Below are 47,105 nucleotides of genomic sequence, written 5' to 3'. Positions count from 1 at the left end.
TTGGACGTCAACCCCAACGGATCCACCCACCCCGTCGGATTCGGCACATACCGGTACTGATTCAACCCACCCGCCAACTTCACCGGATCCGGCGTCAGGTACCGCCCCACCTCCGGGTCGTAGTACCGGTGTCGGTTGTAATGCAGCCCGCTTTCTTCATCGAAATACTGCCCCTGAAACCGTAGTGGCTGGTTCAGGTAGTCCTCGGTCGCGAGCTCCAGCGAGGTGACCTTGCCGTAGGCGCTGTATTTGGCCGACCAGACGATCTCGCCGCTGTAGTCGGTCAGTTCCTGCGGGGTGCCGAGGTGGTCGAGCTGGTAGTAGAACGGGCAGGCGCGTTTCGGGCCTTTGCCGTCGAGCATGGCCAGTGGGCGGAAGGTGCCGGGTTCGTAGATGAAGCTGCGGTGTTGGGTCGGGCTGCTTTCGGCGATCAGGTGGTCGCCTTGCCAGAAGAACTCGGTGGTCTGGCCGTCGACGGTTTTGCGGATGCGCCGGCCGAAGGCGTCGTACTGATAGGTGGCGCTGGTGCCGTCGGGACGGGTGAGGCCGATCAGGCGGTGCTGGCTGTCGTAGCGGTATTCGGTGACAAGGGTTTGCGCGCGGCCGCGGCGTTCGCGGATCAGGTTGCCGAAGGCGTCGTAGTCGTAATGACGATCGCCCTGCATCAGCAGGCGATTGCCTTTGATCTGTGTCGGACCGGGGCGATCCTGCATCAGCAGGTTGCCGGCCGGGTCGTGGGCGAAGTTTTCCGGCACATCGTCGCGGGTGTGGCGTACGCGAATCAGCCGGTCGAGGGCGTCGTACGTGTAGCTGCGCTGGCCGTGGCGGGTGTCGGCGATGTGTTCGAGGTTGCCGTTGGCGCTGTAGGCAAAGTCGCGGCGGTACAGCGCACTGCGTTGATGGCCTACGGCGTGGGCGCGCAAGCGGCCCTGTTCGTCGTAGGTGTATTCGCTGAGCAGCAGGCCTTGCTGGCGCTGCTGTTCGCGGCCGTGCTGGTAGACGTGGCGGGTCAGCAAGGCACCGTTGAGGTCGATCGCCGTCAGCGCCCCGCCCTTGGCGTAGTGGTAATCGAGTTTGCTGTTGTCCGGCAGACGCAGGCGGGTGAGCTGGCCGCAGGCGTCGTAGGCGTAACGCAGGGTGCCCCAGCCCTGATGCTCGCGCACCAGCCGGTCCTGCAGGTCGTATTCGAAGGCCAGCGGGTGATCCTGGCCGTCATCCACGCCGACCAGCCGGCCGAGACGGTCATAGCGGTAGCTGACCTCGACCCCGTCCGGCAGGGTCTTGAGCAGCAATCGCCCGGCGCTGTCGCGCTGGTAAGTGGTGACCAGCGTGGTGCCGTCGTCGCCGAACTCGGTCTTCTCCAGCAGGTGGCCGTTGCGGTCGTAGGCATACGCCGTGCGCCGACCATCGAAGCCGGTTTCCTGTCGGATCAGTCCGGTGGGCGTGTAGTCCAGCCGATACTTTTCGCCGGACTCGTTCTCGATTTCCGTCAGCAGCAGCTGCGCATGGTCGTAGCGGTACTGGACTCGTGTGCCGTCGGGGTTGATCCGCCGGCTGACCAAATGCAGGTCGTCGTCATACTCGTAACGGGTGATCCGCCCCAGTTCATCGCGTTCGACCGTGATCTGGCCGTAGGCGCTATAACTGAAGGCTCGAGTGGCGCCATTCGGCGAGGTGGTCTGGATCAGCCGGCCAACGGCATCCCATGCATGACGGGTGACCGCGCCATGCTCGTCCTGCGCCGTAATCCGCCGCCCTAGCGCATCGTAGGAAAACTTGCGAACCCCACCGTCCGGCAGACTTTCTTCGACCAGTTGGCCCAGGTCGTTCCACACGAACACATGCCGACCCGAATCCGGATAACGGATCGACAGCAACCGCCCCTGTGCATCGCGGTGGTAGTGGGTGACATGGCCATCCGGATCGACCGCCTCGGTGATGTCACCCTGGGCATTACGCCGGTACGTCCACACCGCATCGCCACGTGAGCGGCTGTGCAGGAAACCGTTGCGGTACTCGTAGGACCTCGGCGCATCGTCCGGCGGAATCAGCGCGATCAGCCGTCCGGCGTCGTCATAGCGGTATTCGGTAACCGCGCCCAGCGCATCCTGCTCGGCGACCAATCGGCCCTGCGTGTCGTAGGCCTTGAGCTGTTCGCCCCCGTCCGCCGACACCTGACGCACCAGCCGCGCGGTGTCATCGTGGACGTAAGTCTCTTCAGTCCCATCGACGTAATGCACCGTGACACGGCCGGCGCCATCCCAGACGTAACGCGTGTCCATCTGCGAAAACGACGCCCAGTGCCGCACACAGCGCGCCGCCTTGCCGGCACGTTCCCATTCCCAGAAGAAGCTCGCACCGCCGGCCAGTTGCCGTTGCAGGATGACGTGCTGGTCGTCGTAGTCGTAACGCTCGGTCTCGCCGACGGCGTTCGACGCCTCGATCAACCGATGGCGGGCATCAAAGCGGTAGCTGGCCAGCGTCTGCTCGGTGCGCCAGGTCGAATCCCGAAAAACCTGATAATCGACCGCGACCAGATGCGCCCGCTCATAGCGCAGCAACAAGGAGCGACCAGCGCCGTTGTCGAGGCGCTCAACGCGATCCAGACGGTCCCGCGTAATACGCAAGCGGTTGCCGTACGCATCGCTGACCGCCGTCAGACCCCCAGCCCGAAAGTGATAAAACCGCGCCGCGTCCCCCGCCAGCGCAACAATCAACTCCTCCGGCTCATCCCCGAGAAAGATCGCCGCCCGCGACAGGCTGTTGTGTATCGCCGGCCGCTCGACACTCGGCAACGGAAACCGCGTGCGCCGGTTCTCGTGGTCCACCCAGAACACCGAAGCGCCCTCGACCTCCAGCCGATGCGCCAGCGAGTGACTCCAGCCAAACCCTAGCCCGACATCAATCTCGGCCGCGCTGCTGCGGTACAAGCGGCTGAACTCGAACGGCAACAGCCCATCGAGCACACCATCGGTGAGGGTCAACAACTCTTCGCCGGTGACCATCGACACCGGACAGCCATTGGTGCAGGTCCGCGGCGCACAATCGGCACTGTCACCGTTGGGATTTTTCGCCTGATCCGAAGCATCATCGCGAGGCTCATGCCGCTCCATTCGCGTCATGCCATGGGACTTGTCGCGGGCAATGGCCGCCGGATTGGGCACCTTCAGCACCAGCGCATCCGCCGTGCGAACCTCCAGCGGAATAGCCGGTGTCGGCCGCAACGGTGCCGGACCCGCATTGACCATCAGCGGTTTCAACGCGCTCGCATGCCGGGTCAGATCAGGCGCGGAGGTCAGCTCCGCCAGCCGCAACGCCGAAGCCGCCAGCCATTCCCGCGCACGCGGTGACTTGATCTTGCCCAGTACTTTGGTGCTCAACCGCAGCGGCACACCCATGCCACCCGACACACACATCAGAAGAAAACTGACCAGCAGCTCAGCGCGAACTTCGGCCACCACCTCGGCCAGATACTGCGGCGGCAGCATCTTCAGCCAACTGGTAAAGGCCGCCAGATAAATGAACAGCAACGGCTCATCGCCGAGCATCAGCAGGCCATTGGCGATGGCCTCGGAGGACGCCGCAAGCAAGGCATCCAGTTCAGCGCTGGACAGGTACTGCAGAAGCTTTTCGCTGTTGGCCTGCAAGTCTGCAAGCAGGGCAAACAGCTGCTTCACGTCGTCCCAGACGCCATTCAGGGCGGATTCAAAACCGTGCCAGTCAGCCTGTTGCAACTGCCCGTAACGCTCGGTGAAACCGGCGCTGGAAAACGCCGTCCACTGCGGTTGAAACCCTTTCCATTCCTCACGTAACCAGCCTTCCAGACCATCGATGAGGCCTTGATACGAGGCGTATAACGTCCGGATATGCGCAGTGGAAACATCGGGAAAGAAGGTGATGCGATAACGCTGGCCCCGGTCGCAGTCGTCGACCTTGAGAATGCCACTGGGGCCGATGGTGTAATGCAGTGGATCGCCGAAACCCAGAACACCGTCGACATCGGAAATGACCGGTTCAAGGGTCACCGGCGTATCGCCGATCGGCACAAACCGCGCGGCTTCGAACATGTGCACCAGCGTCAGGGAGCCGCTGGCGGAACACATGGCCACGGAGGAACTGATGGGTTTGCGGCTGGCAACCGGTGCACTGAGCCGGACATCGTTGCCGACCTGGAACACTTGCTCGACACCCAGCGCGGTGCCCGTCCAGAACTGCTCGGCCCAGGCGTCATAGTTGTTGAGGCAAAGGCGAAACTCCTGAAACAGCTTTTCGACGTCGGGCTGATCAGGGTTCAGCGCAGCGACCACCAGCAAACCAATGCTGTTGTTCAGTTTCAGGAGTTGGTCAGATGGAAGCATTCGCAGTCACTCGCGCGCATCAGGGGAATGGCGCGAAACTTTGCGGGGGATCAAACAGGAAAGAAGTCAGCCGAGTAGGCGATGTCTGTAGGGCGATTCTCTAAATGTGCGAGAGGGCGTTCGGCGGACAACCGACATTGCCCGTTGCTCAACCTTGGCCGGGCTCGTTATGCTGCTGAACCCTTTAATCAGATCCGAGCAGCGGCGCTATCCACGCCGCCCGGGATGTCTTTGATAACGGATCCGATGATGAATGCACCGCTGAAGGCGTTCGGCCCGATCAAGGCCGTGATTTTCGATATGGACGGTTTGCTGCTGGACACCGAGGGCATCTACACCGAGGTTACCTCGCTGATTGCCGAGCGGTACGGGCGCACTTTCGACTGGAGCATCAAGCAGAACATCATCGGGCGTGGCGCCGGCGATCTGGCCCGTTATGTGGTCGAGGCGCTGGACCTGCCGATCACCGCCGAAGAGTTTCTGGTGATCCGCGAGCCGCTGATGCGCGAGCGTTTTCCCACCGCGCAAGCGATGCCGGGCGCCGAGGAACTGATCCGCCACCTCAAGGCGCACAACATTCCGATTGCCGTCGGCACCAGTTCGTCGCGCCAGTCTTTCGGTCAGAAAACCACCTTGCACCGCGACTGGTTCGCGTTGTTCGACTTCATCGTCACCGCTGACGACCCGGAAGTCGGCGCGGCCAAACCGGCGCCGGACATCTTCCTCACCGCCGCGCGCCGCCTGGGTGTAGCGCCGGAAGATTGCCTGGTGTTCGAAGATTCGCCATTCGGCGTGACGGCAGCGAAAGCAGCCGGCATGACCGCCATCGCCATTCCCGATGCCGCCATGGCCGATGAAAAATACGCACACGCCGACGGAATTCTTCGTACGTTGAAGGCGTTCACGCCGAGTGCGTGCGGATTGCCAGCGCTCAACTGGGCCTGATCAAACCGCAGACAAAAAACGCCGCCCCTCTGTCAAAGGAGGGGCGGCGTTTTTCGTTATCGACTATCTGATCAATCAGGCGCCGAAACCACCGTCGATGGTCAGGCTGGCACCGGTGATATAGCCGGCCTCCGGGCCTGCGAGATAGGCGACGAAGCTGGCGATTTCCTCTGCCTTACCGTAGCGACCCACCGCCATCAGCGGGATCAGGCTGTCGGCGAACTCGCCGTGGGCCGGGTTCATGTCGGTGTCGACCGGGCCAGGCTGCACGTTGTTGATGGTGATGCCGCGTGGGCCGAGGTCGCGGGCCAGGCCTTTGGTCAGGCCCACCAGTGCGGATTTACTCATCGCATACACGCCGCCACCGGCGAAGGGCATGCGGTCGGCGTTGGTGCTGCCGATGTTGATGATGCGCGAGCCTTCGCCCATGTGTTTGGCGGCTTCCTGGCTGGCGATGAACACGCTGCGCACGTTGATTGCCAGGGTCTGGTCGAAGTCTTCCAGTTTGAAGTCTTCCAGCGGGGCGACGGCCAGTACACCGGCGTTGTTGACCAGGATGTCGAGGCGGCCAAAGGTTTCGACAGTGGCGCTTACCGCGTGGCGAATGGCACCGGCGTCGGCGCTGTCGGCCTTGATCGCCAGGGCTTTGCCGCCGGTAGCGGTGATGCTGTTTTGCAGTTCTTCAGCCTTGGCGGCGGAGCTGACGTAGGTAAAGGCAACCGCGGCGCCTTCAGCGGCCAGGCGTTTGACGATGGCGGCACCGATGCCGCGAGAGCCGCCTTGAATCAGAGCGACTTTACCGCTGAGGTTTTGAGTGGTCATGTTCGATCTCCAGAAGTTTCAAGGCAGGCTGCCTTGGTGTGGTGTCGAGTATCTGCCCCTCGCCAATAGGCGGGTAGACCGTGGTTGCTATAGTCTGTGTAAACCAAAAGGTTATAGTGGCGGTCATGGAAACCTTCAGCAGTATCGAATGCTTCGTGCGCAGCGCCGAAGTCGGCAGCTTTGCCGAGGCCGCGCGACGCCTTAGCCTGACACCGGCCGCCGTGGGTAAGAGTGTGGCGAAACTGGAAGCGCGCCTCGGCGTGAGGCTGTTCCAGCGTAGCACCCGAAGATTGACCCTGACGGAAGCGGGGCAACTGTTTCTGAGTGAGGTCAGCGGCAGTCTCACCACCATCCAGAATGCAGTGAACAATCTGGCCAGCGCTGGTGGTCAACCGGCCGGTACGCTGAAAGTCAGCATGGGCACGGTGTTCGGCCGCTTGTACATCGTGCCGTTGCTGGGGGAGTTTCTGAAAAGATTTCCGGCGATCAACCCGGACTGGCATTTCGATAACCGCCAGGTCGATCTGATCGGCCAGCGTTTCGATGCGGCGATTGGCGGTGGCTTCGAACTGCCCCAAGGCGTGGTGGCGCGCAGGCTCACACCGGCGCATCGGGTGTTGGTGGCTTCCAAGGATTATCTGGATCGATACGCGCCGATCAGCGAGCCGGACGACCTCAAGCTGCACGACGGCATCCTGATCCGCTCACCGCAGACCGGTCGCGTGCGCTCGTGGCAGTTGACGCATCGCACCCGGCAACACAGCCCGCTAACCCTCAAGGCACGAATGACCATGAGCGATTCAGAAGCCGCCTGCGCCACGGCGGCGCAGGGGTTGGGGATTGCGTTGGTGAGCATGCCGTTTGCGGTCGGCTACCTAGAGGCAAGGACTTTGCAGCGAGTCTTGCCCGACTGGTACGTCGACGACGGCAACATCTCCATCTATTACGCCGAACACAAATTGCTGCCGGGCAAGACCCGGGCGTTCGTCGATTTTGTCATCGAGCAGTTTTCTACCTTGGGCCTCGCCGAACGTTTCAACGCGCAAAACGTGCTGGCCAGCCGATGATGGTTTTCGGCCGTGGCGTTGCGTAAGTCCGCACCTTGGAGGTCGACAGGCCCAGTCGCACCAGCGATTCGGCGATGGTCACGGCCGCTGTGACGCCATCGATCACCGGCACCCCGGTGCGCTGACGGATCTTCTCGTCGAGCCCGGCCATGCCGCCGCAACCGAGGCAGATCACTTCGGCTTTATCCTGAGTCACCGCCAGTTCCGCCTGATGCACGATGGCTTCCAGCGCCCGCTGCGGTTCGTGCTCCAGCTCCAGAACCGCCAGACCACTGGCGCGCACCGAGGCGCAGCGATCCCACAAACCGGACAGTTTCAGCCGATCCTCGATCAACGGCACGGTGCGATCCAGCGTGGTGACCACCGAATAGGCGTGGCCGAGAAACATCGCGGTGCTGGCCGCCGCATCGGTGATGTCCACAACCGGCACGTTGAGTAATTCCTGCAAGCCTTCGCGACCGTGTTCGCCGTAGCCGGCCTGGATCACCGCGTCGAACGGCTGGTCGTAGGACATCACCCGGTCCATCACGGCGATGGCGGCCAGGTAACTTTCGAAATTGCCTTCGACTGAATCGGCGCCGAAGTACGGCGTCAGGCCGACAATCTCGGTGCCGGGGGAAGCGACAGCCTGCGCCGAACGGGCGATGGCCTGGGTGATGGATTCGGTGGTGTTGACGTTGACCACGAGAATTCGCATGGGAAGTCCTTATTACGGTTGGTTCTGCGGCCCCGCGAAGGGCCGCCAAAAGATTCAGTGGCTGACGTTGTCGACGGCGATGGCTTCACCGTCGACGTCGGCGTAGTGCGGCTGGCGTTTGGCGATGATCAGGTAAAGCATCCCGGCAATGCCGGCGCCGATTAGCCAGGAGAAGGGCGAAACGAGGTGGAAGCCCGGCACCAGAGCCAGGACGATGGCGATCAGCGCGGCTGGAATGAACGCCGCCACAGCCCGCAGGTTGATCCCGCGGCTGTAGTAATACGCGCCGTTCGGGTTTTCGCTGTACAGCTGCGGTACGTGGATCCGGCCTTTGCGGATCAGCCAGTAGTCGACCATGATCACGCCGTACAACGGGCCGAGCAGGGCGCCGAGGCCGGACAGGAAATACACGATCACCAGCGGGCTGTTGTAGAGATTCCACGGCAGGATCAGCACCGCAATCGTCGCGCTGATCAGCCCGGCGCGGCGGAAGGTCAGGTATTTCGGCGCCAGATTGCTGAGCACGAAGGCCGGGGCGACGAAGTTGGCCATGATGTTCACCGCCACGGTGACGATCAGGAACGCCAGGCATCCGAGTACCAGAAAGAACGTGTTGGGAATCGACGCAATGATCTCGGTCGGGCTTTCGATGATCCGGCCGTTGATCTGAAATTGCGCGCCGCACAGCAGGACGGTGATCCCGGCGAACACCAGAATATTGACCGGCAGGCCCCAGAAATTTCCGATCTTGATCGTCTTGCGGCACGGCGAAGAGCGGGCGAAGTCGCAGAAGTTGAGGATCAGCGTCCCGTAGATCGCCAGCCACAAAGCGCCGCCGGCAAAGATGTTGCGCCACATCTCGCCGCCGGTCAGTGGTTCGCGGATCGACCAGGCGATGGTCGCGTTGGCCTGGGTGTACATCCACGCGGCGAGGCAGGCGACGGTCAGCAGAATCACCGGCCCGGCAAAGGCTTCGTAGCGGCGGACCATTTCCATGCCATACGCCAGAATCCCCAACTGCACAAACCAGATCGCCACGAAACACACCCAGCCCAGGCTCGACAGGCCGAGGATCGAGTTGTGGTCGTAGTCGGCGAAACCGGGATGGATCGCCGTGAGCAACACGCGAAACACCACCGACGCCAGATACGTCTGAATCCCGAACCAGGCGATGGCGATCACCGCCCGGATCAATGCAGGAATCTGTGCCCCGTGAATGCCGAAACTGATCCGGCTGATCACCGGAAACGGCACCCCGGTTTTCTGCCCCATGTAGCCGGACAGGTTCATGAAGAAGTACACCAGCGCCGCGCCGATCCCCAGCGACAGCAGAATCTGCCAGCCACCCAGGCCCAGGGCGTACAGACCGATGGCAAACGAGTAGTTGGCGATGTTGTGCACATCGTTGGTCCACAGGGCAAAGATGCTGTATTTGCCCCAACGCCGTCCTTCGACCTTGGTCGGCGCGAGGTCACTGTTGTGCAGACGCGGGCTCAGTTGCAGCGGTTCGGCGATGCCGTCACCGGCCACGCTGTGGTCGAGGGGTGAAGAGGCGGGCAGATTCAGCGCGATGTTGTTATTGGAGAGACTCGTACGCATTCCGGCAGGCTCCTGATGTTCGGGCCACGATGACTGTGCATGAGCACTCGGGCTCGGCAGATCTTCGTCGCGGCGGTGAAAACATCACTGGTTACGGGGCATCTGCAGCCTGTACGGGATAGGGCGCTTCAGGCTTGCGGATCGAAAGTGTGGGTTCATGTTTTGCGGTTTTGTATACAAAACATGTATGCACTAAAGCCAGATCTGTGCCAGCCGGCGATCTATGAAAATCATCGCAGATTGCGAAAAGTTATTGAGGAGCGCCAAGTCGTTGAAATACGGGCGATATAATTTGACCGTTCGAACAGGTATTTATTTTTCGGGATGGATTTCGGCGGGCGGCGGGAGGGAGTGTTTTTGGAGCTTGATGTAACTTTTCAGGGCGCAGAAACGAAAAGTGCACACATAAATGGCACCGATGGTGACATTCGTGTGTACACATTTTTCAAGGCGGGTAGAGAATACTGTGGGAGCTGATTTGCTCCCACGGGGCATCAGGGGTTATGCCTTGCTGATGATATTCCCGGCATGCAACCCGCATTCTTTCTGGGTCGCTTCTTCCCACCACCAGCGGCCTTCGCGTTCGTGCTGGTTCGGCAGGACAGGGCGGGTGCAGGGTTCGCAGCCGATGCTGATGAAACCGCGCTCATGCAGGCTGTTGTACGGCAGCTCCAGCATGCGGATGTAGCCCCAGATTTCCTCGCTGGTCATCTGCGCCAGCGGGTTGAACTTGTACAGGGTGCGCTCCGGGGTGGAGAACGCTGTATCGATTTCCATCACCGCCACGGCGCTGCGGGTGCCGGGGCTCTGGTCGCGGCGCTGGCCGGTGGCCCAGGCTGTGACGCCGGACAGTTTACGGCGCAACGGCTCGATCTTGCGGATGCCGCAGCATTCGCCATGGCCGTCCTTGTAGAAGCTGAACAGGCCTTTTTCCTTCACGAACGGTTCAAGTTTCGTGTAGTCCGGCGAGACCAGTTCGATGTCGATCTTGTAGTGCTCGCGCACCTGATCGATGAAGCGGTAGGTTTCCGGATGCAGGCGGCCGGTGTCGAGACTGAACACCTTGACGTTCTTGTTCAGCTTCCAGGCCATGTCCACCAGCACCACATCCTCGGCGCCGCTGAAAGATATCCACAGGTCATCGCCGAACTCGGCGAACGCGAGTTTGAGGATGTCCTGGGCGGATTTGTTGGCATAGGTCGTGGCGAGTTCCACGACGTCGAACGTTGGGCTCATCAGGGCGGCTTCCTACAGGTCGGTGGCGCTGGGCGCTCTATATGGCGGCGATGGTAACAAAAAGCAACGCGCGCCGGGGCAGCCTCTGCGTTGCGCGGTGCAGGTCGAGCCGCTAGAGTTCGGGCTCGCTCGACTCAATAAACATTACAAACGGGAGTGTCTTGTGGAAATCGCCTGTCTTGATCTTGAAGGGGTGCTGGTGCCGGAAATCTGGATCGCCTTCGCCGAAAAAACCGGAATCGAATCGCTCAAGGCCACCACCCGGGACATTCCCGACTACGACGTGCTGATGAAGCAGCGCCTGCGCATCCTCGACGAGCATGGCCTGAAGCTTTCGGACATCCAGGAAGTGATCGCCACCCTCAAGCCGCTGGACGGCGCGGTGGAGTTCGTCAACTGGCTGCGCGAGCGGTTTCAGGTGGTGATTCTGTCGGACACGTTCTACGAGTTTTCCCAGCCGCTGATGCGTCAGTTGGGCTTTCCGACCTTGCTCTGCCACCGACTGATTACGGATGACACCGGGCGGGTGACCAGTTACCAGTTGCGTCAGAAAGATCCGAAACGTCAGTCGGTTCTGGCTTTCAAGGGCTTGTATTACCGGGTGATTGCGGCGGGGGATTCCTACAACGACACCAGCATGCTGGGCGAAGCGGATGCGGGGATTCTGTTCCATGCGCCGGATAACGTGATTCGCGAGTTTCCGCAGTTTCCGGCGGTGCATACGTTCGAAGAGTTGAAGCAGGAGTTCCTCAAAGCCTCGAACCGCGACCTGTCCCTGTAATCACATTCCTTGATCGTTCCCATGCTCCGCGTGGGAATGCCGCTATGGAAGCTCCGCGTCCACTGGGACGCGGAGCGTCACGGGATGCATTCCCACGCGGACGGTTCGACGCCTCGACGTGGGAACGATCAACGTGGGGCGCTTCTAGTTAAAGGGTTTGCAGGGTTTCGAGCAAAACTCTGACCTTGGTAATCGATTCCTGATACTCCGCCTGCCAGTCCGAATCGGCGACGATCCCGCCACCGCCCCAGCAGCACACCTGTCCATCCTTCACCAGCAGACTGCGAATGGCGATGGAGCTGTCCATCTCGCCACGCACGTCCAGATACAGCAAAGAACCGCAATACAACCCACGTCGGGTCGGTTCCAGTTCGTCGATGATCTGCATCGCACGAATCTTCGGCGCGCCGGTGATCGAACCGCCAGGGAAGCTGCCAGCGATCAGGTCCAGAGCATCGCGATCTTCCGCCAGCTCACCGGTCACGCTGCTGACCAGGTGATGCACGTTCGGATAACTTTCCAGACTGAACAACTCCGGCACCCGCACCGAGCCGATGCGGCAGGTGCGGCCCAGGTCGTTGCGCAGCAGGTCGACGATCATCAGGTTTTCCGCGCGATCCTTGGGGCTGGCCAGCAATTCGGCGGCGTTCGCCGCGTCTTCGGCCGGGGTCGCGCCACGGGGGCGGGTGCCCTTGATCGGGCGGGTTTCCACCTGACGCTGGCTGACTTTGACGAAACGCTCGGGCGACAGGCTCAACACTGCGTTGCCGTCGGGCAGGCTCTGGAAACCGGAAAACGGCGTCGGGCAGGCCTCACGCAGTTTGCAGTAGGCCAGCCATGGATCGCCCTGGCACGGCGCGCGGAAGCGCTGGGCGAAGTTGACCTGATAGCAGTCGCCGGCCTGGATGTAATGCTGGATACGCTCGAACGCCTGACGGTACTCGTCGGCTGAGAGATCTGCCGCCATCGGTCTGCTCAGCTTGAACGGAGTCAGTTCGGCGCCCACCGGTTGGCTGAATACATCGATCAGCCGTTGTTTCTCGCTGGCGCTGACCGAAGGGTGAAATACCAACTGGCTGGTTGCCGATTGGTGATCACTGATCAAGGCCCAGTCGTACAGCCCAAAACGCGCATCGGGCAATTGCAGGTCATCCCGGGCCTGGCTCGGCAGGTTTTCCAGATGCCGGCCGAAGTCGTAGCTCAGGTAACCGATCAGGCCGCCGGCGAAGGGCAATTCGTACCCATCGGGCAATTGCGCGTCGCCCAAGCGGGTCAGATTGTCCCGCAGACGTTGCAGGAAATCGTCGCCGCGCTCGTCCGGCAACACCGCCAGTTGTTCCAGCGGCCAGGCGCTGAGCAGGTCATAACGGCCACGGTCGGCACTCGGCCGGCCACTGTCGAGCAGCACGGCGCCGGGCGCATGGCGGACGGCCGCGAAATAGTCGGCAGGGTTGGCGCGGTAGGGCAGCGGGTGTACGGAACAGGTCAACATGGGCGGGGCAGATCGGCCATCGAGGCGGGGTGGGGATTGTAGTCCTCTCCGATGCCAGATCAAAGTCAAAAGCCTACCCCCTCACCCCAGCCCTCTCCCCCAAAGGGGGAGAGGGGGAAGGGAGCAGATCTTCATGCTTTTCAAAGCCTGAGTTCGACTCGGTCATTCAGGTCGATGTAACTCGAATGTTCAACACCGTCGGCTCCCTCTCCCTCCGGGAGAGGGCTGGGGTGAGGGTGCTTTTGCTTCTGAGCTTCAGCCCTCGACCGCCGGAATATGCCCAAACAATTCCTGAGCAAACGCCACCCGCTCTTCAACCGACTCCGTCACGCCGCGCGCCTTGAGCTCTTCCAGATGCGCTTCCACCGCATGGGTACGCAACGTCAGTCCGCAATCGTTGGCAATCTGGATATTCAGCCCCGGCCGCGCATTCAGCTCCAGAATCAGCGGGCCTTTCTCCTGGTCCAGCACCATGTCCACGCCTATGTACCCCAGGCCACACAGCTCATAGCAACCGGCGGCGAGCTTCATGAATCCGTCCCAGTAGGGCAATTGCACACCGTCCACCGCGTTGGTGGTGTCCGGGTGTTTGGTGATGATGTTGTTCAGCCAGGTGCCGCGCAGGGTCAGGCCGGTGGCCAGGTCGACACCGACGCCGATGGCGCCCTGGTGCAGGTTGGCCTTGCCCCCGGACTGACGGGTCGGCAGACGCAACATCGCCATCACCGGGTAACCCATCAGCACTATGATGCGGATGTCCGGCACGCCTTCGTAGCTGATGCTCTTGAAGATCTGGTCCGGGGTCACCCGGTATTCGATCAGCGCCCGATCACGGTGGCCGCCCAGCGAATACAGACCGGTGAGGATGCTGGAGATGTGATGCTCCAGCTCTTCGTGGGCAATGATCTTGCCCGACACCGTACGATAGCGGCCCTCGAAACGGTCGGCGATGACGATGATGCCGTCACCGCCGGCGCCCTGGGCCGGCTTGATCACGAAGTCGTTGCGCCCGCCGATGATCTCGCCGAGCTTGTCGATTTCCTTCTCCGTGGAAATCACGCCATACAGTTCCGGCACGTGAATGCCGGCCTTGATCGCGCGTTCCTTGGTGATGATCTTGTCATCGACGATCGGGTACAGGCTGCGCTTGTTGTACTTGAGCACGTAGTCGGCGTTACGCCGATTGATGCCCATGATGCCCCGGGCTTCCAGGGCCTTCCAGGTCTTCCAGAAACCGAACATCAGGCGTCAGCCTTCTTCAGGAAAGCCTTGAAACGTACGAGTTCAGTCAGGCGATAACCGCGATAACGACCCATGGCCAGCATGAAGCCCACCAGGATCAGCAGGATCGCCGGGAAGGTGAACACGAAGTACACCAGCTCAGGAACGGTCATGATCAAGTGCGCCAGGGACGCTGCGAACAGCGTGCCGATCGCCACTTTCATGGCATGGCTGGCGCCGCGTTCTTCCCAGGTGATCGACAGACGTTCGATGGTCATGGTCAGAATCACCATCGGGAACAGCGCCACCGACAGCCCGCGCTCCAGACCGAGTTTGTGACTGAACAGGCTGATCGCCGCGATCAGCACCACCACGAACGTCAGCACCACCGACAGGCGCGGCAGCATTTGCAGCTTCAGGTGTTCCAGATACGAGCGCAGCGATAACCCGAGCGCGGTGATCACGGTAAACAGCAGGATGCCGAAGCCCAGTTGCGTCTCGCGGAAGGCCAAGGCGATCAGCACCGGTGTGAACGTGCCGAGGGTCTGCAGGCCGATCAGGTTGCGCAGGATCAGGATCACCAGCACGCCGATCGGGATCATCACCATGATCATGAACGTCTGCTGGGTTTGCAGCGGCAGGCCGTACAGCGAGTATTCGAGGAAGTTGGCGTCGGTGTTTTCGTCGGTCAGCTTGGCCAGACGAATCGCGTTCATCTCGCTGTTGTTCAGGCTGAAGGTCACGTTGGCCTTCTTGCCGCCGTCGACAGTGATCAGGTTTTCATCACCGCTCCACCACAGCAGGCGGTCGGTCGGCAGGCCTTGTTCGCCGGTTTCCGGGTTGAAGTACAGCCAGTCGGTGCCGTTGAAGCTGCGCAGCCACAGTTCCGGAGTTTGCGGCTGATCGGCGACGAGGCGGATGGTGTGGACTTTCTCCACCGGCACGTGGGCGATGGACAGCAGCAGTTCGACAATCTTGGCTTTGTGCGGCGTCGACGGATCGCCGGCCAGCAGCAGTTTCACGTTGTCGTCGTTGACGTTGTTGACGCGTTTGATCGCTTCGCCAATGAAGGTCTCGACGTCGGCCGAGTGCTGGCGGATCGGGGCGAGCAGGGCTTCGGCGGCAATCTTTTCCGGGCCTTCGATGGCCATGCTGTCGCGGAAGGTCGGGCCTTTGATCTTGGTTTTCTCGGCGGTGTAACGCTTGGTCAGCACCAGGCGGTAATAAAGGGTCTGGTTGCCCTTGGCCCGGCGTGCCGACCAGGTGACCTTGCGGTTGCCGTCGACACGGTTGACCGCCACACCGTAATTGTTGGAGATGAAGCTTTCATTGAGGCTGACGTAATCGCGGCTCAGGGGCGGCACGAACATCTGGATCTTGACCGGATCCTTGGTGCTGGCAACGAACTCGACCTTGGCGTCGATGTTCCACAAGTCGTCGGTGGCGTCTTCGGTCACTGGAATGCCGAGCACGAAAATCTGATAGGCCGTAACCGAAACGCCCAGCAACACCAGGATGGTGATCAGGACTTTCAGGTGGAAGGTTAGAGAACGCATGGAAATTACTCGGCGGTATGAGCGGCGATGGCGCAGGCGGGTTTGCCGGCAGCGTATTTAAGACTGGGATCGACCAGCGCATCGAAGCGTTTCAGCGCCTCGGAGCCGATCAAAAGCGGGTATTGGAACGCACTACGGTCGGTCAGGTTCACTTCGATGCTGCGCATTGCCGAACCCATGCAGATGTCCAGCTCGATCACCGGGCGCGCGGTGTACTTCTTGCCTTCTTCAGGGTCGTAGTCGCCGGCGCGGCGCTTGATCTTGCTGACCCGGGCCAGCGGCCGTTCGATCGGGTGCGAATGCGCGGCGTCGATGGCCAGGTAGAAACGTACCCAGGACTCGCCGTTGCGTTTGAAACGTTTGATGTCGCGGGCGCTCAGGGAGGCGGTTTTCGCCCCGGTGTCGAGTTTCGCCGCCACTTCCAGGTTGATCCCGTCGAGGGCAGCGTATTCGTTGAGGCCGTACACGGTCTTTTCCCCCGCCGCGGCGAGGCCGGGCAGGCAAAACAGTGCAAAGAATGTGGGGAAGGGCTTGAGTCTCATAAATCCTGGCGAGCAGCGTTCCGTTCTCGGTTCAGGGCCATGGCATCAGGAAATCCTGTCTGCCCATGCGCCTTCGTGTGCCTATCAGCTTTTTATGACAAGCCGTGCAAATGACTCGCAAATGCGGGCGGCATTCTAGCACGGTGGTTTTATGGCGCCAGCGGCGGGACCGGTCTATAACCCTTGGGGCTGATATGAAGGCTTATTAGACGATTGTCGACAATCTGTATTTATCCTTTGACTGATGCGGGCTGGTTCGCTAGTTTTTGCCGCATTGGATTTGAAGGTGTCGACAATATGCTGGATCAACTCGATCCCCCGGTGATCAACGGCGACGATTCCGAGACGCTCTCGGAAAACGTCTTCCGACGCATCCAGGCGGCCATCGTCAAAGGCGAGATCGCCCCGGGCAGCAAGATCTCCGAGCCGGAACTGGCGCGCACCTACGGCATCAGCCGCGGGCCGCTGCGCGAGGCGATCCACCGGCTGGAAGGCCAGCGCCTGCTGGTGCGCGTACCGCACGTCGGTGCGCGGGTGGTGTCGCTGAGCCACGCCGAATTGCTCGAACTCTACGAAATCCGTGAATCCCTCGAAGGCATGGCCTGCCGTCTGGCGGCCGAACGCATGAGCGTCGAAGAAATCGACGAACTGCGCCGGGTGCTGGAAACCCATGAACGCGATGCAGCCTTCCAGGCCGGTGTCGGCTACTACCAGCAGGAAGGCGATTTCGACTTTCACTACCGGATCATCCAGGGCAGCGGCAACCGCACCCTCACGCAAATGCTCTGCGGCGAGCTCTATCAACTGGTGCGCATGTACCGCATCCAGTTTTCCACCACGCCCAACCGCCCGCGCCAGGCCTTTGCCGAACACCACCGGATTCTCGATGCCATCGCCGACCGTGACGGCGAGCTCGCGGAATTGTTGATGCGCCGTCACATCGGCGCCTCGAAACGCAACATCGCCCGTCACTACCAGGACGGCGCCGACAATAAGACAGCCACTGAACGAGGTGAGTCATGAGTTCCAACAAGAGCACTCCAGGCCAGCGTTTCCGCGATGCGGTCGCCAGCGAACATCCGCTGCAAGTGGTCGGGGCGATCAACGCCAACCACGCGCTGCTGGCCAAGCGCGCCGGTTTCAAGGCGATCTACCTGTCGGGTGGCGGGGTGGCTGCCGGCTCCCTCGGCGTGCCGGACCTGGGCATCACCGGCCTGGATGACGTGCTGACCGACGTGCGCCGCATCACCGACGTCTGCGACCTGCCGCTGCTGGTGGACGTCGACACCGGTTTCGGCGCCTCGGCGTTCAACGTGGCCCGCACCGTCAAGTCGATGATCAAGTTCGGCGCAGCAGCGATTCACATCGAAGACCAGGTCGGCGCCAAACGCTGCGGTCACCGCCCTAATAAAGAAATCGTGACCCAGCAGGAAATGGTCGATCGCATCAAGGCTGCCGTCGATGCCCGCACCGACGACAGTTTTGTGATCATGGCCCGCACCGACGCCCTGGCCGTTGAAGGTCTGGAATCGGCACTGGATCGCGCCGCTGCGTGCATCGAGGCCGGCGCCGACATGATCTTTCCGGAAGCCATCACTGAACTCGAGATGTACAAGTTGTTCGCCAGCCGTGTGAAAGCGCCGATCCTGGCCAACATCACCGAATTCGGCTCGACGCCGCTGTACACCACCGAGCAACTGGCCGGCGCCGATGTGTCGCTGGTGCTGTACCCGCTGTCGGCGTTCCGCGCGATGAACAAGGCTGCGGAAAACGTCTACACCGCGATCCGCCGCGACGGCACTCAGCAGAATGTCATCGACACCATGCAGACTCGCATGGAGCTCTACGATCGCATCGATTACCACACCTTCGAGCAGAAGCTCGACGCGTTGTTTGCGGCGAAGAAGTAAGCCGCAACCGTACTCCCTAATAAATTCAAGATTGGAGACAACAATGGCCGAAGCAAAAGTACTCAGTGGCGCCGGGCTCCGGGGCCAGGTTGCCGGGCAAACCGCACTGTCCACCGTGGGCCAGGCCGGTGCCGGGTTGACCTATCGCGGCTACGACGTGCGCGAACTGGCAGCAGATGCAAAATTTGAAGAAGTGGCGTACTTGCTGCTCTACGGAGAACTGCCGACCAAGGCACAGCTCGCCGACTACCAGAGCAAACTCAGCAAGCTGCGCGACCTGCCACAAGCGCTGAAAGAAGTGCTGGAACGCATCCCCGCCGACGCCCACCCGATGGACGTGATGCGCACCGGTTGCTCGTTCCTGGGCAACATCGAGCCGGAGAAAGACTTCTCCGAGCAACGCGACAAGACCGACCGCCTGCTGGCCGCTTTCCCGGCGATCATGTGCTACTGGTATCGCTTCAGCCACGACGGCAAACGCATCAACTGCGTGACTGACGAGCAGTCCATCGGCGGCCACTTCCTGCACCTGCTGCATGACAAGAAGCCGAGCGAACTGCACGTCAAAGTGATGAACGTGTCGCTGATCCTCTACGCCGAGCACGAATTCAACGCCTCGACCTTCACCGCTCGCGTGTGTGCTTCGACCCTGTCCGATCTGTATTCCTGCGTCACGGCGGCCATCGGCTCGCTGCGTGGCCCGCTGCACGGTGGCGCCAACGAAGCGGCGATGGAAATGATCGAGCGCTTCTCGTCGCCGGAAGAGGCGATCAAAGGCACCCTCGGCATGCTCGAACGCAAGGACAAGATCATGGGCTTCGGCCACGCGATCTATAAGGACAGCGATCCGCGCAACGAGGTGATCAAGGGCTGGTCGAAAAAACTCGCCGACGAAGTGGGCGACAAGGTGTTGTTCGCGGTTTCGGAAGCCATCGACAAGACCATGTGGGAGCAGAAGAAACTGTTCCCCAACGCCGACTTCTACCATGCCTCGGCGTACCACTTCATGGGCATCCCGACCAAGCTGTTCACCCCGATCTTCGTCTGCTCGCGCCTGACCGGCTGGGCAGCGCACGTGTTCGAACAGCGCGCCAACAACCGCATCATCCGTCCAAGCGCCGAGTACACCGGCGTCGAACAGCGCAAGTTCGTGCCAATCGACCAGCGCTGACCGGGGAGGGCGCCGGCACAGGCGCCCCCTCTTTGAAACTACCGTGACCGAGTCCTGACCGATGAACACAGAATTTCGCAAGAACCTGCCCGGCACGCCGCTGGACTTTTTCGACGTCCGCGCGGCTGTCGATGCGATCCAGCCCGGCAGCTACGACACCCTGCCGTACACCTCTCGCGTGCTGGCGGAAAACCTCGTGCGTCGCTGCGACCCGGCCACGCTCACCGATTCCCTGAAACAACTGATCGAGCGCAAACGCGACCTCGACTTCCCGTGGTTCCCGGCTCGCGTGGTGTGCCACGACATTCTCGGCCAGACCGCGCTGGTGGATCTGGCCGGCCTGCGCGACGCGATTGCCCAGCAGGGCGGCGATCCGGCGCAGGTCAACCCGGTGGTGCCGACCCAACTGATCGTCGACCACTCGCTGGCGGTTGAAGCGGGCGGTTTTGACGCCCAGGCGTTCGAGAAGAACCGCGCCATCGAAGACCGGCGCAACGAAGACCGCTTCCACTTCATCAACTGGACCAAAAAGGCGTTCAAGAACGTCGACGTGATCCCGCCGGGCAACGGCATCATGCACCAGATCAACCTGGAGAAAATGTCGCCGGTGATCCAGGTGCGCGACGGCGTGGCGTTCCCGGATACCTGCGTCGGCACCGACAGCCACACCCCGCACGTCGATGCGCTGGGCGTGATCGCCATCGGCGTCGGTGGGCTTGAAGCCGAGAGCGTGATGCTCGGCCGCGCGTCGTGGATGCGCCTGCCGGAAAGCGTCGGCGTCGAACTGACCGGCAAGCTGCAACCGGGCATTACCGCCACCGACATGGTGCTGGCGCTGACCGAATACCTGCGCAAACAGAAAGTGGTCGGCGCGTGGCTGGAGTTCTTCGGTGAAGGTGCTTCCGCGCTGACCCTCGGCGACCGCGCGACCATCTCCAACATGGCCCCGGAATACGGCGCCACGGCGGCGATGTTCTACATCGACCAGCAGACTATCGATTATCTGAAACTCACCGGTCGCGAAGACCAGCAAGTTCAGCTGGTCGAGCAATACGCCAAGCAGATCGGTCTCTGGGCCGACAGCCTGAAAGGCGCGCAATACGAGCGTGGCCTGACCTTCGATCTGTCTTCGGTGGTGCGCAACATGGCCGGCCCGAGCAACCCGCACGCCCGTGTGGCGGTGGCGGATCTGGCGGCCAAAGGCATCGCCGGCCAGTGGGAAGACGTGCCGGGGCAAATGCCTGACGGCGCGGTGATCATCGCGGCCATCACCAGCTGCACAAACACCAGCAACCCGCGCAACGTGATCGCCGCCGGCCTGCTGGCGCGCAACGCCAACAAGCTCGGGCTGACCCGCAAACCGTGGGTCAAGTCGTCGCTGGCGCCGGGTTCGAAAACCGTGGCGCTGTACCTCGATGAAGCGGGGCTGACCACGGAGCTGGAGCAACTCGGTTTCGGCGTCGTCGCGTTTGCCTGCACCACCTGCAACGGCATGTCCGGCGCGCTGGATCCGGTGATCCAGCAAGAGATCATCGACCGCGATCTGTATGCGACCGCTGTGCTGTCTGGCAACCGCAACTTCGACGGGCGGATTCACCCGTACGCCAAGCAGGCGTTCCTCGCTTCGCCGCCGCTGGTGGTGGCCTACGCGATTGCTGGCACCATCCGTTTCGACATCGAAAAAGATGTGCTGGGCGTGGTCGACGGCAAGGAAATCCGCCTGAAAGACATCTGGCCGAGCGACGAAGAAATCGACGCGGTGGTGAAATCTTCGGTCAAGCCTGAGCAGTTCCGTCAGGTCTACATTCCGATGTTCGCCATCCATGAGGACACCGGCCCGAAAGTCACGCCGCTGTACGACTGGCGCGAAATGAGCACCTACATCCGCCGTCCGCCGTACTGGGAAGGCGCGCTGGCCGGGGCGCGACCGCTCAAGGGCATGCGCCCGCTGGCGGTGCTGCCGGACAACATCACCACCGATCACCTGTCGCCGTCGAACGCGATCATGCTCGACAGCGCCGCCGGCGAATACCTGGCGAAAATGGGCCTGCCGGAAGAGGACTTCAACTCTTACGCGACTCACCGGGGCGACCACTTGACCGCGCAGCGCGCAACGTTTGCCAACCCGAAACTGTTCAACGAAATGGTCGTGGAAAACGGCAAGGTCAAGCAGGGCTCCCTGGCCCGTGTCGAGCCGGAAGGCCAAGTGATGCGCATGTGGGAAGCCATCGAAACCTACATGGAGCGCAAGCAGCCGCTGATCATCATCGCCGGCGCCGACTACGGTCAGGGATCGTCCCGGGACTGGGCGGCCAAAGGCGTGCGTCTGGCGGGTGTGGAAGCGATCGCCGCCGAAGGTTTCGAGCGCATTCACCGCACCAACCTGGTGGGCATGGGCGTGTTGCCGCTGGAGTTCAAACCGGGCACTGACCGCAAGACTCTGGGCATCGACGGCAGCGAAACCTACGACGTGATCGGTGAGCGCACGCCGCGCGCCGACCTGACGCTGGTGATCCATCGCAAGAACGGCGAACGCGTCGACGTGCCGGTGACCTGCCGCCTCGACACCGCCGAAGAAGTGTCGATCTACGAGGCTGGCGGCGTGTTGCAGCGCTTCGCTCAGGACTTCCTCGAAGAGTCGGCGGTTGCCGTTTAAATCAACTGATGTGGGCATGGGACTTCAAGTCCCATGTCTTCGTTAAGGAGCACCATGGCTCACGCAGCTAATTTCGCACCGCAGATCAAAATCCCCGCTACCTACATGCGTGGCGGCACCAGCAAAGGCGTGTTTTTCAGCCTCGAGGATCTGCCCGAAGCGGCGCAGATTCCCGGCCCGGCCCGTGATGCGCTGTTGCTGCGGGTCATCGGCAGCCCCGATCCGTACGACAAGCAGATCGACGGCATGGGCGGCGCCACCTCGAGCACCAGCAAAACCGTGATCCTGTCGAAAAGCATCAAGGCCGATCACGACGTCGATTACCTGTTCGGTCAGGTGTCGATCGACAAGCCGTTCGTGGACTGGAGCGGCAACTGCGGCAACCTGTCGGCGGCAGTCGGTTCGTTCGCCATCAGCAACGGTCTGGTGGACGCCAGCCGCATTCCGCACAACGGTGTGGCGGTGGTTCGCGTGTGGCAGGCCAACATCGGTAAAACGATCATTGCCCACGTGCCGATCACCAATGGCGAAGTCCAGGAAACCGGCGATTTCGAACTCGACGGCGTGACCTTTCCGGCCGCCGAAGTTCAGGTCGAATTCATGGACCCGGCGGCGGAAGAAGAGGGGGGCGGTGGCTCGATGTTCCCTACCGGCAACCTGATCGATGAGCTGGAGGTGCCGGGCATCGGCACGTTCAAGGCGACCATGATCAACGCGGGTATCCCGACGATCTTCGTCAACGCCGAAGACATCGGTTACACCGGTACTGAATTGCAAAGCGCGATCAACAGCGATCCGAAAGCGTTACAGATGTTTGAGACCATTCGTGCCTACGGTGCTTTGCGCATGGGGCTGATTTCCAGTCTGGATGAAGCGGCCAAGCGTCAGCACACGCCGAAAGTGGCGTTCGTTGCCAAACCTGCGGATTACGTGGCATCCAGTGGCAAAGCCATTGGCGCTGGGGATGTGGATTTGCTGGTGCGGGCGTTGTCGATGGGCAAGCTGCACCACGCGATGATGGGGACGGCGGCGGTGGCGATCGGCACCGCCGCAGCGATCTCCGGCACCTTGGTAAACCTGGCGGCCGGCGGCGTTGAACGCAATGCCGTGCGGTTCGGGCATCCGTCCGGGACGTTGCGTGTGGGGGCTGAGGCCAGCCTTGAAAATGGCGAATGGGTTGTGAAGAAAGCGATCATGAGCCGCAGTGCGCGCGTCCTGATGGAAGGTTACGTGCGCGTTCCTGGCGACTCTTTTTAAGATCAAGAGCTCCCTCACCCCAGCCCTCTCCCGGAGGGAGAGGGAGCTGACCTAGGTGTCTTGCGGGATACATCGACCTGAAAAATCGTGGCGATTATGGATTCGGCAAAGCACTTTCAGGTCGGCGTAACGCTTGAATATCCCCCGATCGGTTCCCTCTCCCTGCGGGAGAGGGCTAGGGTGAGGGGCTTTACTAACTGAAGAAACACACAACGAGCAGGCACCCCAGACCTGCAATCAACAAACCAGCCAGGCCCCTGAGGAAGACCCCACCACTCATCATTCCCCACCCAGGAGAACCGCAATGAGCGCCAACGTCGACCTGAACAACCGCCCCGACTACGACCGTGTCCTGCAGGACATCGCCGATTACGTCCTCACCTGCAAGATCGAATCTGCCGAAGCCCTCGACACCGCCCGCAACTGCCTGATGGACACGCTGGGCTGCGGCCTGCTGGCTCTGCGTTTCCCCGAGTGCACCAAACACCTTGGCCCCATCGTCGAAGGCACCGTCGTCCCATTCGGCGCCCGAGTTCCAGGCACGTCCTATCGCCTCGACCCAATCAAAGCCGCGTGGGACATCGGCTGCATCGTGCGCTGGCTCGATTACAACGACACCTGGCTCGCCGCCGAATGGGGGCATCCGTCGGACAACCTCGGCGGGATTCTCGCGGTGGCCGATCACCTGTCGCAAAAGCGTCTGGCAAATGGTGAAACGCCGCTGACGGTGCGCGATGTACTCGAAGCGATGATCATGGCCCACGAAATCCAGGGCGTGATCGCGCTGGAAAACTCGTTCAATCGCGTAGGCCTCGACCACGTCATTCTGGTGAAGGTGGCCTCGACTGCCGTGACCGCCAAACTGATGGGCGCCAACCGTGAGCAGCTGTTATCAGCGTTGTCCCACGCGTTCGCCGACGGCCAGGCATTGCGCACGTACCGCCATGCGCCGAACGCCGGTTCACGCAAATCCTGGGCGGCGGGGGATGCATCGAGCCGGGGCGTGCGGCTTGCGGATATCGCGATGCGCGGCGAAATGGGAATACCCGGCGTCTTGAGTGCCAAACAATGGGGCTTTTACGACGTTTTGTTCAGCCACACCAACAACGATCTGGCGCTCAAGCCCGAAGACAAGCGCGCCTTCAGTTTTTCCCGACCGTTCGGCAGTTACGTGATGGAAAACGTGCTGTTCAAAATCAGCTTCCCCGCCGAATTCCACGCGCAAACCGCCTGCGAAGCCGCCGTGACCTTGCACCCGCAGGTGCGTAATCGTCTGCATGAGATCGACCGGATCGTCATCACCACCCACGAATCGGCGATTCGCATCATTTCCAAGGTCGGGCCGCTGGCCAATGCCGCCGACCGCGATCACTGCCTCCAGTACATGACCGCCGTGCCGCTGGCGTTCGGCAATCTGGTGGCCGAGCAGTACGAAGACGATTTCCACAAGGCCCATCCGGTCATCGATGTGCTGCGCGAGAAAATGGTCATCGTCGAGGACCCGCGCTTCACCCGTGAATACCTAGAGGCCGACAAACGCTCGATTGCCAACGCGGTGCAGGTGTTTTTCAAGGACGGTTCGAGCACGGAGAACGTGGTGGTGGAATACCCGATTGGCCATCGCCGGCGTCGCGCCGAGGGCATTCCATTGCTGGAGGACAAGTTCAGGGCAAATCTGGCCACCCGTTTCACCGGGCAGCGCAGCGGGGAGATTCTTGTGCTGTGCAAGGATCAGGCGCGGCTTGAAACCACGCCGGTGAACCGGTTTGTCGATTTGTTTGTTATTTGAAGCGCCGCTCCACGCCTTTTTCCACGAGGATCTTCGCGGAAATTTCTTCTACCGAGAAATGCGTGGAGTTGATGTTCGGGATGTTCTCGCGGCGGAACAGGTTTTCCACCTCGCGCACTTCGAACTCGCACTGGGCGTAGCTCGAATAGCGGCTGTTGGGCTTGCGTTCGTTGCGGATCGCGGTGAGGCGGTCCGGGTCGATGGTCAGGCCGAACAGCTTGTGCTGGTGGGCGCGCAGGGCGGCCGGCAGTTGCAGGCGTTCCATGTCGTCTTCGGTCAGCGGGTAGTTGGCCGCGCGGATGCCGAACTGCATCGCCATGTACAGGCACGTCGGCGTCTTACCACAACGCGACACGCCCACTAGTATCAGGTCGGCCTTGTCGTAATAGTGGGTGCGGGCGCCATCGTCGTTGTCGAGGGCGAAGTTCACCGCCTCGATCCGCTCCATGTAATTGGAGTTGTGACCGATGGAGTGGGACTTGCCGACGGTGTAGGAGGAATGCTCGGTCAGTTCCTGCTCGAGCGGGGCGAGGAACGTCGAGAAGATGTCGATCATGAAACCATTGGAGGTTGCGAGAATCTCACGAATGTCCTGATTGACGATGGTGTCGAAGATGATCGGCCGGAAACCGTCGGTTTCAGCGGCTTTGTTGATTTGTTGTACCATGGCCCGCGCTTTTTCAACGCTGTCGATGTACGGCCGCGTGAATTTGCTGAAGGTAATGTTTTCGAACTGCGCCAGAAGGCTTTGACCCAGGGTTTCGGCGGTGATGCCGGTGCCATCGGAGATAAAGAAAGCAGATCGTTTCATTTGCACCTTGGGCCTTAAGCTAATGAGTATTTCTGGATATGATAGGCGCGATTTGCCGGCCGCCATTGGCCCGCATTCTCACTTATTTTCCAGGTCCAGGCCATACAGCCGGCCAACGCTCCCCCGAGCCGCCGGTTTCTGAGCTTTTCCAACACAGTTAGTGGAGAGATCACCTTGGTAGAGTACGTAGTTTCCCTCGATAAGCTCGGCAAACACGATGTTGAGCATGTGGGGGGCAAGAACGCATCCCTGGGCGAGATGATCAGTAACCTGGCCGGTGCCGGTGTTTCGGTCCCCGGCGGCTTCGCCACCACGGCGCAAGCCTATCGCGACTTCTTGGAACTGAGCGGTCTGAACGATCAGATCCACAAGGCCCTCGATGCGCTGGACGTCGATGACGTCAATGCCCTGGCCAAGACCGGCGCTCAGATCCGCCAATGGATCATGGAAGCCGAATTCCCTGAAAAACTGAACACCGAGATCCGCACCGCGTTCGCCGCGCTGTCGGCCGGCAATCCTGACGTGGCCGTGGCCGTGCGTTCCTCCGCCACCGCCGAAGACTTGCCGGACGCTTCGTTCGCCGGTCAGCAGGAAACCTTCCTGAACATCCGTGGCGTGGAAAACGTCATCCGCGCGGCCAAGGAAGTGTTCGCTTCCCTGTTCAACGATCGTGCCATTTCCTACCGCGTGCACCAGGGCTTCGACCACAAGCTGGTCGCCCTGTCGGCCGGCGTGCAGCGCATGGTGCGTTCGGAAACCGGCACCGCCGGTGTGATGTTCACCCTCGATACCGAATCCGGCTTCCGTGACGTGGTGTTCATCACCGGCGCCTACGGCCTGGGCGAAACCGTTGTACAAGGCGCGGTGAACCCGGACGAATTCTACGTCCACAAGGGCACGCTGGCAGCCGGTCGCCCGGCGATCCTGCGTCGCAACCTGGGCAGCAAGGCCATCAAGATGATCTACGGCGACGAGGCCAAGGCCGGTCGTTCCGTGAAAACCGTTGATGTCGACAAGGCCGAACGCGCGCGTTTCTGCCTGACCGACGCTGAAGTCAGCGAGCTGGCCAAGCAGGCGATGATCATCGAGAAGCACTATGGCTGCCCGATGGACATCGAGTGGGCCAAAGACGGTGACGACGGCAAGCTGTACATCGTGCAGGCCCGTCCGGAAACCGTGAAGAGCCGCACCCAGGCCAACGTCATGGAACGTTACCTGTTGAAAGAAACCGGCACCGTGCTGGTGGAAGGCCGTGCCATTGGCCAGCGCATCGGCGCCGGCAAGGTGCGGATCATCAAGGACGTCTCCGAGATGGACAAGGTTCAGCCGGGCGACGTACTGGTCTCCGACATGACCGACCCGGACTGGGAACCGGTCATGAAGCGCGCCAGCGCCATCGTCACCAACCGTGGCGGCCGTACCTGCCACGCGGCGATCATTGCTCGTGAGCTGGGTATTCCTGCTGTTGTCGGTTGCGGCAACGCCACCCAACTGCTGAAGGATGGCCAGGGCGTGACCGTGTCCTGTGCCGAAGGCGACACCGGTTACATCTTCGAAGGCGAACTGGGTTTCGACATCAAGAAGAACTCCGTCGACGCCATGCCGGAGCTGCCGTTCAAGATCATGATGAACGTCGGCAACCCGGACCGCGCCTTCGACTTCGCGCAACTGCCGAACGCCGGTGTGGGCCTGGCCCGTCTGGAATTCATCATTAACCGCATGATCGGCGTGCACCCGAAAGCGCTGTTGAACTACGACGGCCTGCCACAGGACATCAAGGAAAGCGTCGACAAGCGCATCGCCGGTTACGACGATCCGGTCGGCTTCTATGTCGAGAAGCTGGTTGAAGGCATCAGCACCCTGGCCGCTGCGTTCGCACCGAAGAAGGTCATCGTGCGTCTGTCGGACTTCAAGTCCAACGAATACGCCAACCTGATCGGCGGCAAACTCTACGAGCCGGAAGAAGAAAACCCGATGCTGGGCTTCCGTGGCGCGTCGCGTTACATCAGCGAATCGTTCCGCGACTGCTTCGAACTCGAGTGCCGTGCGCTGAAACGCGTGCGCAACGAGATGGGCCTGACCAACGTCGAAATCATGGTGCCGTTCGTCCGTACCCTTGGCGAAGCCAGCCAGGTGGTGGATCTGCTGGCCGAGAATGGCCTCAAGCGTGGCGACAACGGTCTGCGCGTGATCATGATGTGCGAACTGCCATCCAACGCGATCCTGGCTGAAGAGTTCCTCGAATTCTTCGACGGTTTCTCGATCGGCTCCAACGACCTGACTCAGCTGACACTGGGTCTGGACCGTGACTCCGGGATCATTGCGCACCTGTTCGACGAGCGTAATCCGGCGGTTAAGAAGCTGTTGGCCAACGCGATTGCTGCGTGCAACAAGGCCGGCAAGTACATCGGCATCTGCGGTCAGGGTCCTTCGGACCACCCTGACCTGGCCAAGTGGCTGATGGAGCAGGGCATCGAAAGCGTGTCGCTGAACCCGGACACCGTGCTGGAAACCTGGTTCTTCCTTGCCGAAGGCCAGGCGGCGGAATAAGCCGTGAATGAAGCTCCGACCCGTTGAACCGGGTCGGGGCTTTAAGATTGAAGTAGGGCGAGCTCTCCGGATGCCGCCCTTTTTTGTGCAAGAGCATTATGCAAAGCAGCAGCAACCTATTTCCTGTCGCCCTGATCAGCGCCGAACGACGCGGTGATCTGAGCGAAGACGTTTACCGTTTGAAACCGGGCAACAGCCCTGACTGGTCCGTGGAAATCGCGGTGACCCGTCTCGGCATGGCGGATGAGCCGGCGTCGCGCGGCGTGCCGGTGATCTTGCTGCACGGCAGTTTCTCCAACCGGCGCTTCTGGTTTTCGCCGAAGGGCCTGGGCCTGGGCGCGTATCTGACGCGGCTGGGCTTCGATGTGTGGATCCCGGAAATGCGCGGTCACGGTCTGTCCCAGCGCAACGAGGACTACCGCCGCAACCGCGTCGCCGACTATGCCCGTTACGATCTGCCGGCCATCGCCGCGTTCGTCCGGGAGCAGAGCGGGCAGATTCCGCACTGGATCGGCCACTCGCTGGGTGGCATCACGTTGGCGGCCGCGCTGGGCGGCGAATACCTCGGTGAGCCGGCGGTGGCGTCGGCGGCGTTTTTCGGCACCCAGGTCAGCCGCACGTACTGGCCGCTGAAAATTCCGCCGGTGGAGTGGAGCGGGCGCTTCATTCTCAAGCGTTTTGCCCAGTTGTCTGGCTCGCGGCTCAAGCGCGGCCCCGAGGACGAGCCGATCGGCCTGGCGCTGGAAAGCATGCGCTGGTATGGACTGTTCGGCCGTTTCGGCGACAAGGACAAGGATTGGTGGGCAGGCCTTGCCGATGTGCAGGTGCCGGTGCTGGCAGTGAGCGCGGCGGGCGATCATCAGGATCCGGCCTGGGCGTGCCAGAAACTGTTCGAACAGATCGGCTCCGAGCACAAGCAGTTCATCAACCTGGGCCGTGAACAGGGTTTCAACGATCAGTTCGGGCATGTCGAGATGCTGGTCAGCAAGGCAGCGCAGGCTGAGGTCTGGCCGCTGGTGGCGCGTTGGCTGGCGGATCAGCACACGCCATTGCTTGGCGAGAAGCCGGATCTGGCGGCAGCGGTCTGAACGCGGCGCCCTGAAAAGGGCATTTCGTTCGAGTCGGCTTGCGGCTAAGATATGACGCATTGGACGGTTCTGGTCATATTTAGTGACTGTTTCGCTATTACGTTTCAGCTTGTGTTCAGGTTCGTTCAGCGACCATGACATGGGCTAAGGTAAACAACGACCGCCGGGACTCGTTTCAAAAGAGTGCGACATCCTTGATCGTCTTCCTTGTTACAGGAGTTATTCGATGAACCATTACCTTACGCCTGACCTGTGCGACGCCTATCCGGAGCTGGTTCAGGTGCTGGACCCGATGTTCAGCAATTTCGGCGGCCGTGATTCGTTCGGCGGCGAGATCGTGACCATCAAGTGCTTCGAAGACAACTCGCTGGTCAAGGAACAGGTCGAGCTCAAGGGTAATGGCAAGGTGCTGGTGGTGGACGGTGGCGGTTCCCTGCGCCGTGCGCTGCTGGGCGACATGCTCGCCGAGAAAGCCTCGAAAAACGGTTGGGAAGGGCTGGTCATCTACGGCTGCATTCGTGATGTGGACGTCATCGCCCAGACCGATCTTGGCGTGCAGGCCCTGGCCAGCCACCCGATGAAAACCGACAAGCGCGGTATCGGCGACCTCAACGTGCCGGTGACGTTTGCGGGTGTCACTTTCCATCCCGGCCAGTACATCTATGCGGACAACAATGGCGTGATCATCTCGCCAAGTCCGCTGAAAATGCCTGAATAAATCGCGGTAACCACAGGGGTGAGGATGTTCGAGGAAGAAAACGCGCAATGGGGGCTGGTGCATGCCCTGGTGCTGGACGGTAAAGGCGGTGCGCGTTCGATAGCCCGAACTGATCTCGACGATCTGCAGCTGCAGGCTCATGAAAGCTTGTGGCTGCATTGGGATCGCAGTCACCCGCAGACCCAGACCTGGCTGCGCAAATCCAGTGGGCTCAACGAGTTCACCTGCGATCTGCTGCTGGAAGAAAACACCCGACCACGCCTGTTGCCGCTGCCGGATTCCGAGCTGCTGTTGTTTTTGCGCGGGGTCAACCTCAACCCGGGTGCCGAGCCGGAAGACATGGTGTCGGTGCGGATTTTCGCTTCGGCCCAGCGGGTGATTTCCCTGCGTTTGCGTCCATTGCGCGCCACCGATGAGTTGCTGGTGATGCTGGGCGAGGGCAAGGGGCCGAAAACCTCGTCCGAACTGATGCTCTATCTGGCGCAATTCCTCACCAACAAGGTGCAGGATCTGGTGACTTGCCTCTCCGAAGTGGTCGATGAAGAGGAAGAAAAACTGGATGCCGACGAACGGTATACCCCCGAGCATGGTGCCATTTTGCACATCCGTCGCCGGGCTGCCGGGCTGAAGCGTTTTCTGGCACCGCAGCGGGATATTTTCGGACAGCTGACGCGGATAAAACTGCCGTGGTTCGTCGATGACGATGCCGACTACTGGAACGAATTGAACAACAGCCTGACCCGTTATCTCGAAGAGCTCGAATTGACCCGAGAGCGCGTGGGGCTTGTGCTGGAGGCTGAAGACCGGCGCTTGAGCGTGCACATGAATCGCACGATGTACCGCTTCGGGATCATCACCTGCATCTTTTTGCCGATGAGTTTTATTACCGGTCTGCTGGGCATCAATGTCGGCGGCATTCCGTTCTCGAGCAGCCCTTATGGTTTCCTGATCGCCTGTCTGACGGTGCTCGCCCTGGCGTTCGGACAATGGTGGTTGTTTCGCCGTTTGCGCTGGGTATGAAGATGCGCCATGTGACCCGACCAAATTTGCCCGCGTCTTTCACAGACATCACGAGAGGTGCGTATGCACGATCCGTTTGAACAGTCTTTGCGCGACATGCTCAACGCCTCGCCGTCCGGTCGCGACGACGATGCCTGCCTGGGCCGCGTACTCAAAACCGCCAACCGCCAGGTTGGCGCCGGCGATCTGTTCAGCCTGCTGGGCCGCTGGCTGCCCGCGCTGATGATCGCCCTGAATAACGGCTCGGCCCATGTCGCGCCGGTCTCCCGTCTCCGTAAACCTACCGCTCGCACTGCTGATAAGGCTGATTGAATATGGAACTTGATCTCTGGACTCAGAGCCTCGTCACTGCAATGACTGCGTTGTGGACCAAAGTCGCTAACTTCATTCCGAACCTGTTCGGCGCACTGGTTGTGCTGCTGTTGGGTTTTGTCGTGGCCAAGCTGCTGGACACCTTGCTGTCCAAATTGCTGGCCAAACTGGGGCTCGATCGGCTGATGGGTGGCACCGGCCTGACAAAGCTGATGTCCCGCGCGGGGCTGCAAGTGCCGATCTCGACGTTGATCGGCAAAATCGTCTATTGGTTCGTTCTGCTGATTTTTCTTGTTTCGGCAGCAGAATCCCTTGGACTTGAGCGAGTTTCAGCTACGCTTGACATGCTCGCGCTGTATTTGCCAAAAGTGTTCGGCGCGGCGCTGGTGTTGCTGGTGGGTGTCCTTCTTGCGCAACTGGCCAATGGCCTGGTTCGCGGGGCGGCAGAAGGCGTAGGCCTGGACTACGCTTCAGGACTTGGGCGAATTGCCCAGGGCCTGGTGATCATCATCAGCATTTCGGTCGCGATCAGTCAGCTGGAGGTCAAGACCGACCTGCTGAACCATGTGATCGTTATCGTATTGATTACCGTTGGTCTGGCGGTTGCGCTGGCCATGGGTTTGGGAAGCCGGGAAATTGCCGGTCAGATTCTTGCGGGAATCTATGTGCGTGAGTTGTATCAGGTTGGGCAACAAGTGCGTATTGGCGAGGTCGAAGGCCAGATCGAAGAGATCGGCACGGTTAAGACCACATTGCTGACCGATGAGGGTGAGCTAGTCTCTCTCTCCAATCGGATCCTGCTGGAGCAGCATGTGAGTAGCCGCTAACCCGGCAAACCCTGCTAATGTATGCCGCCGCAAAATGCCAGCTGTCGCTGGCTGCGGTGGACATTGACCTGACTGTCGGCACGACTTGTTTTGAATAAAGCCCAAACGCTATCCACGCGCTACGACCCCCGCGAGCTCTCTGATGAGGAGTTGGTCGCGCGCTCGCATACCGAGCTTTTTCACGTGACGCGCGCGTATGAAGAATTGATGCGGCGTTACCAGCGGACATTATTTAACGTTTGTGCGCGATATCTCGGGAACGATCGCGACGCGGACGATGTCTGTCAGGAGGTGATGTTGAAGGTGCTGTACGGCCTGAAGAACTTCGAGGGGAAATCGAAGTTCAAGACATGGCTATATAGCATCACGTACAACGAATGCATCACACAGTATCGGAAGGAACGGCGAAAGCGTCGCTTGATGGACGCACTGAGTCTTGACCCCCTCGAGGAAGCGTCCGAAGAAAAGGCGCCGAAACCCGAGGAGAAGGGCGGACTGGATCGCTGGCTGGTGTATGTGAACCCGATTGACCGGGAAATTCTGGTGCTACGATTTGTCGCAGAGCTGGAGTTCCAGGAGATCGCAGACATCATGCACATGGGTTTGAGTGCGACAAAAATGCGTTACAAACGCGCTCTTGATAAATTGCGTGAGAAATTTGCAGGCATTGCTGAAACTTAGTTCGGCGCAAATATCTCTTACGTGTAGGCAAGTTCTGATAGACTTGCCGCCGAGTTGTCCCCCGGTTTGCGGGACTGCTTCACAATCACCAGATGGGGATTTAACGGATGAAACTGAAAAACACCTTGGGCTTGGCCATTGGTTCTTTGATTGCCGCCACTTCTTTCGGCGCTCTGGCACAAGGCCAAGGCGCAGTTGAAATCGAAGGCTTCGCAAAGAAAGAACAATTCGACAGCGCTCGTAACTTCAAGAACAACGGCAACCTGTTCGGCGGCTCGGTCGGTTACTTCCTGACCGACGACGTTGAACTGCGTCTGGGCTACGACGAAGTGCACAACGTGCGTTCCGACGACGGTCGTAACATCAAGGGCGCCAACACCGCTCTGGATGCTCTGTACCACTTCAACAACCCAGGCGACATGCTGCGTCCATACGTCTCGGCTGGTTTCTCCGATCAGAGCATCGGTCAGAACGGCACTGGCGGTCGTAACCGCTCTACCTTCGCCAACGTTGGCGGCGGTGCCAAGCTGTACTTCACCGAGAACTTCTACGCCCGTGCTGGCGTTGAAGCTCAATACAACATCGACCAGGGCGACACCGAGTGGGCTCCTAGCGTCGGTATCGGTGTGAACTTCGGTGGCGGCTCCAAGCCAGCTGCTGCTCCAGTTCCAGCTCCGGCTGAAGTCTGCTCCGACAGCGACAACGACGGCGTTTGCGACAACGTTGACAAGTGCCCGGACACCCCAGCCAACGTAACTGTTGACGCTGATGGCTGCCCAGCAGTTGCTGAAGTTGTTCGTGTTGAGCTGGACGTGAAGTTTGACTTCGACAAGTCGGTTGTTAAGCCAAACAGCTACGGCGACATCAAAAACCTGGCTGACTTCATGAAGCAGTACCCATCGACTCGCACCACTGTTGAAGGTCACACTGACTCCGTCGGTCCTGACGCTTACAACCAGAAACTGTCCGAGCGTCGTGCAAACGCCGTTAAGCAAGTTCTGACCAACCAGTACGGTGTTGAATCGTCCCGCGTTGACTCTGTTGGCTACGGCGAAACCCGTCCAGTTGCTGACAACAAAACTGAAGCTGGCCGTGCTGTTAACCGTCGCGTAGAAGCGCAGGTTGAAGCTCAAGCTAAGTAATTAGCTGCCGCTCCGAGAAAAGCCCGGCTTAGGCCGGGCTTTTCTTTGCCTGCGATTTGGTGAAACCGGGATTGTCAGGCCAGGCGATCAGCTGGCCAGCTAATCGAGTCGAACTGGGTCACAGCCGCGGCGACGGCACCTATGACCAGAATCGCAGGACTCTTGAGCTGGAAACCAAGGGCATCGTCTTCCATGGCTGTCAGCTTGCTGCGACATTCGCGCTGCTCTGGCAACGAGGCATTCTCGATCATCGCCACCGGCGTATTCGCTGCCATACCGCCCGCCAGCAGTTGCTCGCGAATCTCGCCGAGCTTCGCCACTCCCATGTAAATCACCAGCGTCGTCCCGCCTTGCGCCAGCGCCCGCCAGTTCAACTGACTGTCGTCCTGGGTATGAGCCGTGACCAGCGTCACGCCCCGGGCCACGCCGCGTAACGTCAGCGGAATATCACACTGGGTCGCGCCGGCCAGTCCGGCGGTGATGCCATTGACCAGCTCCACCTCGACCCCGCGCTCGCGCAACCACTGCGCTTCCTCACCCCCACGCCCGAAAATGCATGGATCGCCGCCCTTGAGCCGTACTACGCATTTACCCTGACGGGCATAACGCAGCATTAGCCGATGGATGAACGCCTGGGGCGTCGAGCGGCAGCCGCCGCGTTTGCCGACCGCGATGATTCGCGCAGCAGGGCAGTGCTCAAGCACCGCCTCATTGACCAGATCGTCGATCAGCACCACCTCGGCTTCGCGCAAGGCACGCAACGCTTTGAGCGTCAGCAGTTCAGGATCACCGGGGCCCGCGCCCACCAGCCAGACTTTCGCGTTCATGGTGTTTTCCTCTTCAGATGACGGCGACCAGACGCACGTCGGCGGCCAGCAAGCGCTTGATTTCCGGGACGCAGGAACCGCATTGCGTTCCGCACCCCAATGTATTTTTCAAACCCTGCAGATCCAGACCTTCACGAATGCCGGCGCAGACCGCGCTGTGGCTGACGTTCTTGCAGTTGCACAAGGTTTTGTCCGCCACAACCTGCGCGCCGGCATTGCCCGGCGGTGCACTCATCGGTGCCAGCAGCCAGCGCCGCAGTTGTTCGTCGGCGCGCCCCTCCAGCCACAGGCCTTGCAACCAGTGCTGAGCGAGGGTTTCACCGGCCAGACGGATCGCGGTGATTCGTCCGTTTTCGATGCGTACCCGCTTGCCGATGGCGCGGCGAGGATCGTCATAAGCCAGCACCGGCCCCTCAATCAGGGCCAGGCACTGGTCGATTTCACGCAGCAATTGCGGATCGGGTGCGGCGGCGCTGGCTGCGCGTATCAGCAGCGCAGGCCGTTCACGTCCGACAAGGCTGAGACTTGCGTAGGAAAACGCCTCACAGAGCGGTCGAAGCGCCTCGAAATGCCGTTGAACATCGCCCTCGATCAGTGCGAACAGTTGCCAGGGCAGATTCACCGGTTCCAGCCGTACACCGCTGTGCTTGAGTTCCGGCTGTTTCGACAAAGGATCGAAGGCGGGCAGGGTCAGGCTGTTCACGCCGCCCTTGAGGAAACGATCGCCCCAGTGCATCGGCAGGAACGCCTGACCCGGACGCACGCTGTCATCGCTGGCAACCGCCACAATCACCGCGCCCCGACGACTTTTCAGATTCACCAGATCCCCCGGCTGCAAGCGGTGGCGGCGCACCTCGTCCGGGTGCAGGCTCAACACCGCTTCGCTGACATGGCCGAACAACTGCGCCGCCGTACCGGTGCGGCTCATACCGTGCCATTGATCACGCAGGCGGCCGGTGATCAGGGTCAGGGGAAAGCGTGCGTCGCGTTGTTCCTTGGCGGCGCGATAGGGATCGGCAACGAACTGCGCGCGCCCGTTCGGCGTAGGAAAGATCCCATCGACATACAGCCGGGCTGTGCCTTGGCGGGCGCCAGCGGGGAAGGGCCATTGTTGTGGCCCAAGCTCATCAATCAACCCATGGCTGATCCCGGACAAATCCAGATCGCGACCCCGGGTCAGTTGTTTGTACTCATCAAACAACTGTGCCGGTTGCTCGAAGGCAAACAGGCCAGACTGCTGCGGGCGCAGACGTTTCTCCAGGCGTTGTGCGAAATCCACCGTGATCGCCCAGTCCGGACGCGCTTCACCCGGTGCAGCAATGGCCTGGCGGACGTGGGAAATCCGCCGTTCGGAGTTGGTCACCGAACCTTCCTTCTCGCCCCAACTGGCCGCCGGCAACAGCAGATCGGCAAACGCCGCGGTTTCGGTGGTGCGAAACGCCTCCTGCAACACCACGAACGGACAAGCTTCCAACGCTGCACGTACAGAGTTCTGGTCAGGCATCGATTGTGCGGGGTTGGTGCAGGCAATCCACAACGCCTTGATCTTGCCGTTGCGCACCTGTTCAAACAGTTCGATGGCACTGAGACCGGTGTTTTCCGGCAGCTTATCCACACCCCAATACGCCGCCACTTCGGCGCGATGCTCCGGATTGGCGACTTCACGGTGACCTGGCAACAAGTTGGAAAGGCTGCCGGTTTCCCGTCCGCCCATGGCATTTGGCTGACCGGTCAGGGAAAAAGGTCCTGCACCCGGCCGGCCGATTTGTCCGGTGGCCAGGTGCAGATTGATCAGCGCGCTGTTCTTCGCGCTGCCGGCGGTTGACTGGTTCAGGCCCATGCACCACAGCGACAGAAAACTCGGCGCGGTGCCGATCCATTCCGCACATTGCTGCAACTGCTCGACGCTGATTCCGCACAACTGCGACACCATGGCCGGCGTGTAATCGCGTACCAGGCTTTTCAGCTCGGCGAGCCCGTCGGTGTGCGCCTTGATGAAGTCGCGGTCGATCCAGTCTTCCCACAACAGCAGATGCAAAATCCCATGGAACAACGCGACATCGGTGCCCGGCAGAATCGCCAGATGCAGGTCCGCCAGATCGCAGGTGTCGGTGCGCCGTGGATCAATAACGACGACTTTCATCTGCGGGCGGTGGGATTTGGCTTCTCCGAGGCGGCGAAAGAGTACCGGGTGGGCGTAGGCCATGTTACTGCCGACGATCACCACGCAATCGCTCAACTCCAGGTCTTCGTAGCTGCACGGTGGTGCGTCGGCGCCGAGGCTGCGTTTGTAGCCGACCACCGCCGAAGACATGCACAGCCGCGAATTGCTGTCGATGTTATTGGTCCCGACCAGCGCCCGCGCCAGTTTGTTGAAGGCGTAGTAATCCTCGGTCAGCAACTGCCCGGAGATGTAGAACGCCACGCTGTCCGGGCCATGTTCGGCGATGGTGTCGGCGAACACGTTGGTGGCGTGATCCAGCGCGGTGTTCCAGTCGCAGCGACTGCGCGCCAGGCCTTTGCCCAGGCGCAATTCCGGGTACAACGCCCGTGCTGCCAAATCACCGGTCAGGTGCAGGGTCGAGCCTTTGCTGCACAGTTTGCCGAAGTTGGCCGGATGCGCCGGATCGCCGCTGACGCCGAGAATGCGCTCGCCGTCATGCTCGATCAGCACGCCGCAGCCGACCCCGCAATAGCAGCAGGTCGAGGCGGTCGTCTGGCGGTTCATCAGACGGCGTCCCGCAGGGCCAGTTGCACACGGCCGTTCTCGACCCGGGCCGGGTGATGGTGAGCGCAACCGACGTCCGGTGCCTGGGCTTCGCCGGATTGCAGGTCGATCTGCCAGTTGTGCAGCGGGCAGGCGACACGTTTGCCGTAGATCAGGCCTTGGGACAATGGGCCGCCCTTGTGCGGGCAGCGGTCATCGAGTGCGAAAACTTCGTCGTCGCTTGTGCGAAAGATCGCAATGTCACCTTTGGGCCCGGCAATGATCCGCGAACCGAGGGCATTGATCTCTTCCAGGGCACAGATATCGAGCCAGTTCATGCCGGCACCTCCAGGTTTTTCACGGGGATCACGTCGAATTCTTTCTTCAGTTGTGGCTGGGCGAGGCGCTCTTTCCACGGATCCTGTTCGAACGACAGGGAGAATTGCAGGCGCTCGTTCAGGGCCTTGCGGCGTTCGGGATCTTCCAGCACGGCTTTTTTGATGTGCTCCATGCCGACCCGTTGCAGGTAGTGCACGGTACGTTCGAGGTAGAAGGCTTCCTCACGGTACAACTGCAGGAACGCGCCGTTGTACTCGCGCACCTCCTCGGCGGTCTTGAGCTTGACGAAGAACTCGGCGACTTCGGTCTTGATCCCGCCGTTGCCGCCGATGTACATCTCCCAGCCGGAATCGACGCCGATGATTCCTACGTCCTTGATCCCCGCTTCCGAACAGTTGCGTGGGCATCCGGAGACCGCCAGTTTCACTTTGTGCGGCGACCACATGTTGAACAGATCGTGCTCGAGGTCGATGCCCAACTGGGTCGAATTCTGCGTGCCGAAGCGGCAGAACTCGCTGCCGACGCAGGTTTTCACGGTGCGGATCGATTTGCCGTAGGCGTGGCCGGACGGCATGTCGAGGTCTTTCCACACACCGGGCAGATCCTGTTTCTTGATCCCCAGCAGGTCGATGCGCTGGCCGCCGGTGACCTTGACCATCGGCACCTGATATTTGTCCGCCACGTCGGCGATACGCCGCAGTTCCGACGGGTTGGTCACGCCGCCCCACATCCGTGGCACCACCGAATAAGTGCCGTCCTTCTGAATGTTGGCGTGGGCCCGTTCGTTGATCAGGCGCGACTGCGGATCGTCCTTGGCTTCGCCGGGCCAGGTGGAAATCAAGTAGTAGTTGAGGGCCGGGCGGCAGGTGGCGCAGCCGTTCGGGGTGCGCCAGTTGAGGTAACTCATGGTGCCGGCGATGGTCAGCAGATGCTGTTCGCGAATGGCCTGGCGAATCTGGCCGTGATTGAGGTCGCTGCAACCGCAGATGGCTTTTTCGCTTTTCGGTTTGACGTCGGCTGCACCGCCAACGGTGTTGATCAGGATCTGCTCGACCAGCCCGGCGCAGGAGCCGCAGGAGCTGGCGGCCTTGGTGTGTTTTTTCACCTCGTCGACGCTGAACAGTCCGTGTTCCTGAATGGCCTTGACGATGGTGCCCTTGCACACGCCGTTACAGCCGCAGACCTCGGCGTTGTCGGCCATGCTCATGGCTTTGTCCTGGCCCTGATGTCCTACATCGCCAAGTGCGTTTTCTCCGAACATGAGGTGATCGCGGATCTCACCAATGGCGTGATTCTCACGAATCTGCCGGAAATACCAACCGCCATCTGCCGTATCGCCGTACAGACAGGCGCCGACCAGCACGTCATCCTTGATCACCAGTTTTTTGTACACCCCGCCGATCGGGTCGGAGAGGGTGATGGTCTCGGTGCCTTCGCCGCCCATGAAGTCGCCGGCGGAAAACAGGTCGATGCCGGTGACTTTCAATTTGGTCGACGTCACCGAGCCCTGATAACGGGCGAAACCCAGTTGCGCCAGGTGATTGGCGCAGACCTTGGCCTGTTCGAACAACGGCGCCACCAGGCCGTAGGCGATGCCACGGTGGCTGGCGCATTCGCCGATGGCATAGATGCGCGGGTCGTAGGTTTGCAGGGTGTCGTTGACCAGAATCCCGCGATTGCACGGGATACCGGCCTTTTCCGCCAGTTCGGTATTGGGGCGGATCCCGGCGGCCATGACCACCAGATCGGCGGGGATGATGTCGCCGTTCTTGAATTGCACCGAGCCGACGCGACCATTGCCGGCGTCATGCAGGGCCTGGGTCTGTTCGCACAGGCGAAAGTGCAGGCCACGGGATTCGAGGGCGGTTTGCAGGAGTTGGCCGCTGGTCTTGTCCAGTTGCCGCTCCAGCAGCCACTCACCGAGGTGCACCACGGTGACGTGCATGCCGCGCAGCATCAGGCCGTTGGCGGCCTCGAGGCCGAGCAGGCCGCCGCCGATCACCACGGCGTGCTTGTGAGTTTTTGCGGTGTCGATCATGGCCTGGGTGTCGGCGATGTCGCGGTAGCCGATCACACCCTGCAAGGTGTTGCCGGGGATCGGCAGGATGAACGGGGTCGAGCCGGTGGCGATCAGCAAGCGGTCGTACTCGGCCTCGGTGCCGTCCTCGGCGATCACCCGGCGTTTGACCCGGTCGATCTCCACCACTTTGCGGTTGAGCAGCAGTTTGATGTTGTTTTCCAGGTACCAGTCGAGGTCGTTGAGCACGATTTCTTCGAAGGTTTGTTCGCCGGCCAGTACCGGCGACAACAGGATGCGGTTGTAGTTGGTGTGCGGTTCGGCGCCGAAGACCGTGATGTCGTACAGCTCGTTGCTCAGCTTGAGCAGTTCTTCCAGGGTGCGGACCCCGGCCATGCCATTGCCGATCATCACCAGTTTGAGTTTTTTCATCAGGTTCTCCGGGAGCATCGGGCTTGCCTCTTGTGGGCAGTCAGGCCTTGCTCGACAAAAATGGCGCAAACAAAAAAGGCGTCCCGCCAGTTACCTAGCGAGGACGCCTTTGTCCTTGTCCCGTTCTCTCGGGAAGCCTGGCCTTCGTCGTTGAAGGTCGGGCTTTATGTCAGTTGGAAACGTTAATGCAGTGGTTGTGCCAAGTTGCGCTGAGCCGCGATTTCACTGGGGTAATGCTGGAAATGGCCAGATGTTCGATGTGGTTTTTGCACTGAATGGAAGCGGCACGCCCGTTAATGGAGCGCCACATCAGCCATGAAACAACAGGAACAGCAGGACCAGATTGCCCAGCAGTGCCAGTAACGCCAGTGTCCGCCAGACCTTCAACGGCTCACGTTCCAGCAAGGGACGAGGGCGCACACTCAGGCTGCGGCGCTCACCTTGCTCCAGAATCAGCAGCCATTCCTCGGCGGTTTCATAGCGTTGCAAAGGATCGGCCGCCACACCGCGTTCCAGACACTGCGCCAGCCACTCCGGCAGATCCGGGCGATAACGCCCGGCACTCACCGGCACCCCGAAACGCGGGCGCTGGAAGGCTTCGATCTCGCCGTAGGGAAAATGCCCGGTGAGCAAGAAATACAAGGTCACGCCCACCGCATACAGATCCTGTTGTGCGCTGGGTACTGCGCTTTGAAAGGCTTCCGGTGCGATGTAGCTCGGGGTTCCGGGCAGGGTTGACGGTGCGTCCTGCGACAGACCGGGGCAATACGCCAGACCGAAATCCAGCAGCCGCAACTCGCCGTCGTCCCCCAGGTGCAGGTTTTCCGGTTTGATGTCGCGGTGCAGGATCTGCCGTCGATGCAACAGGCCGACAGCCCGCAGCAGGCGTTCGGCCAGATCCTGCCACTGAGCCAGTGGCAGCGGGCCGCTTTGCCCGAACAACTGAGCCAGGGTCGTCCCCGAATATTCACGCATCACGTAGTACAAATGCTGACGCTGACCAGCGCTATGGACTTCAGGAAAGTGCCGCCCGGCGACGCGTTTGAGGAACCATTCCTCCGCCAGCAAGGCCTGACCGGCCTGAGCATCGTCTGCCAGTTGTGCAGGCAACGTCTTCAACAGCCACGCCTGGCCCTGACCATCGAGCACGCGATACAGCAACGATTGCTGGCTGCGACTTACAACCTCTTGAACCCGCCAGCCTTCAAAGTCCTGACCCGGTTTCAGCGGCGGGGGCAGCGGCCACTGCTGCAAATGGATCAGCGCGTCGCCGAGGCTGGCCTCGCCGACGGCATCCACTCGCACCAACAGCGCGCTGGCGTTGTCCTGACTGCCGGCCAGATGCGCGGCGTTGACCAACGTTAGCGCGGCACTGTTCAGATCCGGTTGATCGCGCAGGATTCCGGCGATGGCGGTATCGCCGAGCGCCGCCCACACGCCATCACTGAGCAGCACGAAACATTCGCCGTCACGCAGTTCGCCATCGAGAAAATCCAGCACCAGATGCTGATCCAGTCCCAGTGCCCGCTTGAGCACATGCTGCATGCCCGGTTGATCCCAGACGTGATCTTCGCTTATCCGCTGCAAGGTCTCGGCGTGCCAGCGATAGACCCGGCAATCACCGACATGCGCCAGCGTGAAGCGTTTACCGCGCATGACCAGCGCACTGACCGTGGTGAGCAACGGCTGTCCGCCACCGTTGGCCTGCAACCAGCGGTTTTGTGCGAGCAGCAGACGATCGAGGGCCTGGGCCACGCTCCAGGTTTCCGGGGTGGAGTAATAGTCCAGTGCCAGCGCCTGCAAGGTCGAGCGCGCGGCCAGCCCGCCATCGGCGCACTGGCTGACGCCGTCGGCGATGGCGAACAGGAAACCCTTGCTGGCAGCCAGCGCCGGGGCGGGGGTCACCAGGCGCAAAGCGTCCTGATTTTCCGCGCGGGGGCCGGTGGCGCTGGCTTCGGCAAAGCTCAGTTGCAGAGCCATTCGGGCTTCAGACCCGGGCAGCGGTCACGGCCGCCGAACCCCAAGTGGTTCTCCAGCGACGTTTGACCCCGTGCAGGCCGAACCACGCCAGCACGCCAAGGCTGGCGAACAACCACAGCGCCAGCTGATAGCTGCCGGTGCTCTGTTTGATCGCGCCCATGCCTGCCGCCAGGGCAAAACCGCCAATGCCGCCGGCCATGCCGATCAGCCCGGTCATCACGCCGATTTCGCGACGGAAACGTTGCGGTACCAGTTGGAACACCGCGCCATTACCCGCGCCGAGACCGAGCATGGTGCAGACGAAAAGTGCCAGCGCCGCGTAGGAACTTGGCAGGTTGAAGCCGACCGCCGCGATGCAGACGGCGGCTACCGTGTACATCGCCAGCAGGGTGCGGATACCGCCGAACCGGTCCGCCAGCGCGCCACCCAGCGGACGCATCAGGCTGCCACCGAACACGCAGGCCGCGGTGTAGTAACCGGCGGTCACCGGGCTCAAACCGTATTGATCGTTGAAGTAGCCGGGCAGGGCGCTGGCCAGGCCGATGAAGCCGCCGAAGGTGACGCTGTAGAAAAACATGAACCACCAGCTGTCGCGATCGCCCAGGGCCTTGAAGTAGTCGGCCATGGACTTGGCTTTCGGCCGCTCCGGCGCGTTTTTCGCCAGCCAGGCGAACAGCACCAGGGTCAGGATCAGCGGAATCAGGGCGAAACCGAACACATTGCTCCAGCCGAACGCCGCCGCCAGCACCGGGGCGATCAGTGCCGCGAACACGGTCCCGGAATTGCCGGCCCCGGCGATGCCCATCGCCTTGCCCTGATGCTCCGGCGGATACCACTGCGAGGCCAGCGGCAGGGCCACGGCGAACGAGGCGCCGGCCATGCCGAGGAACAAACCGAGCAGCAGGGCCTGTTCATAACTGTGGATGCCCAGTTTCCAGGCGCCGAACAGGGCACAGATCACGATCACCTGGCCGATCAGCCCGGCGGTTTTCGGCGACAGGCGATCGGCGAGCATGCCCATCGCAAAGCGCAGCACCGCGCCGGCCAGAATCGGTGTGGCGACCACGAGGCCGCGCTGCTGGGTGGTCAGGTGCAGGTCGGCGGCAATCTGCACCGCCAGCGGGCCGAGCAGGTACCAGACCATGAAGCTCAGGTCGAAATACAGGAAGGCCGCGAACAGGGTCGGGGTGTGGCCGGATTTCCAGAAGCTTTTATTCATCGCGCACCTCAGCTGTAGAGAATCTCGAGAAGGAGTCAGAACCAGCACAGTGGGGCGCCGCCACGGCCGCACCACCGGCCCCGGGCTGTGGGGCCAAAACGCAAAAACGCCGCTACCCGGATCGCCGAAAGGGGCGAAGAAGGTGAGCGACGTCTTTGTCGTAGGTGGGGCAACCGCCGTTGGTTACCTGTAGGGATTGCTTAGCGAGATTTGTGCCAAGTCAAAATCAAAAGCCCCTCACCCTAGCCCTCTCCCGGAGGGAGAGGGGACTGATCGGGGGATATTCGAGAGATACGCCGACGTGAACGATCGGCTTTGAATCCATAATCGACTGGGTTTTTCAGGTCGATGTATGACGCAAGACACTGCGGTCGGTTCCCTCTCCCTCCGGGAGAGGGTTAGGGTGAGGGGCTTTTCAGCCGAGCAACTCGCTCATGGCAATGATCTGCTCCGCCACCTGAATCAGTTTCTGCTGGCGGCTCATGGCCTGGCGGCGCATCAGGGTGTAGGCCTCTTCTTCGTTGCAGTCCTTCATTTTCATCAACAGGCCCTTGGCCAGTTCGATTCGTTTGCGCTCGGCCAGTTGCTGGTCGCGGGCCTGAAGCTGGGCGCGCAAGGCCTGATCGCTCTCGAAGCGGGCCATGGCCACGTCGAGAATCGGCTGCAAGCGCTGTGCGTGAATGCCTTCGACGATGTAGGCACTGACCCCGGACTTGATCGCCTGACGCATCACGCCGGGGTCATGTTCGTCGGTGAACATCACGATCGGCCGTGGCTGGTCGCGGCTGACCAGCACCACTTGCTCCATCACATCGCGGCTCGGTGACTCGGTATCGATCAGGATCACGTCCGGACGCACCGTTTCGACGCGCGCCGGCAGGTCGATGGTCAGGCCCGACTCGTCGATCACCTCGAAACCGGCCTCGGTCAGCGCGGCTTTCAGGCGTCCGACTTTTTTCGCGGTGTCGTTGATCAGCAGAATGCGCAGCATGTTCGCGGTCTCCTGTCAGCGTTGGGCGAAAAGGGGCGCGCTGTCGCTCAGCGCGTGGAGCTTGAAGCTTCGGGCGTAGGCGGCCGGGTCGCTGCCGTCCCAGATTTTGCCGTCGATCAACTGGCTGCTGCGCATGTCCTTGCCCCAGGCCGCGACGCCCACAGCAGTCGCCGCGTCGCGATAGATCTCCAGTTGTTGCACCTGACGGGCGACGGCGAGGTAGTCCGGGTCATCGCGCAGCAAACCCCAACGGCGGAACTGGGTCATGAACCACATGCCGTCCGACAGATACGGCAGATTCACCGCGCCATCGCCGTGAAAGCGCAGGGCGTGCGGATCCTGCCAGCGATTGCCGAGGCCATCGTCGTAGTCGCCGAGAAAGCGCGGTTCGATGCAGGACACCGGGGCGTCGAGGTATTCCGGGGCGCTCAGCAACTGCGCGGTGCTGCGGCGGTTTTCCGGGTTTTCTTCGATAAAACGGCTGGCTTCGAGGATCGCCATCACCAGCGCGCGGGCGGTGTTGGGGTATTGCTCGACGAACGCGCGGGTGCAGCCGAGGACTTTTTCCGGGTGATCGGGCCAGATGGTCTGGCTGGTCGCCAGCGTGAAACCGAGATCCTGCTGCACGGCGCTGGCCGCCCACGGTTCGCCAACGCAGAGGCCATCAATACGCCCGGCCTGCAGGTGCGCGACCATTTGCGGCGGCGGCACCACCACGCTGTCGACATCCTGCAACGGATGAATGCCCTGGCTCGCCAGCCAGTAATACAGCCACATGGCATGGGTGCCGGTCGGGAAAGTCTGGGCGAAGGTCAGTTTTGCGCGGGTTTGGTGCACATGGTGGTGCAGCGCTTCAGGACCGGTCACGCCCAGGCCCTGCAAGCCGTGGGACAGGTTGAGGCTCTGGCCGTTCTGGTTCAGACCCATCAGCACCGCCATGTCGGTCGGCGCAACGCCGCCGATGCCCAGATGCACTGCGTAGATCAGGCCGTAAAGGCTGTGGGCAGCATCGAGTTCGCCGCTGACCAGATTGTCCCGCAGGTTGGCCCAGGAATTCTGGCGCTTGAGGTTCAGGGTCAGCCCATAAGGCTGGGAGAAGCCCTGAGTGGCCGCGACCACCAGCGAGGCGCAGTCGCTGAGGGCCATGAAGCCCAGATTGATCGCGCTTTTTTCCGGGGCATCGCTGCCGTTGACCCAGGCCAGCGGCCCGGCGGAGGTTTGAGTCATGAAAGCCACCCTCAAAAAAAACGTCGTCCCAGGCTTTGCCCGCGCAAAACCGAGAGACGACGCCATTGTCCTTGCCTGCACGCCACCATTGGCCTGCGGGCTGATGCCGAGGAAGGTGCAAGGCATATGCCATGCGCACGGATTTACCCGTGCGCCTCGCGCGGCGGGGCGATGCCCGGCTATAATCGCCGCCTCTTTTCGCCGCCCGAGTCATAGCCGCCCATGTACACCCTGGCCCGTCAGCTGTTGTTCAAACTTTCCCCGGAAACCTCCCATGATCTGTCGCTGGATCTGATCGGCGCGGGCGGGCGTTTGGGCCTCAACGGCTTGCTGTGCAAGGCGCCGGCGTCGCTGCCGGTGAATGTCATGGGCCTGCAGTTCCCGAACCCGGTGGGGTTGGCGGCCGGTCTGGACAAGAACGGCGCGGCCATCGACGGCTTCGCCCAGCTGGGTTTCGGGTTTGTCGAAATCGGCACCGTGACCCCGCGCCCGCAGCCGGGCAACCCGAAACCACGGATTTTCCGTCTGCCGGAAGCCGAGGCGATCATCAATCGCATGGGGTTCAACAACCTCGGTGTGGATAACCTGCTGGCGCGGGTGGCGGCGGCCAAATACAAGGGCGTGCTGGGGATCAACATCGGCAAGAACTTCGACACCCCGGTCGAGCGCGCTGTAGACGACTACCTGATCTGCCTGGACAAGGTCTACGCCCACGCCAGTTACGTCACGGTCAACGTCAGCTCGCCGAACACTCCGGGCCTGCGCAGCCTGCAATTCGGCGATTCGCTCAAGCAATTGCTGGCGGACCTGGCCACGCGCCGCGCCGAACTGGCCCTGCGCCACGGCAAGCATGTACCGCTGGCGATCAAGATCGCGCCGGACATGACCGACGAAGAAACCGCGCAAGTCGCCCAGGCGCTGATCGAAACCGGGATGGACGCGGTGATCGCCACCAACACCACCCTCAGCCGCGTGGGCGTCGAAGGCATGGAACATGGTGACGAGGCGGGCGGTCTGTCCGGCGCGCCGGTGCGTGAGAAGAGCACCCACACCGTGAAAGTGCTGGCGTCCGAGCTGGGCGGCAAGTTGCCGATCATCGCGGCGGGCGGCATCACCGA

36 protein-coding genes (1 of these 36 cut by a window edge) are annotated in these 47,105 nt (G+C 61.3%); 18 read left to right on the top strand and 18 right to left on the bottom strand.

The window, feature by feature from the left end; translation table 11 throughout:
- Nucleotides 1–4,358, bottom strand: a 4,358-nt coding sequence (locus GQX66_RS18600) for an RHS repeat-associated core domain-containing protein (protein WP_240870403.1), incomplete at its 3' end; no start/stop codon positions are given.
- Nucleotides 4,359–4,607: 249 nt separating this feature from the next.
- Here GQX66_RS18600 and GQX66_RS18595 point away from each other — a divergent pair.
- On the top strand, nt 4,608–5,303 hold the full coding sequence (locus tag GQX66_RS18595; protein ID WP_085747921.1) for an HAD-IA family hydrolase: 696 nt from the start codon (nt 4,608–4,610) through the stop codon (nt 5,301–5,303).
- A gap of 75 nt (nt 5,304–5,378) precedes the next feature.
- On the opposite strand, the gene GQX66_RS18590 is transcribed toward GQX66_RS18595, so the two are convergent.
- Nucleotides 5,379–6,125: a 3-oxoacyl-ACP reductase family protein gene (locus GQX66_RS18590; protein ID WP_085747920.1), complete on the bottom strand. Its 747-nt coding sequence runs from the start codon at nt 6,123–6,125 to the stop codon at nt 5,379–5,381.
- A gap of 125 nt (nt 6,126–6,250) precedes the next feature.
- Here GQX66_RS18590 and GQX66_RS18585 point away from each other — a divergent pair, with 125 nt between their 5' ends.
- Nucleotides 6,251–7,192 carry a LysR family transcriptional regulator gene (locus GQX66_RS18585; RefSeq protein ID WP_085747919.1) on the top strand — a complete coding sequence of 314 codons (942 nt, stop codon included), beginning with the start codon at nt 6,251–6,253 and terminating at the stop codon, nt 7,190–7,192.
- Here GQX66_RS18585 and GQX66_RS18580 read toward each other — a convergent pair.
- The 3 genes from GQX66_RS18580 to GQX66_RS18570 form a co-directional block, all read right to left on the bottom strand.
- A complete protein-coding gene (locus GQX66_RS18580; RefSeq protein WP_085711883.1) occupies nt 7,161–7,889 on the bottom strand; it encodes an aspartate/glutamate racemase family protein in 729 nt (242 codons plus the stop codon). The two genes, GQX66_RS18585 and GQX66_RS18580, sit on opposite strands and share 32 nt — an antisense overlap.
- A 54-nt stretch (nt 7,890–7,943) precedes the next feature.
- The gene (locus tag GQX66_RS18575; RefSeq protein ID WP_085747918.1) at nt 7,944–9,488 is read right to left on the bottom strand and encodes an NCS1 family nucleobase:cation symporter-1; all 1,545 of its coding nucleotides are present in this window, start codon (nt 9,486–9,488) and stop codon (nt 7,944–7,946) included.
- Between the two features lie 501 nt (nt 9,489–9,989).
- Nucleotides 9,990–10,724: a phosphoadenylyl-sulfate reductase gene (locus GQX66_RS18570; RefSeq protein WP_240870401.1), complete on the bottom strand. Its 735-nt coding sequence runs from the start codon at nt 10,722–10,724 to the stop codon at nt 9,990–9,992.
- Between the two features lie 163 nt (nt 10,725–10,887).
- On the opposite strand from GQX66_RS18570, the gene thrH reads away from it, so the two are divergent.
- Nucleotides 10,888–11,505 carry a bifunctional phosphoserine phosphatase/homoserine phosphotransferase ThrH gene (thrH, locus tag GQX66_RS18565; protein ID WP_102688655.1) on the top strand — a complete coding sequence of 206 codons (618 nt, stop codon included), beginning with the start codon at nt 10,888–10,890 and terminating at the stop codon, nt 11,503–11,505.
- 148 nt (nt 11,506–11,653) lie between these two features.
- Here thrH and pabB read toward each other — a convergent pair whose 3' ends face one another.
- The 4 genes from pabB to GQX66_RS18545 form a co-directional block, all read right to left on the bottom strand.
- The gene (pabB, locus tag GQX66_RS18560; RefSeq protein ID WP_240870399.1) at nt 11,654–12,997 is read right to left on the bottom strand and encodes an aminodeoxychorismate synthase component I; all 1,344 of its coding nucleotides are present in this window, start codon (nt 12,995–12,997) and stop codon (nt 11,654–11,656) included.
- Nucleotides 12,998–13,252: 255 nt separating this feature from the next.
- Nucleotides 13,253–14,239: an alpha-L-glutamate ligase-like protein gene (locus tag GQX66_RS18555; protein WP_085747914.1), complete on the bottom strand. Its 987-nt coding sequence runs from the start codon at nt 14,237–14,239 to the stop codon at nt 13,253–13,255.
- Nucleotides 14,239–15,774 (bottom strand): inactive transglutaminase family protein, encoded by a 1,536-nt coding sequence (locus GQX66_RS18550; RefSeq protein ID WP_007951967.1) that lies wholly within the window; start codon nt 15,772–15,774, stop codon nt 14,239–14,241. Before GQX66_RS18550 ends, GQX66_RS18555 begins: the two co-directional genes overlap by 1 nt.
- A 5-nt stretch (nt 15,775–15,779) precedes the next feature.
- Entirely contained in the window at nt 15,780–16,316 is a 537-nt protein-coding gene (locus GQX66_RS18545) for an ATP-dependent zinc protease (protein ID WP_011333239.1), read from the bottom strand.
- 300 nt (nt 16,317–16,616) lie between these two features.
- Between GQX66_RS18545 and GQX66_RS18540 the strand changes: the two genes are divergently transcribed.
- From GQX66_RS18540 to prpD, 6 genes are all read left to right on the top strand, one after another.
- Nucleotides 16,617–17,339: a GntR family transcriptional regulator gene (locus GQX66_RS18540; RefSeq protein WP_173892848.1), complete on the top strand. Its 723-nt coding sequence runs from the start codon at nt 16,617–16,619 to the stop codon at nt 17,337–17,339.
- Entirely contained in the window at nt 17,336–18,226 is an 891-nt protein-coding gene (gene prpB / locus GQX66_RS18535) for a methylisocitrate lyase (RefSeq protein ID WP_007951973.1), read from the top strand. The genes GQX66_RS18540 and prpB overlap by 4 nt, the downstream gene beginning before the upstream one ends.
- A 43-nt stretch (nt 18,227–18,269) precedes the next feature.
- Entirely contained in the window at nt 18,270–19,397 is a 1,128-nt protein-coding gene (gene prpC, locus GQX66_RS18530) for a 2-methylcitrate synthase (RefSeq protein ID WP_102718663.1), read from the top strand.
- Nucleotides 19,398–19,458: 61 nt separating this feature from the next.
- Nucleotides 19,459–22,053 carry a Fe/S-dependent 2-methylisocitrate dehydratase AcnD gene (gene acnD / locus GQX66_RS18525; protein ID WP_240870397.1) on the top strand — a complete coding sequence of 865 codons (2,595 nt, stop codon included), beginning with the start codon at nt 19,459–19,461 and terminating at the stop codon, nt 22,051–22,053.
- Nucleotides 22,054–22,107: 54 nt separating this feature from the next.
- The gene (gene prpF / locus GQX66_RS18520) at nt 22,108–23,310 is read left to right on the top strand and encodes a 2-methylaconitate cis-trans isomerase PrpF (RefSeq protein WP_240870395.1); all 1,203 of its coding nucleotides are present in this window, start codon (nt 22,108–22,110) and stop codon (nt 23,308–23,310) included.
- A 304-nt stretch (nt 23,311–23,614) separates the two neighbouring features.
- On the top strand, nt 23,615–25,099 hold the full coding sequence (gene prpD, locus GQX66_RS18515; protein WP_240870393.1) for a 2-methylcitrate dehydratase: 1,485 nt from the start codon (nt 23,615–23,617) through the stop codon (nt 25,097–25,099).
- Here the strand turns inward: prpD and GQX66_RS18510 are convergent.
- Nucleotides 25,092–25,910, bottom strand: a complete 819-nt coding sequence (locus GQX66_RS18510; protein ID WP_007951980.1) for a pyruvate, water dikinase regulatory protein — start codon at nt 25,908–25,910, stop codon at nt 25,092–25,094. The genes prpD and GQX66_RS18510 overlap by 8 nt on opposite strands.
- 174 nt (nt 25,911–26,084) lie before the next feature.
- Between GQX66_RS18510 and ppsA the strand changes: the two genes are divergently transcribed.
- From ppsA to GQX66_RS18470, 8 genes are all read left to right on the top strand, one after another.
- Nucleotides 26,085–28,460 carry a phosphoenolpyruvate synthase gene (gene ppsA, locus GQX66_RS18505; protein ID WP_102686938.1) on the top strand — a complete coding sequence of 792 codons (2,376 nt, stop codon included), beginning with the start codon at nt 26,085–26,087 and terminating at the stop codon, nt 28,458–28,460.
- Between the two features lie 98 nt (nt 28,461–28,558).
- Nucleotides 28,559–29,548 carry an alpha/beta fold hydrolase gene (locus GQX66_RS18500; RefSeq protein ID WP_007951983.1) on the top strand — a complete coding sequence of 330 codons (990 nt, stop codon included), beginning with the start codon at nt 28,559–28,561 and terminating at the stop codon, nt 29,546–29,548.
- Between the two features lie 226 nt (nt 29,549–29,774).
- Complete coding sequence (gene rraA, locus GQX66_RS18495) at nt 29,775–30,266, top strand: ribonuclease E activity regulator RraA (protein WP_007951984.1); 492 nt, start codon at nt 29,775–29,777, stop codon at nt 30,264–30,266.
- Between the two features lie 24 nt (nt 30,267–30,290).
- Nucleotides 30,291–31,286 carry a zinc transporter ZntB gene (locus GQX66_RS18490; RefSeq protein ID WP_011333249.1) on the top strand — a complete coding sequence of 332 codons (996 nt, stop codon included), beginning with the start codon at nt 30,291–30,293 and terminating at the stop codon, nt 31,284–31,286.
- A gap of 63 nt (nt 31,287–31,349) precedes the next feature.
- A complete protein-coding gene (locus GQX66_RS18485; RefSeq protein WP_085700244.1) occupies nt 31,350–31,598 on the top strand; it encodes a CrfX protein in 249 nt (82 codons plus the stop codon).
- A 2-nt stretch (nt 31,599–31,600) separates the two neighbouring features.
- Entirely contained in the window at nt 31,601–32,425 is an 825-nt protein-coding gene (locus GQX66_RS18480) for a mechanosensitive ion channel domain-containing protein (RefSeq protein ID WP_007951987.1), read from the top strand.
- A 90-nt stretch (nt 32,426–32,515) separates the two neighbouring features.
- Nucleotides 32,516–33,106, top strand: a complete 591-nt coding sequence (gene sigX / locus GQX66_RS18475) for an RNA polymerase sigma factor SigX (protein ID WP_011333251.1) — start codon at nt 32,516–32,518, stop codon at nt 33,104–33,106.
- Nucleotides 33,107–33,213: 107 nt separating this feature from the next.
- The gene (locus GQX66_RS18470) at nt 33,214–34,248 is read left to right on the top strand and encodes an OmpA family protein (RefSeq protein ID WP_085747909.1); all 1,035 of its coding nucleotides are present in this window, start codon (nt 33,214–33,216) and stop codon (nt 34,246–34,248) included.
- 74 nt (nt 34,249–34,322) lie between these two features.
- Here the strand turns inward: GQX66_RS18470 and cobA are convergent, their stop codons facing one another.
- The 8 genes from cobA to GQX66_RS18430 all read right to left on the bottom strand — a co-directional run bounded on the left by cobA (nt 34,323) and on the right by GQX66_RS18430 (nt 45,987).
- Nucleotides 34,323–35,075 carry a uroporphyrinogen-III C-methyltransferase gene (gene cobA, locus GQX66_RS18465; RefSeq protein ID WP_240870380.1) on the bottom strand — a complete coding sequence of 251 codons (753 nt, stop codon included), beginning with the start codon at nt 35,073–35,075 and terminating at the stop codon, nt 34,323–34,325.
- 13 nt (nt 35,076–35,088) lie between these two features.
- Nucleotides 35,089–37,803: a nitrate reductase gene (locus tag GQX66_RS18460; RefSeq protein ID WP_240870372.1), complete on the bottom strand. Its 2,715-nt coding sequence runs from the start codon at nt 37,801–37,803 to the stop codon at nt 35,089–35,091.
- Complete coding sequence (gene nirD, locus GQX66_RS18455) at nt 37,803–38,120, bottom strand: nitrite reductase small subunit NirD (protein ID WP_007951992.1); 318 nt, start codon at nt 38,118–38,120, stop codon at nt 37,803–37,805. The genes GQX66_RS18460 and nirD overlap by 1 nt, the downstream gene beginning before the upstream one ends.
- The gene (nirB, locus tag GQX66_RS18450) at nt 38,117–40,570 is read right to left on the bottom strand and encodes a nitrite reductase large subunit NirB (RefSeq protein WP_045121673.1); all 2,454 of its coding nucleotides are present in this window, start codon (nt 40,568–40,570) and stop codon (nt 38,117–38,119) included. The genes nirD and nirB overlap by 4 nt, the downstream gene beginning before the upstream one ends.
- A 309-nt stretch (nt 40,571–40,879) precedes the next feature.
- Nucleotides 40,880–42,550, bottom strand: coding sequence for a bifunctional protein-serine/threonine kinase/phosphatase (locus GQX66_RS18445; protein WP_240870370.1), 1,671 nt, complete (start codon nt 42,548–42,550; stop codon nt 40,880–40,882).
- A gap of 7 nt (nt 42,551–42,557) precedes the next feature.
- Entirely contained in the window at nt 42,558–43,769 is a 1,212-nt protein-coding gene (locus GQX66_RS18440) for a nitrate/nitrite transporter (RefSeq protein WP_007952035.1), read from the bottom strand.
- Nucleotides 43,770–44,184: 415 nt separating this feature from the next.
- On the bottom strand, nt 44,185–44,760 hold the full coding sequence (locus GQX66_RS18435) for an ANTAR domain-containing protein (protein WP_007916390.1): 576 nt from the start codon (nt 44,758–44,760) through the stop codon (nt 44,185–44,187).
- A 15-nt stretch (nt 44,761–44,775) separates the two neighbouring features.
- Nucleotides 44,776–45,987 carry a CmpA/NrtA family ABC transporter substrate-binding protein gene (locus tag GQX66_RS18430; RefSeq protein WP_102686944.1) on the bottom strand — a complete coding sequence of 404 codons (1,212 nt, stop codon included), beginning with the start codon at nt 45,985–45,987 and terminating at the stop codon, nt 44,776–44,778.
- A 222-nt stretch (nt 45,988–46,209) separates the two neighbouring features.
- Here GQX66_RS18430 and GQX66_RS18425 point away from each other — a divergent pair, with 222 nt between their 5' ends.
- Nucleotides 46,210–47,105, top strand: the 5' portion of a protein-coding gene (locus GQX66_RS18425; RefSeq protein WP_011333259.1) for a quinone-dependent dihydroorotate dehydrogenase. The gene runs 124 nt beyond the window's last position; 896 of the gene's 1,020 nt are visible here — the first part of the coding sequence; it begins with the start codon at nt 46,210–46,212; its stop codon lies off the right edge, out of view.

The organism is Pseudomonas sp. B707 (assembly GCF_022496685.1).
Lineage (GTDB): Bacteria > Pseudomonadota > Gammaproteobacteria > Pseudomonadales > Pseudomonadaceae > Aquipseudomonas > Aquipseudomonas paraglycinae.
Note: the sequence above shows the minus strand (reverse complement) of the source record. Positions and strands in the feature narration are given on the sequence as shown.

Excerpts from the sequence above, each read along its gene's own strand:
- GQX66_RS18595 (WP_085747921.1), top strand. The coding sequence starts at position 4,608 with ATGAATGCACCGCTGAAGGCGTTCGGCCCGATCAAGGCCGTGATTTTC.
- GQX66_RS18590 (WP_085747920.1), bottom strand. The coding sequence starts at position 6,125 with ATGACCACTCAAAACCTCAGCGGTAAAGTCGCTCTGATTCAAGGCGGC.
- GQX66_RS18585 (WP_085747919.1), top strand. The coding sequence starts at position 6,251 with ATGGAAACCTTCAGCAGTATCGAATGCTTCGTGCGCAGCGCCGAAGTC.
- GQX66_RS18580 (WP_085711883.1), bottom strand. The coding sequence starts at position 7,889 with ATGCGAATTCTCGTGGTCAACGTCAACACCACCGAATCCATCACCCAG.
- GQX66_RS18575 (WP_085747918.1), bottom strand. The coding sequence starts at position 9,488 with ATGCGTACGAGTCTCTCCAATAACAACATCGCGCTGAATCTGCCCGCC.
- GQX66_RS18570 (WP_240870401.1), bottom strand. The coding sequence starts at position 10,724 with ATGAGCCCAACGTTCGACGTCGTGGAACTCGCCACGACCTATGCCAAC.
- pabB (WP_240870399.1), bottom strand. The coding sequence starts at position 12,997 with ATGTTGACCTGTTCCGTACACCCGCTGCCCTACCGCGCCAACCCTGCC.
- GQX66_RS18555 (WP_085747914.1), bottom strand. The coding sequence starts at position 14,239 with ATGTTCGGTTTCTGGAAGACCTGGAAGGCCCTGGAAGCCCGGGGCATC.
- GQX66_RS18550 (WP_007951967.1), bottom strand. The coding sequence starts at position 15,774 with ATGCGTTCTCTAACCTTCCACCTGAAAGTCCTGATCACCATCCTGGTG.
- GQX66_RS18545 (WP_011333239.1), bottom strand. The coding sequence starts at position 16,316 with ATGAGACTCAAGCCCTTCCCCACATTCTTTGCACTGTTTTGCCTGCCC.
- prpB (WP_007951973.1), top strand. The coding sequence starts at position 17,336 with ATGAGTTCCAACAAGAGCACTCCAGGCCAGCGTTTCCGCGATGCGGTC.
- prpC (WP_102718663.1), top strand. The coding sequence starts at position 18,270 with ATGGCCGAAGCAAAAGTACTCAGTGGCGCCGGGCTCCGGGGCCAGGTT.
- acnD (WP_240870397.1), top strand. The coding sequence starts at position 19,459 with ATGAACACAGAATTTCGCAAGAACCTGCCCGGCACGCCGCTGGACTTT.
- prpF (WP_240870395.1), top strand. The coding sequence starts at position 22,108 with ATGGCTCACGCAGCTAATTTCGCACCGCAGATCAAAATCCCCGCTACC.
- prpD (WP_240870393.1), top strand. The coding sequence starts at position 23,615 with ATGAGCGCCAACGTCGACCTGAACAACCGCCCCGACTACGACCGTGTC.
- GQX66_RS18510 (WP_007951980.1), bottom strand. The coding sequence starts at position 25,910 with ATGAAACGATCTGCTTTCTTTATCTCCGATGGCACCGGCATCACCGCC.
- GQX66_RS18500 (WP_007951983.1), top strand. The coding sequence starts at position 28,559 with ATGCAAAGCAGCAGCAACCTATTTCCTGTCGCCCTGATCAGCGCCGAA.
- rraA (WP_007951984.1), top strand. The coding sequence starts at position 29,775 with ATGAACCATTACCTTACGCCTGACCTGTGCGACGCCTATCCGGAGCTG.
- GQX66_RS18490 (WP_011333249.1), top strand. The coding sequence starts at position 30,291 with ATGTTCGAGGAAGAAAACGCGCAATGGGGGCTGGTGCATGCCCTGGTG.
- GQX66_RS18485 (WP_085700244.1), top strand. The coding sequence starts at position 31,350 with ATGCACGATCCGTTTGAACAGTCTTTGCGCGACATGCTCAACGCCTCG.
- GQX66_RS18480 (WP_007951987.1), top strand. The coding sequence starts at position 31,601 with ATGGAACTTGATCTCTGGACTCAGAGCCTCGTCACTGCAATGACTGCG.
- GQX66_RS18470 (WP_085747909.1), top strand. The coding sequence starts at position 33,214 with ATGAAACTGAAAAACACCTTGGGCTTGGCCATTGGTTCTTTGATTGCC.
- cobA (WP_240870380.1), bottom strand. The coding sequence starts at position 35,075 with ATGAACGCGAAAGTCTGGCTGGTGGGCGCGGGCCCCGGTGATCCTGAA.
- GQX66_RS18460 (WP_240870372.1), bottom strand. The coding sequence starts at position 37,803 with ATGAACCGCCAGACGACCGCCTCGACCTGCTGCTATTGCGGGGTCGGC.
- nirD (WP_007951992.1), bottom strand. The coding sequence starts at position 38,120 with ATGAACTGGCTCGATATCTGTGCCCTGGAAGAGATCAATGCCCTCGGT.
- nirB (WP_045121673.1), bottom strand. The coding sequence starts at position 40,570 with ATGAAAAAACTCAAACTGGTGATGATCGGCAATGGCATGGCCGGGGTC.
- GQX66_RS18445 (WP_240870370.1), bottom strand. The coding sequence starts at position 42,550 with ATGGCTCTGCAACTGAGCTTTGCCGAAGCCAGCGCCACCGGCCCCCGC.
- GQX66_RS18440 (WP_007952035.1), bottom strand. The coding sequence starts at position 43,769 with ATGAATAAAAGCTTCTGGAAATCCGGCCACACCCCGACCCTGTTCGCG.
- GQX66_RS18435 (WP_007916390.1), bottom strand. The coding sequence starts at position 44,760 with ATGCTGCGCATTCTGCTGATCAACGACACCGCGAAAAAAGTCGGACGC.
- GQX66_RS18430 (WP_102686944.1), bottom strand. The coding sequence starts at position 45,987 with ATGACTCAAACCTCCGCCGGGCCGCTGGCCTGGGTCAACGGCAGCGAT.